Source organism: Leptothrix mechoopdaensis (SeqCode) (assembly GCF_053893855.1).
On the sequence record NZ_CM132699.1, the window covers coordinates 3,864,763 to 3,921,834 of the forward strand.

Annotated in this window: 43 protein-coding genes (2 of these 43 cut by a window edge); 15 read left to right on the top strand and 28 right to left on the bottom strand. The window is 71.5% G+C overall.

From position 1 onward, the window contains the following. The 3 genes from ACWA7K_RS16765 to ACWA7K_RS16775 all read right to left on the bottom strand — a co-directional run. On the bottom strand, positions 1–695 hold the 5' portion of the coding sequence (locus tag ACWA7K_RS16765; protein ID WP_456162542.1) for a carbohydrate ABC transporter permease. The gene continues 136 nt to the left of window position 1, outside the view; only the first 695 of its 831 coding nucleotides appear in the window; its start codon is at positions 693–695; the stop codon falls past the left edge of the window. A gap of 11 nt (positions 696–706) precedes the next feature. Beyond that, positions 707–1,540 (bottom strand): carbohydrate ABC transporter permease, encoded by an 834-nt coding sequence (locus ACWA7K_RS16770; RefSeq protein WP_456168844.1) that lies wholly within the window; start codon positions 1,538–1,540, stop codon positions 707–709. Between the two features lie 291 nt (positions 1,541–1,831). Next, positions 1,832–3,136 (bottom strand): ABC transporter substrate-binding protein, encoded by a 1,305-nt coding sequence (locus ACWA7K_RS16775; protein ID WP_456162543.1) that lies wholly within the window; start codon positions 3,134–3,136, stop codon positions 1,832–1,834. A 260-nt stretch (positions 3,137–3,396) separates the two neighbouring features. Between ACWA7K_RS16775 and ACWA7K_RS16780 the strand changes: the two genes are divergently transcribed. The 3 genes from ACWA7K_RS16780 to ACWA7K_RS16790 are packed head-to-tail and all read left to right on the top strand — an operon-like array spanning position 3,397 to position 6,415. After that, complete coding sequence (locus ACWA7K_RS16780; RefSeq protein ID WP_456162544.1) at positions 3,397–4,578, top strand: class I SAM-dependent rRNA methyltransferase; 1,182 nt, start codon at positions 3,397–3,399, stop codon at positions 4,576–4,578. After that, positions 4,575–5,456 carry an oxygen-dependent tRNA uridine(34) hydroxylase TrhO gene (gene trhO, locus ACWA7K_RS16785; RefSeq protein ID WP_456162545.1) on the top strand — a complete coding sequence of 294 codons (882 nt, stop codon included), beginning with the start codon at positions 4,575–4,577 and terminating at the stop codon, positions 5,454–5,456. The genes ACWA7K_RS16780 and trhO overlap by 4 nt, the downstream gene beginning before the upstream one ends. Beyond that, on the top strand, positions 5,453–6,415 hold the full coding sequence (locus ACWA7K_RS16790; protein ID WP_456162546.1) for a pseudouridine synthase: 963 nt from the start codon (positions 5,453–5,455) through the stop codon (positions 6,413–6,415). Before trhO ends, ACWA7K_RS16790 begins: the two co-directional genes overlap by 4 nt. Before the next feature lie 77 nt (positions 6,416–6,492). Here the strand turns inward: ACWA7K_RS16790 and ACWA7K_RS16795 are convergent, their stop codons facing one another. From ACWA7K_RS16795 to ACWA7K_RS16815, 5 genes are all read right to left on the bottom strand, one after another. After that, entirely contained in the window at positions 6,493–7,164 is a 672-nt protein-coding gene (locus ACWA7K_RS16795) for an ankyrin repeat domain-containing protein (RefSeq protein ID WP_456168846.1), read from the bottom strand. A gap of 47 nt (positions 7,165–7,211) precedes the next feature. Continuing rightward, entirely contained in the window at positions 7,212–7,745 is a 534-nt protein-coding gene (locus ACWA7K_RS16800; protein WP_456162547.1) for a GlcG/HbpS family heme-binding protein, read from the bottom strand. 200 nt (positions 7,746–7,945) lie between these two features. Next, complete coding sequence (locus tag ACWA7K_RS16805) at positions 7,946–8,593, bottom strand: response regulator transcription factor (RefSeq protein WP_456162548.1); 648 nt, start codon at positions 8,591–8,593, stop codon at positions 7,946–7,948. A gap of 7 nt (positions 8,594–8,600) precedes the next feature. Further along, complete coding sequence (locus ACWA7K_RS16810) at positions 8,601–10,148, bottom strand: sensor histidine kinase (RefSeq protein ID WP_456162549.1); 1,548 nt, start codon at positions 10,146–10,148, stop codon at positions 8,601–8,603. Between the two features lie 16 nt (positions 10,149–10,164). Further along, a complete protein-coding gene (locus tag ACWA7K_RS16815) occupies positions 10,165–10,425 on the bottom strand; it encodes a hypothetical protein (RefSeq protein ID WP_456162550.1) in 261 nt (86 codons plus the stop codon). Positions 10,426–10,875: 450 nt separating this feature from the next. Here ACWA7K_RS16815 and ACWA7K_RS16820 point away from each other — a divergent pair, with 450 nt between their 5' ends. Together ACWA7K_RS16820 and ACWA7K_RS16825 are read left to right on the top strand one after the other, a co-directional pair. Then, positions 10,876–11,112, top strand: coding sequence for a cysteine-rich CWC family protein (locus ACWA7K_RS16820; protein ID WP_456162551.1), 237 nt, complete (start codon positions 10,876–10,878; stop codon positions 11,110–11,112). A gap of 105 nt (positions 11,113–11,217) precedes the next feature. Then, entirely contained in the window at positions 11,218–12,810 is a 1,593-nt protein-coding gene (locus tag ACWA7K_RS16825) for a diguanylate cyclase (RefSeq protein WP_456162552.1), read from the top strand. On the opposite strand, the gene ACWA7K_RS16830 is transcribed toward ACWA7K_RS16825, so the two are convergent. The 8 genes from ACWA7K_RS16830 to ACWA7K_RS16865 form a co-directional block, all read right to left on the bottom strand. Further along, positions 12,776–13,486 carry a nitroreductase family protein gene (locus tag ACWA7K_RS16830; protein WP_456162553.1) on the bottom strand — a complete coding sequence of 237 codons (711 nt, stop codon included), beginning with the start codon at positions 13,484–13,486 and terminating at the stop codon, positions 12,776–12,778. The genes ACWA7K_RS16825 and ACWA7K_RS16830 overlap by 35 nt on opposite strands. A 61-nt stretch (positions 13,487–13,547) precedes the next feature. Beyond that, the gene (locus ACWA7K_RS16835) at positions 13,548–15,701 is read right to left on the bottom strand and encodes an efflux RND transporter periplasmic adaptor subunit (protein ID WP_456168848.1); all 2,154 of its coding nucleotides are present in this window, start codon (positions 15,699–15,701) and stop codon (positions 13,548–13,550) included. A gap of 2 nt (positions 15,702–15,703) precedes the next feature. Continuing rightward, positions 15,704–17,038 carry an efflux RND transporter periplasmic adaptor subunit gene (locus ACWA7K_RS16840; RefSeq protein WP_456162554.1) on the bottom strand — a complete coding sequence of 445 codons (1,335 nt, stop codon included), beginning with the start codon at positions 17,036–17,038 and terminating at the stop codon, positions 15,704–15,706. Between the two features lie 77 nt (positions 17,039–17,115). Continuing rightward, positions 17,116–29,418 carry a tandem-95 repeat protein gene (locus tag ACWA7K_RS16845; protein ID WP_456210202.1) on the bottom strand — a complete coding sequence of 4,101 codons (12,303 nt, stop codon included), beginning with the start codon at positions 29,416–29,418 and terminating at the stop codon, positions 17,116–17,118. A gap of 124 nt (positions 29,419–29,542) precedes the next feature. Continuing rightward, on the bottom strand, positions 29,543–30,289 hold the full coding sequence (locus tag ACWA7K_RS16850) for an efflux RND transporter periplasmic adaptor subunit (RefSeq protein WP_456162556.1): 747 nt from the start codon (positions 30,287–30,289) through the stop codon (positions 29,543–29,545). A 14-nt stretch (positions 30,290–30,303) separates the two neighbouring features. Continuing rightward, on the bottom strand, positions 30,304–31,806 hold the full coding sequence (locus ACWA7K_RS16855; protein ID WP_456162557.1) for a TolC family protein: 1,503 nt from the start codon (positions 31,804–31,806) through the stop codon (positions 30,304–30,306). A 182-nt stretch (positions 31,807–31,988) separates the two neighbouring features. Further along, positions 31,989–32,702 (bottom strand): SOS response-associated peptidase, encoded by a 714-nt coding sequence (locus ACWA7K_RS16860; protein ID WP_456162558.1) that lies wholly within the window; start codon positions 32,700–32,702, stop codon positions 31,989–31,991. 22 nt (positions 32,703–32,724) lie between these two features. After that, entirely contained in the window at positions 32,725–33,759 is a 1,035-nt protein-coding gene (locus tag ACWA7K_RS16865) for a TerC family protein (protein ID WP_456162559.1), read from the bottom strand. 229 nt (positions 33,760–33,988) lie between these two features. On the opposite strand from ACWA7K_RS16865, the gene ACWA7K_RS16870 reads away from it, so the two are divergent. Continuing rightward, a complete protein-coding gene (locus ACWA7K_RS16870; RefSeq protein ID WP_456162560.1) occupies positions 33,989–34,498 on the top strand; it encodes a TerB family tellurite resistance protein in 510 nt (169 codons plus the stop codon). Positions 34,499–34,595: 97 nt separating this feature from the next. After that, complete coding sequence (locus ACWA7K_RS16875; RefSeq protein ID WP_456162561.1) at positions 34,596–35,486, top strand: LysR family transcriptional regulator; 891 nt, start codon at positions 34,596–34,598, stop codon at positions 35,484–35,486. Here ACWA7K_RS16875 and ACWA7K_RS16880 read toward each other — a convergent pair. Continuing rightward, positions 35,478–37,526, bottom strand: coding sequence for a DEAD/DEAH box helicase (locus ACWA7K_RS16880; protein ID WP_456162562.1), 2,049 nt, complete (start codon positions 37,524–37,526; stop codon positions 35,478–35,480). The genes ACWA7K_RS16875 and ACWA7K_RS16880 overlap by 9 nt on opposite strands. A gap of 99 nt (positions 37,527–37,625) precedes the next feature. On the opposite strand from ACWA7K_RS16880, the gene ACWA7K_RS16885 reads away from it, so the two are divergent. Beyond that, positions 37,626–38,690 carry a histone deacetylase family protein gene (locus tag ACWA7K_RS16885; protein WP_456162563.1) on the top strand — a complete coding sequence of 355 codons (1,065 nt, stop codon included), beginning with the start codon at positions 37,626–37,628 and terminating at the stop codon, positions 38,688–38,690. 88 nt (positions 38,691–38,778) lie between these two features. Beyond that, a complete protein-coding gene (locus tag ACWA7K_RS16890; RefSeq protein ID WP_456162564.1) occupies positions 38,779–40,062 on the top strand; it encodes a glycerophosphodiester phosphodiesterase in 1,284 nt (427 codons plus the stop codon). A 26-nt stretch (positions 40,063–40,088) separates the two neighbouring features. On the opposite strand, the gene ACWA7K_RS16895 is transcribed toward ACWA7K_RS16890, so the two are convergent. Then, positions 40,089–41,015, bottom strand: coding sequence for a M48 family metallopeptidase (locus tag ACWA7K_RS16895; protein WP_456162565.1), 927 nt, complete (start codon positions 41,013–41,015; stop codon positions 40,089–40,091). Positions 41,016–41,057: 42 nt separating this feature from the next. Then, positions 41,058–42,704 (bottom strand): AmpG family muropeptide MFS transporter, encoded by a 1,647-nt coding sequence (locus ACWA7K_RS16900; RefSeq protein WP_456162566.1) that lies wholly within the window; start codon positions 42,702–42,704, stop codon positions 41,058–41,060. 106 nt (positions 42,705–42,810) lie between these two features. Here ACWA7K_RS16900 and trxC point away from each other — a divergent pair, with 106 nt between their 5' ends. Next, entirely contained in the window at positions 42,811–43,239 is a 429-nt protein-coding gene (trxC, locus tag ACWA7K_RS16905; protein ID WP_456162567.1) for a thioredoxin TrxC, read from the top strand. A 32-nt stretch (positions 43,240–43,271) separates the two neighbouring features. Here the strand turns inward: trxC and pyrF are convergent, their stop codons facing one another. The 4 genes from pyrF to purB are packed head-to-tail and all read right to left on the bottom strand — an operon-like array spanning position 43,272 to position 47,342. After that, positions 43,272–44,114, bottom strand: a complete 843-nt coding sequence (gene pyrF, locus ACWA7K_RS16910; protein ID WP_456162568.1) for an orotidine-5'-phosphate decarboxylase — start codon at positions 44,112–44,114, stop codon at positions 43,272–43,274. Next, entirely contained in the window at positions 44,111–44,752 is a 642-nt protein-coding gene (locus ACWA7K_RS16915; RefSeq protein WP_456162569.1) for a DUF4276 family protein, read from the bottom strand. Before ACWA7K_RS16915 ends, pyrF begins: the two co-directional genes overlap by 4 nt. After that, entirely contained in the window at positions 44,749–45,951 is a 1,203-nt protein-coding gene (locus tag ACWA7K_RS16920; RefSeq protein ID WP_456210204.1) for an AAA family ATPase, read from the bottom strand. The genes ACWA7K_RS16915 and ACWA7K_RS16920 overlap by 4 nt, the downstream gene beginning before the upstream one ends. Before the next feature lie 8 nt (positions 45,952–45,959). Then, positions 45,960–47,342: an adenylosuccinate lyase gene (purB, locus tag ACWA7K_RS16925; protein WP_456162571.1), complete on the bottom strand. Its 1,383-nt coding sequence runs from the start codon at positions 47,340–47,342 to the stop codon at positions 45,960–45,962. 274 nt (positions 47,343–47,616) lie between these two features. Here purB and ACWA7K_RS16930 point away from each other — a divergent pair, with 274 nt between their 5' ends. Then, positions 47,617–48,075 (top strand): hypothetical protein, encoded by a 459-nt coding sequence (locus tag ACWA7K_RS16930; RefSeq protein ID WP_456162572.1) that lies wholly within the window; start codon positions 47,617–47,619, stop codon positions 48,073–48,075. 145 nt (positions 48,076–48,220) lie between these two features. On the opposite strand, the gene ACWA7K_RS16935 is transcribed toward ACWA7K_RS16930, so the two are convergent. The 3 genes from ACWA7K_RS16935 to ACWA7K_RS16945 form a co-directional block, all read right to left on the bottom strand. Then, positions 48,221–49,180, bottom strand: a complete 960-nt coding sequence (locus ACWA7K_RS16935) for an AfsR/SARP family transcriptional regulator (protein ID WP_456162573.1) — start codon at positions 49,178–49,180, stop codon at positions 48,221–48,223. Positions 49,181–49,340: 160 nt separating this feature from the next. Then, entirely contained in the window at positions 49,341–50,066 is a 726-nt protein-coding gene (locus tag ACWA7K_RS16940; RefSeq protein ID WP_456162574.1) for a Crp/Fnr family transcriptional regulator, read from the bottom strand. A gap of 64 nt (positions 50,067–50,130) precedes the next feature. After that, complete coding sequence (locus tag ACWA7K_RS16945) at positions 50,131–51,258, bottom strand: alanine--glyoxylate aminotransferase family protein (RefSeq protein ID WP_456162575.1); 1,128 nt, start codon at positions 51,256–51,258, stop codon at positions 50,131–50,133. Positions 51,259–51,472: 214 nt separating this feature from the next. Here ACWA7K_RS16945 and ACWA7K_RS16950 point away from each other — a divergent pair, with 214 nt between their 5' ends. From ACWA7K_RS16950 to ACWA7K_RS16965, 4 genes are all read left to right on the top strand, one after another. Continuing rightward, a complete protein-coding gene (locus tag ACWA7K_RS16950) occupies positions 51,473–52,093 on the top strand; it encodes a HupE/UreJ family protein (protein ID WP_456162576.1) in 621 nt (206 codons plus the stop codon). Then, positions 52,090–52,710, top strand: coding sequence for a HupE/UreJ family protein (locus ACWA7K_RS16955; RefSeq protein ID WP_456162577.1), 621 nt, complete (start codon positions 52,090–52,092; stop codon positions 52,708–52,710). Before ACWA7K_RS16950 ends, ACWA7K_RS16955 begins: the two co-directional genes overlap by 4 nt. An 80-nt stretch (positions 52,711–52,790) precedes the next feature. Continuing rightward, on the top strand, positions 52,791–53,468 hold the full coding sequence (locus ACWA7K_RS16960; RefSeq protein ID WP_456162578.1) for an FMN-binding negative transcriptional regulator: 678 nt from the start codon (positions 52,791–52,793) through the stop codon (positions 53,466–53,468). Positions 53,469–53,686: 218 nt separating this feature from the next. Next, positions 53,687–54,013 (top strand): hypothetical protein, encoded by a 327-nt coding sequence (locus tag ACWA7K_RS16965; protein ID WP_456162579.1) that lies wholly within the window; start codon positions 53,687–53,689, stop codon positions 54,011–54,013. A gap of 80 nt (positions 54,014–54,093) precedes the next feature. Here ACWA7K_RS16965 and ACWA7K_RS16970 read toward each other — a convergent pair whose 3' ends face one another. After that, positions 54,094–54,831 (bottom strand): hypothetical protein, encoded by a 738-nt coding sequence (locus ACWA7K_RS16970; RefSeq protein ID WP_456162580.1) that lies wholly within the window; start codon positions 54,829–54,831, stop codon positions 54,094–54,096. 28 nt (positions 54,832–54,859) lie between these two features. Further along, on the bottom strand, positions 54,860–57,072 hold the 3' portion of the coding sequence (locus ACWA7K_RS16975; protein WP_456162581.1) for an EAL domain-containing protein. The gene runs 580 nt beyond the window's last position; only the last 2,213 of its 2,793 coding nucleotides appear in the window; the start codon falls outside the window, past its right edge; it ends in the stop codon at positions 54,860–54,862.

Below are 57,072 nucleotides of genomic sequence, written 5' to 3' on the forward strand. Positions count from 1 at the left end.
CTGGCGATCAGCGCGGCCAGCGTGCCGGCCTTGGCCGCTGTCAACGTGAGGCTCCAGAAGGCCTCGTTCCAGCTCAGCACCAGGCACAGCAGGCCGGTCGAGGCGAAGCTGCCCATCGACAGCGGCAGCAGCACCTGGCGGGCTTCCTGCCACAGCGTCGCACCGTCCATGCGGGCGGCTTCGAGGATGTCGCGCGGGATCTCCTTGAAGCCGGTGTAGAGCATCCACACCATGATCGGCAGGTTGCTCAGCGTGAAGATCAGCGTCAGCCCGAACTGGGTGTCGAGCAGGCCGCTCCACTGCGCCATCACGTAGATGGGCATCAGCGCACCGACGGCCGGCATCATCTTCGTGGACAGCATCCACATCAGCACGTCCTTGGTGTGGCGGCCGCGGAAGAAGGCCATCGAATACGCGGCCGGCGCGGCCAGCGCCAGGCCCAGCAGGGTCGAGGCGACGCTGGTGATCAGCGAGTTCTTCGCGTACAGCAGGTAGTCGCTGCGCTCCTGGACCTCGTGGAAGTTCTCCAGCGTGGGCGTGAAGAACAGCAGCGGCGGCACCGAGATCGCCTGCAGTTCGGTCTTGAAGGCGGTCAGCACCAGCCAGCCGAGCGGGAAGAACAGCGTCAGGGTGACGAGCCAGGCGACCAGCGTGCGGGCCACCAGCGTCGGTGTGAGCGTGGAAGGACGTGACATCGAGTTTGTCCTTATTTATCGAGGTTCTTGCCGACCAGGCGGATCAGGAAGGCGGCGGCGATGTTGGCCAGCAGCACCGCGAACAGCGCCCCTGCGGAGGCCACGCCGGCATCGAAGTTCAGCAGCGCCTGCTTGAAGATCAGGAAGGCGACGTTGGTCGACGCATCACCCGGACCACCGCCGGTCGTCGTGTAGATCTCGGCAAAGACCGACAGCAGGAAGATCAGCTCGATCATCACGACCACCGCGACCGAACGGGCCATGTGCGGCAGGTAGAGGTAGCGCAGCTGCTGCAGGTAGGTCGCACCGTCCATGCGCGCGGCCTCGAGCTGCTCGCGGTCCATGCTCTGCAGCGCGGTGATGAAGATCAGCGTCGCGAACGGCAGCCATTGCCAGGCCACCATGATGATCACGGAGAGCAGCGGAAAGTCGGTCAGCCAGTCGACCGGCGTGGCGCCGAAGAACTGCCAGACCTGGGCCAGCACGCCGTAGATCGGGTTCATCATCATGTGCTTCCACAGCAGCGCATTGACCGTGGGCATGACGAAGAAGGGCGAGATCAGCAGGATGCGCACCAGCCCGCGGCCGGGGAAGGGTTCGTCGATCAGCAGCGCGATCGCGACGCCCATCAGCACCGTGATGACGATGACGCTGCCCAGCAGCAGCAGCGTGTTGATCACCGCCACGCCGAAGGACGGGTCGGTGACGAAGAATTCGAAGTTCTCGAGTCCGATGAAGCCGGTGTTCTCGGGCTGCATCAGGTTGTAGCGGATGACGCTGAAGTAGATCGTCATCACCAGCGGCACGATCATCCACAGGAAGAGCGTGCTGACGGCCGGCAGCATCAGCAGGCGCGGCACGAGGCGCGAGGCCTGGTGGGGCGCGGTGGCGGCGGGCGCCGTGGCGGTCGGGAGTGCGTCGGTGGACATGGGCGTGCCCTGCGGTGGACTGCGTCGCGGGGAGGCGAGGCGCACGTGTACGGGGAGTCCGCAGCGCGATGGAAGGCGGGTCGATCCGGCCAGGACACCCGTGTTGATCGGGCATCCCGTCCGTCCGACCCGCAGGCTACGGTCCTTCAGGAGACAGTCTTCACCGGCATCGACGCCACGGTCTGCGTCGATGCCGGGCAGCTCGGCTTACTTGTAGTAGCCGGCCTTCTTCATCTCGCGGTCAGCCGCGACCTGGCTGGCCTTCAGGGCCGCGTCGATCGTGGTCTTGCCGGCGAGCGCCGAGCTCATCTGCTGGCCCACGGCGATGCCGATGGCCTGGAACTCGGGGATGGCGGCGAACTGCACGCCGACGTACGGCGACTTCGGCAGCGTCGAGTCGTTCGGGTTGGCGCTGTCGATCGCGGCCTTCTCGGCGGAGGCGAACTTGGCGGCCTTCTGGAACTCGGCGTTGGCGTAGGTCGACTTGCGGGTGCCGGTCGGGACAGCGCCCCAGCCGTTGGTCTTGGCGACCAGCTCGATGTACTCCTTGGACGTCGCCCAGGTCACGAACTTCTGCGCCGCGTCACCCTTCTTGGTCGAGACGGGGATGCCCAGGGCCCAGGCCCACAGCCAGTTGGCACCCTTCGGGGTGGCCATCGTCGGGGCTTGGGCGAAGGCGACCTTGTCGGCGACCTTCGACTGCTTCGGGTCGCTGATGAAGGACGCGGCGATCGTCGCGTCGATCCACATGCCGCACTTGCCTTCGTTGTACAGCGCCAGGATCTCGTTGAAGCTGTTGGCCGACGAGCCCGGGGGGCCGTAGTTCTTCAGCAGGTCGACGTAGAACTCGATCGCGTCCTTCCAGGGCTTCGATTCGAGCTGCGGCTTCCAGCTCATGTCGAACCACTGGCCACCGAAGGTGTTCACCAGCGTCGACAGGAAGGCCATGTTGTCGCCCCAGCCCGGCTTGCCGCGCAGGCAGATGCCGTACACGCCGTTCTTCGGGTCATGGATCTTGCTGGCCAGGGTCTTGATGTCGGCCCAGGTCGGCTTGTCGGCCACGGTGATGCCGGCCTTGTCGGCCAGGTCCTTGCGGTACATCAGCATCGAGCTTTCACCGTAGAAGGGCACCGAGTACAGCTTGCCGTCGACCGACAGGCCGTTGCGCATGGCGGGCAGCAGGTCGTCGACGTCGTAGTTGGCGGGCGCCTTGATCTCCTGCAGCCAGCCCTTCTTGCCCCAGATCGGGGTCTCGTACATGCCGATGGTCATGACGTCGAACTGGCCGCCCTTGGTGGCGATGTCGGTCGTGACGCGCTGGCGCAGCACGCCTTCTTCCAGCGTCACCCACTTCAGCTTGATGTCGGGGTTGGCGGCTTCGAAGTTCTTGCTGAGCTTCTGCATCTCGATCATGTGGCCGTTGTTCACGGTCGCGATGACGAGTTCGGTTGCGGCGTGAGCCATGCCGGCCATCAGGCCGAATGCGAGCGCCAGGGATGCCTTGAGCTTCATGGATGTCTCCTCAGAGGGAACGGGTCAGGATGGTGTGAACCGGGTGCGATGCGTGGCTGCATCGACGGGCGCAACGATAGGTTTGCGACCCCTTCCTTGCCGATACTTCGCTTCCCGGCACCTGTACGTTCTTGCACAGAAGACTAGGTATTTTCTCTAGGGTGTCGCGATAGCGTATTGGTTTGTCCTCATATGGTCATGGATCTGCCACGAGAGTTCAGGCCTCGTCGTCCACGGGGCCGAAGCGACAATCCGGCGCCATGAAATCCATCCGATTGCGTGAAGGCCGGGAGCGCTCGCTGCAGCGCCGTCACCCGTGGGTCTTCCAGGGCAGCATCGCCAGCGGCCGCGCCGACAGCGGCGAGACGGTGCGGGTCGAGGCCGCCGACGGCCGCTTCCTGGCCTGGGCCAGCTACAGCCCGACGTCGATGATCCGGGTGCGCGCCTGGAGCTGGGACGAGGCCGAGCGCATCGACGCCGCCTTCTTCGAGCGCCGCATCGCCGCCGCCGTCGCGATGCGTCAGCGCCTGGCCATCGCCAGCAACGGCGTGCGGCTGGTGCACGGCGAGGCCGACGGCCTGCCCGGGCTGATCGTCGACCGCTACGAGGACATCCTCAGCGTGCAGTTCCTGAGCGCCGGCATCGAGCGCTGGAAGGCCGTCATCGCCGACGCGCTGCTGGCCGCCACCGGCTGCACCCGCCTGTACGAACGCTCCGACGCCAGCGTGCGCGGCCTCGAAGGCCTGGAGCCCGTCACCGGCTGGCTGCGCGGCGGCGGCGACACGACGGTGACGCTGCAGGAACACGACCTGCGCCTGACCGTCGACGTGGCCGAGGGCCACAAGACCGGCTACTACCTCGACCAGCGCGAGAACCGTGCGCTGTTCGCCCGGCTGGTGCGCCAGTTCGGCAGCCAGCGGGTGCTGAACTGCTACAGCTACACCGGCGGCTTCTCGGTCGCCGCACTCAACGGCGGCGCCACCGAGGTCGTCAGCGTCGACTCGTCCGGCCCGGCGCTGGCGCGCGCGACCGCGCACGTGGCGCTGAACGGCCATGACGCGTCCCGCCATGTCGCGCTGGACGCCGACGTCAACGGCACGCTGCGCCAGCTGCTCAAGGACGGCCGCCGCTTTGACGCGATCGTGCTGGACCCGCCCAAGTTCGCGCCCAGCGCCGCCCACGCCGACCGGGCCAGCCGGGCCTACAAGGACATCAACCGGCTGGCGCTGCTGCTGCTCGAACCGGGCGGCCTGCTGCTGACCTTCAGCTGCTCGGGCGGCATCGGCGCCGAGCTGTTCCACAAGATCGTCGCCGGCGCCGGCATCGACGCCGAGGTCGACGGCTACCTGATGCAGCGCCTGGAAGCCGCCCCCGACCACCCAACCACGCTGTGTTTCCCCGAGGGCGAGTACCTCAAGGGCCTGGTGATCGTGAAGCGATGAACGGGCGGGTCGACGCGCTGGACCGCAGTGCCTGGGTCCACAGCGCCTTCTATCGCTACGTCCCGCTCGCCGATCCGGCCGCGATGGCCGAGGCGCTGCGGCAGCTCGGCGCGCGTCTGGGGGCGCCACAGGACCTGGGCGGCAGCGTGATCGTCGCGGCCGAGGGCATCAACGCCGTCGTGGCCGGCACGCCCGCTGCGGTCGATGCGTTCGAGGCCGCCCTGAGCGGCGACGCGGCCTTCGCGCCCTTTCACGGCCTGCGCGTCAAGCGCAGCGCCTGCCGCACGCCGCCGTTCGGCCGCTACAAGGTCGCGCTCAAGGCCGAGCTGGTCGCGATCGACCTGCCGGCCGCGTCCGGTGCGATCGACGAACACGACGACAGCCACGTCGCCCCGGCCGACTGGGACGCGCTGATCACCCGGCCGGACGTCGTGCTGCTGGACAACCGCAACCACTTCGAGTTCCGGCTCGGCCACTTTCGCGGTGCAGTCGACCCCGCCGTCGACAACTTCCGCGACTTCACGGCCCATGTGCTGGCCCATGCCGACGCATGGCGCGCGGCCGGCAAGACGGTGGCGATGTACTGCACCGGCGGCATCCGCTGCGACCGCACCGCGCCGTGGATGCGCAGCCTGGGGCTGGAGGTGAAGCAGCTGCAGGGCGGCATCCTGGCCTACCTCGCCGAGCAGGCCGCATCCCCCGACAAGGCCGATGAACACGCGTGGATCGGCCACTGCCACGTCTTCGACCGGCGCCTCGCGCTCGACGCGACGCTGGCCGAGACGGGCCTGAAGCCCGAGCAGGTCTACGACGCCAGCCGGCCGGACGAGGCCTGGCGGCTGGCCCGCGCGCAGCGGCTCGACGGCGACACCACATGAGCCGCCCGCGCCCGGCCTGGACACCGCCGGACCGCGACGGCGTCGGCGCCTGCCGCGTCGCGCTGGCGCCCGGACCGTGGGCCACGCTGATCGACTTCCTGCCGCAGCGCCTGGGCGCGCTCGACGCCGCCGGCTGGCGCGCCCGCATCGCGGCCGGCGACGTGCTGGCCGCCGACGGGCGTCCCGTGCGCGCCGACGAGCCTTGTACGGGGCACCGCATCCTCTGGTACTGGCGCACGCTCGATGCGCCCGAGCCGGTCGTGCCCTTCGAGGCCGAGGTGCTGCACGTCGACGATCACCTGGTCGTCGCCGACAAGCCGCATTTCCTGCCGATGACGCCCAAGGGCCGGCACCTGCACGAGACCCTGCTGACGCGCCTGAAGCGCCAGCTCGGCATCGCCACGCTGGTGCCGATGCACCGGCTGGACCGCGAGACGGCCGGCGTGGTCGTCTTCACCATCCGGCCCGATGAACGCGATGCCTACCAGCGCCTGCTGCGCGAGCGCGCCGTCCACAAGGTCTACGAGGCAATCGCCCCGTGGCGCACCGACCTGGCCTTGCCGCGCCTGCACGAAAGCCGCCTGGAAGAACGCGGCGGCGACGCCTTCATGCAGATGCACGAGGTGCCGGGCGAGCCGAACTCGCAGACCCGCATCGAGCTGATCGAGCGCCTGCCGATGATCGGAAAGGCCGATGAACACGGCCATCCCGAGGGCCTGGCGCGGTATCGCCTGCACCCGCTGACGGGCCGCAAGCACCAGCTGCGCGCCCACCTCAGCGCCCTGGGCATCCCGATCGTCGGCGACCGCATCTACCCGGTCCTGCAGCCGATGGAAACGCTGCCCGACCACGACCGCCCGCTGCAGCTGCTGGCGCGCGAGCTGGCGTTCGAGGACCCGGTGACGGGCGAGGCGCGGCGGTTCGAGAGTGGGCGGCGGTTGGGAGGGGTTGGGGTGTGAACGATGCGGTCGGACTCCTTCGGAGTCCGACGGGCTCGTGCCAACAGCAACCGCAACCACAACCGCACCAGCCCCCATCACCGCCCCAGCATCCCCACCATCTCCGCAAACCCCCGCTCCCGCGCCAGCACCAGTGGCGTGCGGCCGTCGCGGTCGGTCAGGTCGCGGCGGGCGCCGGCGTCGAGCAGGGCGCGGACGACGGCCTGGTGGCGGGGGCCGCCGTTGCCCAGCACGACGGCCTCGATCAGCGCGGTCCAGTGCAGGTTGTTGACGTGGTCGAGCGGGGCGCCGGCGGCGATCAGCTGGCGCACGACGCCGTCGTGGCCGAGGTGCGCCGCCGCGATCAGCGCGGTGCCGTCGTAGCGGCTGGTGACCTGGCGGGCGCTCGCGCCGAGCGACAGCAGCGTGCGCAGCGTCGCCTCGTCGTCGGCGACGGCGGCGATGGTGACGGCGTCGTAGCGGTCGTCCTCCAGCGCGTCGCGGTCGATGCCGGCGCGCACCAGCGCCTCGATCGCCTCGCGCTGGCCGGCGTGGGCGGCCACGTGCAGGGCGGTGCGGCCGCGGGCGTCTCGCGCCTTCAGCAGGGCCGTTGCGTCCGCACCGGCCAGCAGCGCCCGCAGGGCCGGCAGGTCGCCGCGCTGCGCGGCGTCGTGCAGCTTCAGGCGCGGCTCGCGGGCGTAGCCGGCGACGGTGGCCGCATCGGGCGCGACCTGGGCCGAGGCGCCGGTGCCGACCAGCGCCCCCAGCATCACCAGCAGGCCGGCCGCCACGGCGGTCCCGGCACGGCGGGCGCGGCTCACTTGAGGTCGTCCGCGACGTGGTCGAGCGCGGCCTTGGCGCACTGCTCGTCCAGCTGGCCACCGGGCGCGCCGCCGACGCCGATCGCGCCGATGACCTCGTCGCCGGACTTGACCGGCACACCGCCGCCGAGCAGCAGGTAGCCGGGGATGTGGACCAGGTTGGCGGCGGCCGGGTTGGTCTGCGCGGTCTGCATCATCGCCAGCGTGGTGTTCTTGGCCGAGGCCGAGGTCCAGGCCTTCAGGCGGCTGGCGTCGAGCGTGTGCGGGCCGGCGTTGTCAGCCCGCTGGACCGCCCGCACGGTGCCGGCGCGGTCGACCACCGTGGCGGTGACGGCGTAGCCGGCGGCCTGGCAGCTGGCGACCGCCGTGGCGGCCAGTTCATTGGCCAGCGACAGGCTCATGTTGCGTTCGACGCGCACGGCGTTGCCGCCCTGGCGCGCCTCGGCGCTCGTCGGGGCGGCGAAGGCCAGCAGCGTGGCGCAGCCGGTCAGCAAGGTGGCGGAGATCAGGTGGCGGGTCGGCGTCGACATGGGGCGGATTCCTTCGGTTGCGTGGGCCTGGCGCTCGGGGTGAGGCCATGCGGTGAACTGTAGGAATGGGGGTCGGCGGCGGCCATTCGGCGGGTTACGGGCGGGGGTCCGTAGAAGTACGGAAAGGGGCGTTGGAGGGGCGTTGGAGGGGCGTTGGAGGGGCGTTGGAGGGGCGTTGGAGGGGGCGTCGGAGGGGGCGTCTATCGGGGGCGGGCCAGGTCCTCGTCGACCAGCGCGGCGTACTGGCGGATCAAGGCGGCGAGCGAGTCGGCGCCGAGCTTGGCGAAGAGGTTGGCGCGGTGGGTCTCGACGGTGCGGGGCGACAGGTTCAGTGCGCGGCCGGCTTCCTTGTTGGTCAGGCCGGCGACGATCAGGCCGAGCACCTCGCGTTCGCGCTCGCTGAGCTGGGCGTGGCGCTCGCGGGCCTGGCGGTCGGCCTGGTGGCGCTGGCGGGCGTGGACGTGGGCGCGCACGGCCTGCTGCAGCGTCTCGATCAGCAGCTCGTCGTCGACCGGCTTCTCCAGGAACTCGGCCGCGCCCGACTTGAAGGCGCGCCGGCACAGCTCGACCGTGCCGTGGCCGGTCAGCATGACGACCGGCTGGTCGACGCGCTCGTCGCGCAGCCGGTCCAGCAGCGCCAGCCCGCCAAGGCCGGGCATGCGCACGTCCAGCACGATCGCGCCGATCGCGTCGCGGTCGAAACGCTCGATGAACACGAGCGGATCGGCCCAGGTCGTGACCCGCAGGCCGACCGTGCCGATCAGCAGCGCGAGGCTGTCGCGCACCGCCTCGTCGTCGTCGACCAGGTGGATCAGCGGGGTGGTGCTGGGCATCGGGGTGGCGGTCATGGGGGCGTCATGAGGTCGCCGAACGCCGCACCGCCGTCTGCACCGCCGCCGGCAGGCGCAGCACGAAGACGGCGCCGCGCGGCTCGGCCGGCTCGAAGTGCAGGCTGCCGCCGGCGCTGGCGGCCAGCGTCTCGCACAGGCTCAGGCCCAGGCCCAGGCCGCCGTCGCGGGTCGTGAAGAAGGGTTCGAACAGCTGCGCGCGCTGGGCCTCGGGCACGCCCAGGCCGTGGTCGGTGACGCGCAGCTCGATCGCGTCCGGCCCGCGGGCATGGGCGGTGATCACCAGCCGGCGTTCGGCCGGCGGCACCTGCACCAGCGCCTGCAGCGCGTTGCTCAGCAGGTTGTGCAGGATCTGTTCGAGCGTCACCGCGTCGGCCTGCACCGCCAGCGCGTCGGGCAGGGCCAGCGACGGCTGCACCGCCAGCCGGGCCAGCTCGGCGGCCAGCAGGTCGAGGGCATGGCGCACCGCCGGGGCCAGCGCGACGGCGGCGGGCTCGTCGGCGACCGGGCCCTCGGCGCCGGGCCGCACCAGCGCGCGCAGCCGTTGCAGCACCTCGCTGGCGCGGCGGGCCTGGCGGACCGCCTGCTGCATCGCGCCGCGGGCGTCGTCGAGCTCGGGCGGATCCTCGGCCAGCAGCCGGCTGGCCGCCTGCGTGCTGGCCAGCACGGCCGTCAGCGGCTGGTTCAGCTCATGGGCGATGCCGGCGGCCAGCTCGCCCAGCGCGTTCAGGCGCGCGACCTGGCCGAAGCGCAGCTGGGCCTCGGCGCGGCGCTGGCGTTCGGCCTGGGCCTGCCAGTCGCGCCGCAGCTGCCACAGGCCGAGCACGCCACCCAGGCACAGCACCCAGGCCAGCGCCAGGCTGCCCCAGGGCCAGCCGGACCAGCCGCTGTCCCAGCGCACGACCAGGTCGAAGGGCTGGCTGGCGGCGGCCAGATGCTTGTGGAACTCGAACGACCAGCCGCCCGACACGGCCGCGCGGCCCTCGCTGCCGGGCGGCAGTGGCAGGCGCCAGGCCGGTCCGCCGTCGACCTGCAGCGCCATGCGCAGCGGCGGCGCGTCCGGGCTGTTGCCGACCCGCTCGGGCCATTCGGCGCGCGGCACCATCCGCGCCAGGTCGATCAGCAGCGCCCAGGCGCTCGCACCTCCGGGCTGGACGATGCGGAAGTGGCCGTCGCGGCCGAAGGCATCGGGCGTCGGCGTCACCAGCTCGGCATGTCCGGAGCGGCGCGCGCGGGCCTCGGCCTCGGCCCAGGCCGGATCGGGCCAGGTCTCGCCAGCGGTGCGGCGGTCGATCGAGAGGATCTGCCCGAACAGCGCCGGCAGGCGACGTTCGGCATGCGGCTCGGCGCCCGCCTGCAGCAGCACCAGCGTGCCGAGGATGGCCTCGTGCTGCACCGCCTGCTGGCTCAGCAGCCGGTGGGCGATGCGGGCCTGGGTCTCGAAGGCGTCGCGCTGGTCAGCCCGGTCACGCAGCAGCAGCAGCGTCGACACCAGCAGCGCCAGGGCCAGCCCGGCCAGCAGCGGCCGACCCAGCGGAGGCAGCCGGACGCGCATCGGTCGACCCTGTCGCTCAGGCGAGGCTCTGGAAGTTGGTGTCGCTGTCGGCGTGGCCGGAGCTCAGGTAGAGCCGCAGCCGCGGGCCCTGGGTGTCGTTCTCCCAGACCCGGGCGGTGACCTGGAACTGGCGCCCGCCGATGCGCAGCACGTCGCCGCACAGCGGCTGGGTGGCGTGGCCGTCCCAGAAGCGCGGCACCCGCACGTCGTTGCGTCGGACCCAGGCCTGGTCCTCGTGGGTGAAGGTCAGGACGATCGAAACCTGCGTGGCGGACATCGTGGCGCTCCCTGGCGACTGCCGGATGTGAAAGCGTCGAGATTAGCGCGGCTGGACCGGCGCAGTCGCGTGTAACCGAAGGGAAGACGAGGAAGAAGACAGGGGAGAAGGCGGAGAAGGACGCCGGAACCGGCACCGCCTGGAGATCGCGCCGGTCGGGACGCTGCCGGCCCCGCCGCCCACCGCTGATCGACTGAACCTGGCGCTCACTGCACCTCGGTCGATCGGCGCTGGGTCGACGAGGCGGACAGGCCCGCGGCGACATGGACCGCATGGTCGGGCCGCACCCAACGGGTCCCGTAAGCAAATGCTGCGACGGTATCGGGTTACAAACCCCGATGTTTCGGCCCTCGACCTCGAAAAACGCCGGTCCCGAACCGGAAAAATGGGACTGAAACCCATCTGAATCGAAGCTGAGGGCTACACCTGCTCACAGATGACACGTCGACCATGACCGCCAACCTGCCCCTCCAACCCCTGCCCGACCGTTGCCCGCGCTGCGGCGGTCCGTTCCGTTGCGGCATCGACGACCCGGGCCCCTGCGCCTGCACCCGGATCACGCTGGACGCCGCCACGCTGGCGCAGCTGCGGGCCCGCTGGACCGGCTGCCTGTGCCTGGACTGCCTGGCCGACCTGGCCGCATCGGGCGGGACAACTGCACACCCGGCGTCGACTGAACCGCGTTAGTGGCGCGTCCCGGTGCGACAGCGCACCGACGCGGTCAACCCAAGCCGGCGAGCCGGTGCCACACTCGACCGGGTACCCCGCAGCAGAGTACCGCCCGAGGACCCCGTGACCGCCGATCCCGCCCAGAAGTCGAATGCAGGGCCGCTGCGCCTGTCCCTGCGGGCCAGCCTGTTCACCCTGGTGGCGCTGTGCGTGCTGCCGGCGGCGCTGGTGTCGGCCGCGCTGGTCTGGTCCAACTACTGGCTCGAACGTGATCGCATCTACGCCGATTCGGTGCTGATGGCCGACCACCTGGCCGCCGAGCTCGACAGCGAACTGGCGGCCATGACCTCCGGCATGCGGGTGCTGGCCAGCGCGCCCGAGCTGCAGCGCGACGATTTCGCGACCTTCCACCGCCGCGCCAGCGACGCGCTCGGCTCGCAGATCGTCAACAACTTCCTGATCACCGACCGCCAGGGCCGCCAGCGCATGAACACGCTGAAGCCCTGGGGCGAGCCGCTGCCGACGGCCGGCACGCCGCCCGCCCTGGCCCGGGTGTTCGAGGACGGCTCGACCGTCGTCACCGACCTGTTCATCGGCCCGGTCACGAAGCGGCCGGTGATCGCCGCAGGCGTGCCGGTGCGGCGCAACGGCGAGGTGGTCTACAGCCTCAACATCGGCCTGTCGCCCGACCGCATCGGCAACATCCTGAAGAGCCGGCCGCTGCCGCCGGGCTGGGTCGCCGCGATCCTCGACAGCAGCGGCACGCTGGTGGCGCGCAGCCGCGATGCCGACAAGTTCGTCGGTCAGAAGGCGGTGCCGGCGGTGGTCGCGCAGATCCGCGGCGGCGGCCCGCGCAGCGTCGAGACCCTGAGCAAGGACGGCATCCCGGTCGTCAGCAGCTACGCGCGCTCGCGCCTGTCGAACTGGACGGTCGCCATCGGCGCGCCGCGTTCGGTGCTGGAGTCGCAGCTGCTGCGGCTGATCGGCTGGACCTGCGCCGGGCTGACGGTCGCGGTGCTGCTGGGCCTGTGGCTGGCGCTGCGGCTGACCGGCCGCGTGACGCAAGCGGTGCGCGGCCTGAACGACGCGGCGCTGGCGCTCGGGCGCGGCCAGCCGGTCACGCTGCCGCCGCTGCAGCTGATCGAGGCCGACGCGGTCGGCGCGGCCATCCTGCAGGCCGCCAACATCCTGGACAACGCCCGGCACCTGGCCCATCACGACCCGCTGACCGGGCTGAGCAACCGGCTGCTGTTCGACGAGATGCTGGTCCACCATGCCGACGACCTGGCCCGCAACGGCGGCACGCTGGCGGTGCTGGCGCTCGACCTGGACGGCTTCAAGGCGGTCAACGACCGGCATGGCCATCCGGCCGGTGACCGGCTGCTGCAGGCCGTCGCCGCGCGCATCACGCGCACGCTGCGGGCGGTCGACATCGCCGCGCGCATCGGCGGCGACGAGTTCCTGGTGCTGCTCGCGCCGGCCAGCGCGGAACAGGCCCGGCTGACCGCGCAGCGCCTGCTGGTGGCGCTGTCGGCGCCCTATGACGACGTCGAGCCGCGCGTGTCGGTCAGCATCGGCGTGGCGGTGACCGGCCCCGACGAGGCGGTCGTGCCGGCCGCGCTGGTCGAGCGGGCCGACCGCGCGCTCTATGCCGCCAAGCGCGAGGGCAAGTCGCGTGTGGTCATGGCGACGGCCACGGTGCCGGCGGCGGGCTGAGCGCGGTCGGCGGGCCGTCGTCGCCGAGCACGCTGACGAAGGCTTCCGGCAATGGCCGCGGCCGGGCCCGAGCGCGGGCCGGACCGGCGGTGCCCAGGTTGATGCAGCAGACCGCCTGTTCGCCCTCGGCCAGCCCGAACAGCGCCCGCAGCGGTGCCGAGTCCATCGCCCGGCCACTCGTCAGGCCACTGCCGTAGGCCATCGCGTGGGCGCCCAGCAGCAGGTTCTGGATCGCGGCGCCGAGCGACACCAGCCGCTCGGCGGCGGGGATGTCGGTCACCTCCGCGCCGTCGCGCCAGATCGGCCCGAGCCGGGCGATGGCCAGCAGCAGCACGGGACCGCGATGGGCCTTGTCGCGGGCATCGGCCAGCTGGGCCGGCGTGGCCTGCGGATCGCGTTCCAGCAGCGCCTGCGCGAAGGCCTCGGCCAGCCGCCCGCGCTGCGCGGCAGGCACCAGCACGAAGCGCCAGGGCGTCAGCTCGGCGTGGTCGGGCGCATCGGCGGCCAGTGCCAGCAAGGTCCGCAGCTGGACCGCATCCGGCCCGGGCGCCTTCAGCCGCCGCGGCGAGGTGTTGCGACGGGTCGAGATCAGGGTGCGGGACTGGTCGAACAGCTCCGGGTCGTCCAGGCGCAGGGATGGATCGGCGGCGGCGTCGGGACGGTCGGGCGGTGTCATGTCGGCGTTCGGTGCGGCAAGGTCCGCGACGATAAGCGCGACCCGCCCGATCACGCGCCCGTCAGAACCCGACCTCGCGCGCCAGCACCTCCGACAGGCCGTGCCAGGCCTGTTCCCACGGTCGCCGGCCCGGCAGGTCGACGACCAGGTGACCCCGCCAGTGGCGCGGGCCCAGGCCGGGATCGGCCTCCAGCGCCAGCTCGACGCGGTAGAGCGGCTGCGTCGGCAGCCAGCGGCCGGACTGCTCGCGCGCCTCGATCGGTCCGCCGTGGGCACGCGCCAGCATCGGCTCGGCCAGCACGCTGGCCGCGTGCGGCGCGACGCTGATCACGCGCGCCGGCCAGCGCCGCAGCGGTTCGGCATCGGCGACGAAGCCGGCGGCCGTACCGGGCTGCAGGTGTGCGGCGGCATACGCCGACACGTAGGCCACGACCCGGCCCGGTCCGACGCCAGCCAGCCGCATCACGGTCTGTTGCGGACCGACGACCATGCCCGGTCGCAAGCCGGCATCGCGCTCGACCACCACGCCGTCGAATGGCGCCAGCGGCTGCAGCTGCGCGAGTTCCAGCCGCAGCGCGGCGGCCTCGTCGCGGGCCGACGCCAGACCGGCCTGCAGCGTCTGCCACTGGCCCTGCTGTTCGCCGCCCAGGCTGGCCACCGCGACCTGCCGCTCCAGCTGTTGCAGCCGGACCTGCGCGGCCGCCAGGCGCTGCTGCAGCGCCGGGGCATCGACCTCCAGCAGCGGCGTGCCGCGCCGGACGTGGTCACCGAGCTGCAGCGGGAAGGCCTGCAGCGTGACCGCTGCGGGCAGCCGCACGGCCAGTTCCTGCGCCGGCTGCAGCACGGCGGCAGCGGTCTCGCGCACCGGCCACGGCCAGGCGGCCAGGCCTCCGCCGGTGATCAGCAGCAGCAGGCCCAGACGCCAGCGCCAGGACGACCGCCAGCGCGCCCAGCCCCGCACCCAGGTCGACAGCTCGCGGCGGATCGGCGCGGCGATGAACCAGCCCAGTTCGACCGCGAACAGCAGCAGGCCCAGGGCCGGGAAACCGAAGTGGTAGACCATCCACGCGATGCCGGCATAGAGCACCAGCCGGTAGGCCCAGGTCGCCCAGGCGAAGGCGATCAGCGCACGGCGGCGCGGCGGCGGGAAGTCCTCGGGCGCGGCGGCCTGCCAGCCCAGCAGCGTGCGGCGCAGCTGCCAGCGCGCCAGCGCGAAGCTGCGCTCGTGCAGGTTGGGCAGGTCGAGCAGGTCGCACAGCAGGAAGTAGCCGTCGAAACGCATGAAGGGGCTGAGGTTGACCAGCAACGAGCTGACCCACGTCATCGTCGCGACGATGAAGGCGGCCGTGCGCGCCGGGCCGTCGGGCAGCAGCACCCAGGCCAGCGTGGCCCACGCGGCCAGCGTCAGCTCGGTGCGCACGCCTGCGGCGGCGATGGCCAGGCGGGCGCGGGCGTCGGGCAGGCGCCAGGCCTCGCTGGTGTCGGTGTAGGCGACCGGCCACATCACCATGAAGGCCGCGCCCATCGTCGGCACACGCAGCCCGTGGTGCTTGGCGACCAGCGCATGGCCGAACTCGTGCGCCACCTTCACCAGCGCCAGCGTCAGGCCGTAGAGCGCCAGGCCCTGCCACGACAGCAGGTCCAGCCACTGCGCCTGCAGCTCGCCGGCATGGCTGGCCAGCCCGGCCAGGCCGGCGGCCAGCACCAGCAGCGTCAGGCGGCCGAAGGCCGGCGAGCCCAGCCACGCCAGCATCGGCAGCAGCCCGGTCAGCAGGCGGTCGGGGTTGAACAGCGGCACGCGGAAGAACAGGTAGTGGTGCAGCAGCCAGGTCGCCAGCGCCTGCAGCCCGCCCGTGGCCTGGGGGACACGCGGCGGCGCCGATGGCAGCACGAGTTCCTCGCGCACCGCCCAGGTCAGCACCTGGACGACGTGTTCGGGCTCGACCGCCAGCGTCGTCTGCTGGTTGATCTGCTCGGCGATCAGGCCCGGATCGGCCAGCCACCAGCGCCGCAGCACCTCGTGGCTGAGCCAGTCCAGGCGGATGAAGCGGTGCCGCACGGGATCCTGCAGCGTCCAGCTCGGCTGGCCGTCCGGCAAGGCCGGACCGTGGTGCAGCAGCAGGTCGTCGCGCAGCGCGGGCCAGACCAGCGGCGAGGCGGCGTCCGGCGCAGGCGCCGCGACGGGGATCGACAAGGCGAGCGTGTCCGTGCCCATGTTCACCACCCGGTCAGTTCACGCAGCGCGGCCAGCGGCCGGCGCAGCATCACGTAGGCCAGCGGTGCGCGTGGCCCGCTGATGCGCACGGTGCCGCGTGCGCCCAGGCGTTCGCTGGCAGCGTCGTCGAGCGTGCCGCGCAGGCGATAGGCCAGCGTGCCGTCCGGCCGGTGTTCGGCCTCGTAGGCATAGAGCCGCAGACGGCCCAGCACCGGTTCACCCGGCCGGCTCGCCAGATGCAGCGCCATGGCGGCGCCGGGCGCCAGATCGATCGCGTCGCCGACGGCCAGCCAGGCCTCCAGCTCCTGGTCACGCGGCTGCGCCAGACGCATCACCGCCTCGCCGGCCTGCAGGTTGCGGCCGGCCCAGCTGCCCGGGTCGTCGATCAGCACGACACCGTCGTGCGGCGCGACCAGGCTGACGCGCTGCATCTGCTGTTCGAGGTACTTCAGTTCGGTCTGCGCCTGCCCCAGCTTGCCCTGCGCCGCCGGCAGCTGCGCCTTGGCGCGTGCATCGGCGAGCGCCTGCTGGTTCAGCTGGCGCCACTCGGCCGCCGCCGTGGCAACGGCCTGTCGGGCAACCTGCAGGCGGCTGGCGCGGGCCTCGTCATCGAACTCGGCCAGCACCTGACCGGCCTGCACGACCTGGTTCGGCTCGACCAGCAGGCGGCGCAAGGTGCCTTCCATCGCGGCGCGAACGACGGTGGGCTCGCGCGGCACCAGCTCGCCGGGCGCCCGCAGCGTCATCGGCACCGGCAGGAAGGCCAGGCCGACCAGCGCCAGCAGCAGCCAGCGCCCGGGCCGCAGCCAGCCTCGCCATCCGCCCGAGGCCGATGGACGGCGCCAGGCCGCCCACAGCGCACCCGGGTCGACGAAACGTCGCCGCGATGCACCGGCCGCCCGCTCGTTCAGCCGCCACAGCCCGGCCCAGTGCGCCAGGCCGTCGATCTCGTCCTGGGTCCACGGCACTTCGCGGACCAGCAGCAGCGCGGCCTCGTCGGCAGTCGCACCCGGCAGCCACAGCAGGTGCGGCGGCCACCAGTCGGCGCCCTCCCCGGCCAGGTCGCCGGCCAGCTCAGGCAGCTCGACGGGACCGGGCGGACGGCCTTCCAGCGCGAGCAGCAGCTTCTTCAGCCACAAGGCATACGGGCCGTGCCGATCGATGCTGCTGACGCCCGAGTGTTCGAACAGGTCGGTCGCCGCCTGCCACAGCACGGCCGCGTGATAGGGCAGCACCTCGCGGCTGCGGTTGAGCAGCACGAAGCGCCGCTCGGCCGGGGTGGCGGCGGCGCGCAGGGCCTGCAGGAGAGCGAGTTGGGTGGGGGCGTCTGGGGTCATCTCGACCGGACGTTAGCCCCCGGATCGATCGGGCAGCGGCCGGATATCGCACCGGAAACGGCCCGAAATCGAACCGGTCAACCCCGCCGCATCGGCAACCCGCGTCCCTGCAGATGCCATTGACGCTGGCCCGGCTGCAGCACCAGCGCCTCGCCACGGGCCAGCTGCTGACCGAAGCTGGCGCGCGAGGTCGGACGGATCAGCGCCGAATCGCTCACCTTGATCCGGAACATCGTCGACGCCTCGCGGCCCTGCGAGTCGCGCGCGGTGACGCGGATCGCCAGGTCCTGCAGCTGTCCGGCCGGCGGCTCGCCGATCAGCTTGCCGGAGCGGCCGTCGAAGCTCAGCCAGGACGGCAGCGGCGAGCCATCGGCCCGCGTCGCCGACAGCGTCACCGTCTCGGTGATGACGGTGTGCACGAAGGCATCGGGCGGCACCTGCACGACCAGCAGCCGGTTCATCGGGACGATCTGGTCGTCGACGCCACGGAACAACTTCAGGTTGGGCTCGCTCGACGGCGTCACCATGATCTGGAAGCCGCTCGGCCGGGTGTAGATGTCGCCGTCGGCGGCATCACGCACAGGGGCGGCACGCGGCGTGTCGGCGGGCACCGCCGGGCTCGGCGCCACCGGCGGCCGGACGTCGCCCAGCCCGCCACCATCGGCCGGGCGCAAGGCCGAGTCGAAGGCCGGCTGCTCGGCCGTGACCGGCGCTGCAGCCGGCGCCGCGACCGGTGCGGCTTCCACCACGCGCGGCGCCGGCACCACGACAGGCGGCGCCACGACCACGACCGGATCAGGCGTCGGCTCAGGCGTCGGCTCGGGTGCGGGCGGCACCGGCGTTGCGGCCACGACCGTCACCGTCGCCGTTCCCGTCGCGCTGTCGGTCGTCCCGTCGTTCGCCACGTAGCTGATCGTCGCCGTCCCGCTGAAGTTCGCGGCCGGCGTGAACAGGATGCGGCCGTTGACGATGGCAACCGTGCCTTGCGCCGGATCGACCGAGGCCGAGGCGATCGTCAGCGTCGAGCCTTCGACGTCGGTGTCGTTGGCCAGAACGTCGATCGTGACGGGCGTGTCCTCGTTCGTCGTCGCGGTGTCGGCGTTGGCGACCGGCGCGTCATTGACGGCGTTGACCGTCACCGTCGCCGTGGCGGGCGCGCTGTCGGTCGTCCCGTCGTTCGCCACGTAGCTGATCGTCGCCGTCCCGCTGAAGTTTGCGGTCGGCGTGAACACGATGCGGCCGTTGACGATCGCGACCGTGCCTTGCGTCGGGTCGACCGAGGCCGAGGCGATCGTCAGCGTCGAGCCTTCGACGTCGGTGTCGTTGGCCAGAACGTCGATCGTGACGGGCGTGTCCTCGGTGGTCGTCGCGGTGTCGGCGTTGGCGACCGGCGCGTCATTGACGGCGTTGACCGTCACCGTCGCCGTGGCGGGCGCGCTGTCGGTCGTCCCGTCGTTCGCCACGTAGCTGATCGTCGCCGTCCCGCTGAAGTTCGCGGCCGGCGTGAACACGATGCGGCCGTTGACGATCGCGACCGTGCCTTGCGTCGGGTCGACCGAGGCCGAGGCGATCGTCAGCGTCGAGCCTTCGACGTCGGTGTCGTTGGCCAGAACGTCGATCGTGACGGGCGTGTCCTCGTTCGTCGTCGCGGTGTCGGCGTTGGCGACCGGCGCGTCATTGACGGCGTTGACCGTCACCGTCGCCGTTCCCGTCGCGCTGTCGGTCGTCCCGTCGTTGGCCACGTAGCTGATCGTCGCCGTGCCGCTGAAGTTTGCGGTCGGCGTGAACACGATGCGGCCGTTGACGATCGCGACCGTGCCTTGCGTCGGGTCGACCGAGGCCGAGGCGATCGTCAGCGTCGAGCCTTCGACGTCGGTGTCGTTGGCCAGAACGTCGATCGTGACGGGCGTGTCCTCGGTGGTCGTCGCGGTGTCGGCGTTGGCGACCGGGGCGTCATTGACGGCGTTGACCGTCACCGTCGCCGTGGCGGGCGCGCTGTCGGTCGTCCCGTCGTTCGCCACGTAGCTGATCGTCGCCGTCCCGCTGAAGTTCGCGGCCGGCGTGAACACGATGCGGCCGTTGACGATGGCAACCGTGCCTTGCGCCGGGTCGACCGAGGCCGAGGCGATCGTCAGCGTCGAGCCTTCGACGTCGGTGTCGTTGGCCAGAACGTCGATCGTGACGGGCGTGTCCTCGTTGGTCGTTGCGGTGTCGGCGTTGGCGACCGGCGCGTCGTTGACGGCGTTGACCGTCACCGTCGCCGTGGCGGGCGCGCTGTCGGTGGTCCCGTCGTTCGCCACGTAGCTGATCGTCGCCGTCCCGCTGAAGTTCGCGGCCGGCGTGAACACGATGCGGCCGTTGACGATGGCGACCGTGCCTTGCGCCGGATCGACCGAGGCCGAGGCGATCGTCAGCGTCGAGCCTTCGACGTCGGTGTCGTTGGCCAGAACGTCGATCGTGACGGGCGTGTCCTCGTTCGTCGTCGCGGTGTCGGCGTTGGCGACCGGCGCGTCATTGACGGCGTTGACCGTCACCGTCGCCGTTCCCGTCGCGCTGTCGGTCGTCCCGTCGTTGGCCACGTAGCTGATCGTCGCCGTGCCGCTGAAGTTTGCGGTCGGCGTGAACACGATGCGGCCGTTGACGATCGCGACCGTGCCTTGCGTCGGGTCGACCGAGGCCGAGGCGATCGTCAGCGTCGAGCCTTCGACGTCGGTGTCGTTGGCCAGAACGTCGATCGTGACGGGCGTGTCCTCGGTGGTCGTCGCGGTGTCGGCGTTGGCGACCGGGGCGTCATTGACGGCGTTGACCGTCACCGTCGCCGTGGCGGGCGCGCTGTCGGTCGTCCCGTCGTTCGCCACGTAGCTGATCGTCGCCGTCCCGCTGAAGTTCGCGGCCGGCGTGAACACGATGCGGCCGTTGACGATGGCGACCGTGCCTTGCGACGGGTCGACCGAGGCCGAGGCGATCGTCAGCGTCGAGCCTTCGACGTCGGTGTCGTTGGCCAGAACGTCGATCGTGACGGGCGTGTCCTCGTTGGTCGTCGCGGTGTCGGCGTTGGCCGTGGGTGCGTTGTTGAAGGCCAGGACATCCACCGTGACCGTGTTCGGCACGGCGTCGTAGGCCCCGGCGCTGTCGCGCACGCTGAAGGTCCAGCTCGCGTAGCCGGTACCAAGGGCGTTGGCCCGCGGCGCATAGACGAGGCTGCCGAGGTCGGCAACCCCGATGACCTGGCCGGCGACGACCGGCGTGCCCTGGAAGGTCAGGCTGCCGACCAGCGGCAGGCTGTCGATGCGGACGGCAGACAGGCTGTCACCCGTGTCCGGATCGGTGATGGTGAAGTTGCTGGCCGAGAAGGTCCTGCTGCCGTTCTGCAGCAGGGAGACCGTGAGGTCGGCACCCGAGGGCGCATTGTTGACGGCCGCCACGGTCACGGTCGCATCGACCGTGTTCGACGCATGGTTCAGCGTCGCGCCATCGTCGACCTGGAAGGTGACGGTGCGGCTGGTGGTCGACGGCGCATCCGAGCCGTTGACGTAGGTCACCGAACGCAAGGCCGCCTGGTACTGCGCGACCGTCGCCGTGCCGCTCAACGTCAGCACGCCGGTGCTGCTGTTGAAGCTGCCGGTGATGCCGTTCTGGTTGGTGAAGGCGAGCGTGTCCTCGCCACTGACGTAGCCGCTGGAGATCGTCACCGTCGCGCCGGTCAGGCTGGCGTTGTCCGCGTCGCTGATCGTCAGCGCCGTGTCGATCGCGGTGGCGGCCTGGTTCTCGGTGTAGGTGAGCGTCGCGCTATTGGCGAGCACGGGGGCGTCGTTGGTGCCGTTCACCGTCAGCGTCACCGTCTGTGGCGCGCTGGCCAGGCCGGACGGGTCGGTCACGGTGTACTGGAAGGTCACGACCTCGGACTGCCCCGCGCCCAGCGCGTCGAAGTCGTGGCCCGGGTCGAAGCTGTAGCTGCCGTTGGCGTTCAGCGTCAGCGTGCCCTTGCCGGTCGGCAGGCCCGTGCTGACCGCGAAGGTCAGGTCCTGGCCCTCGCGCAGCGTCGTCAGCGGCACGCCGCCGTCGCCCCAGCGCTCGATCATCCGGCCGGCGTAGTTGCCGGCCTGCTTGAAGGTCAGGCGCAGGCCGTCGCCGGCCGTGTTGACGCTGATCGTGTAGGGCAGGTTGCCGTAGTTCGGGTGGGCCTGGAAGGCCGCCGCCATGTCGCCGATCGACGCGAAGCCGCCCGGCGGGCTGCCGATCGCCACGCCGTATTCCGCGCTGCCATCGCCGAAGAACGAGAAGGTGCGGTTGCCCACGGTGTAGTCGACCGCCCCCGTCTCCTGGATCTCCGGCGGCGCGTCGACATCGCTGCCCATCGGCAGAACCCCGTTCAGCACGGTGTTCTCGTCGGTCGAGCCACTCGCGGCCACGGCCACCGGCGCATCGTTGACGGCCGCCACGGTCACGGTCGCATCGACCGTGTTCGACGCATGGTTCAGCGTCGCCCCATCGTCGACCTGGAAGGTGACGGTGCGGTTGGTGGTCGACGGCGCATCCGAGCCGTTGACGTAGGTCACCGAACGCAAGGCCGCCTGGTACTGCGCGACCGTCGCCGTGCCGCTCAGCGTCAGCACGCCGGTGCTGCTGTTGAAGCTGCCGGTGATGCCGTTCTGGTTGGTGAAGGCGAGCGTGTCCTCGCCACTGACGTAGCCGCTGGAGATCGTCACCGTCGCGCCGGTCAGGCTGGCGTTGTCCGCGTCGCTGATCGTCAGCGCCGTGTCGATCGCGGTAGCGGCCTGGTTCTCGGTGTAGGCGAGCGTCGCGGTGTTGGCGAGCACGGGGGCGTCGTTGGTGCCGTTCACCGTCAGCGTCACCGTCTGCGGCGCGCTGGCCAGGCCGGACGGGTCGGTCACGGTGTACTGGAAGGTCACGACCTCGGACTGCCCCGCGCCCAGCGCGTCGAAGTCGTGGCCCGGGTCGAAGCTGTAGCTGCCGTTGGCGTTCAGCGTCAGCGTGCCCTTGCCGGTCGGCAGGCCCGTGCTGACCGCGAAGGTCAGGTCCTGGCCCTCGCGCAGCGTCGTCAGCGGCACGCCGCCGTCGCCCCAGCGCTCGATCATCCGGCCGGCGTAGTTGCCGGCCTGCTTGAAGGTCAGGCGCAGGCCGTCGCCGGCCGTGTTGACGCTGATCGTGTAGGGCAGGTTGCCGTAGTTCGGGTGGGCCTGGAAGGCTGCCGCCATGTCGCCGATCGACGCGAAGCCGCCCGGCGGGCTGCCGATCGCCACGCCGTATTCCGCGCTGCCATCGCCGAAGAACGAGAAGGTGCGGTTGCCCACGGTGTAGTCGACCGCCCCCGTCTCCTGGATCTCCGGCGGCGCGTCGACATCGCTGCCCATCGGCAGAACCCCGTTCAGCACGGTGTTCTCGTCGGTCGAGCCACTCGCGGCCACGGCCACCGGCGCATCGTTGACGGCCGCCACGGTCACGGTCGCGTCGACCGTGTTCGACGCATGGTTCAGCGTCGCGCCATCGTCGACCTGGAAGGTGACGGTGCGGTTGGTGGTCGACGGCGCATCCGAGCCGTTGACGTAGGTCACCGAACGCAAGGCCGCCTGGTACTGCGCGACCGTCGCCGTGCCGCTCAGCGTCAGCACGCCGGTGCTGCTGTTGAAGCTGCCGGTGATGCCGTTCTGGTTGGTGAAGGCGAGCGTGTCTTCTGCGCTGACGTAGCCGCTGGAGATCGTCACCGTCGCGCCGGTCAGGCTGGCGTTGTCGGCGTCGCTGATCGTCAGCGCCGTGTCGATCGCGGTGGCGGCCTGGTTCTCGGTGTAGGTGAGCGTCGCGCTGTTGGCGAGCACAGGAGCGTCGTTGACGGCGTTGACGGTGATCGACACGGTGTCGCTGTCGCTCAGCGGCGTGCCGGCGCTGTCGCTCGTCAGGACGGTCAGCGTGTCGCTGCCGCTGTAGTCGGCATCGCCCTGGTAGCGCAAGGTTGCGAGGGCATCGTTGATCTGCGTGGTCGTGCCGGCGAGGGTCAGGCTGGCGCTGCCATTGGCGCCGGCGCTGACCGTCGCGCCGCCGGACAGGTCGACCGTCAGGCTGCCGTGCAGGACGACCAGCTGCGACGTGGCCACGTTGTCCTGCGCATCGGACACGGAGACGGCATTGCCGCTGGCGACGCGGAAATCGAGCGCGGCGTCCTCGTCGACCGATTGGGCACCCGGCACGCTGTTGACCGGCGCGGTGTTGGAGCCGGCGGTCGTGAAGTTGAGCGTGGTGGTGCTGGCGATGCCGGCGTAGGCGATGCCGTCGGCGTCGACGACGGCGGTGGGGTCGATCGTCAGCGCGTAGCCCGAGGACTGGAGCAGGTCGCTGCCCGGGTTGATCGTCACGCCGGTGGTGCCGTTGAAGGTCAGGCTGCCGCCGTGGTCGCCCAGTCCGGTGGCGACGTCGAAGGCCTCGATGGTCGTGCCATTCGCGGCCACGAGGACGATGTGGCCGCTGCCGGCGCGCACGGCATGGTCGAAGGTCAGTGTCAGGTCGCTGGCGACGGCCACGCCAGTGGCGTCGTCGGCGGGGTTGCTGGCGCTCAGGGTCGGCGCGGCCACGATGCGCAGCGCCTGGCTGACGGTGGTGGCGTTGACCGTGGCCTCGATCGTGTAGCTGCCGGTCGCCAGCACGCCGGTCTGGCCGGTCGTCCAGCTGCCGGTGCCGGCCGCCGCGCTGACATGGAAGGTGGCCACGGTGACGTTGCCGCTGTCCTTGACGACGACCGTCACGGCCGCGCCCGGCGTGGCCGTGCCCTGGATGGTGAGATCGGTGTCGGTGGTGACGTAGTCGGCCAGGGCACCGGTGTCCTGGCTGATGCCGTCGATCGCGATGACGGCGCTGCGGTCATGGCCGAAGCTGGTGCTGGCGCTGTAGCCGTCGCCGTTCGCATCGAGCGCGGTCGCCGTGACGCGGATCGTCCCGCTGGCCATGCCGCTGAGGTTCAGCGGCTGCAGGCTCCAGCGGCCGGCGGTGACGGTGGCGGTGTCGCTGATGGTGGTCGTGCCGTCGGTGATCGTGACGGTGACGACGGTGCCGTCGGCCAGTTGCGTGGTGCTGCCGGCCAGGGTGATCGCGTCGTCCTCGCTGGCATCGGCCACGCTGTCGCTGTTGGCGGTCGGCACGGCGTCGACACCGATCGTCGGCGTGCTCGGGTCGATGGTCAGCGCGCGGCTGATGAGCACGCTGTTGCCGGCCGCATCGGTGCCGCTGGCGCGGGTGCCCACGGTTCCCGACAAGGCCACCGTCGTCTGCACCGACCAGCTGCCGTCGGCCTGCACGGTCGCGCTGTAGGACTGCTGGTCGCTCCAGTCGCCGTCGTTGTTCGGGTCGATCGCGAGCGTGATGGTGCTGCCCGCCGGCAGGTCGGTCGTGCCGCGGATCAGCGGCAGGCTGCTGGCGCTGCGGCTGCCGGAGGTCCACGCGATGTCCGGCGGCGTGGTGTCGATCAGCAGGGTCTGCGTGTCGGTACCGGTGTTGCCGACCGCATCGGTGGCGCTGGCACGCATCGAGACGCTGTCGGTCAGCCCGGCGGCAGGCAAGGCGCCGGTGACGGGGATCGCGGTGGCCGTGTCGACCGACCAGCTGCCATCGGCCGCGATGGTGGTCTGGTAGCTCAGGTCGAAGCTGCCGTTGCCGTCGCTGTCGAGTTCGAGCGTCAGCACGGTGCCGGCGGCCAGGCCGGTGGTGGTGCCAGCGATGACCGGCGTGGCCGAGCTGATCGGGCCGACCGTGGCCGCGCCGGTGATGTCGACCGTCGCGGTGGTGTCGATCACCAGTTCACCGGTGGTGACGTCGGACTTGCCGGTGGCCCCGCGCGTGGTCGTCGCGACGACCTGGTGGGTGCCGTCGGCCAGCACGGTTCCGACATCGACGGTCCAGGTGTTGCCGCTGATCACCGGCGTGTACAAGGTGCCATCGACCGTGACGGTCAGCGTGTCGCCGGCCAGCTGGGTCCAGGTGCCGCTGATGGTCGGCGTCGAGTCGGCGGTCGTGCTGGCGGTGACGGCCGGTGCGTCGTGCGCCACGGCGGTCGTGCTGTTGCCGTAGGCATTCGTCGCGGTCGCGCTGACCTTGGCGTAGCTGGGCAGGCCGCCAGCGGGCAGGCTGCCGCTGGTGGGCGTGGCGGTCGAGAGGTCGATCGACCAGGTGCCGCCGCTCTGCACGGTGGCCGAGTAGCTCACGCTGTTGGCGGTGCCGGCATCGTTGTCCGGGTCGATGGTGATGACGACCGGCGCGCCTGCGGCCAGGCTGGTGGTGCCGCTGATGACCGGGGTCGAGCTGCTGGCCAGTCCGTCGGCATTGACGGTGACGCTCGGCGCCGCTGCAGCGCCGGTGGTCTCGTAGGCCTGGGTGGCGTTGACCAGCACGGCGTTGCGGCCGGACGTCGTGCCCTTGACCGGCGACGCCGGCAGGTCGTCGGCGACCGTCAGCGAGATCGTGCCGGACGACGAGGCGGTCGGCGTCACCACCAGCGTGTAGGTCGTGCCGCTGCCGCTGAACGCGCCCTTGGTGCCGCCCGTGACGGTGACGTCCGCAGCCGAGAAGTTGGTGACCGCCTCGCTGAAGGTGAAGGTGAAGGTCACCGGCGCGCTGGCCGTGCCAGGCACGTCATCGGTGATGGTCAGCGTCGGGCTGGCCAGCGAGAGCTGCGTCTGGGTCGCGTCGCGGATCGTGATCGCGCCGTCCAGCGCCGTGGCGGTGACCGTCAGCGGTCCGTTGACCAGCGTGCGCGCCTGGGCCGCTGTCATCGTGGTCGTCCAGGTGCCGCCGCTGGCGGTGGCGGTCAGATTGACCGACGTGCTGTTGGCATCCGTGACGGTGATGTTGACGGTCGGCGTGCCGGTCAGCGTGGTCGTGCCGGAGAGCGTGACGCCGCCGGTGATCTCGTCCTGCGTCGCGCTGTAGGTGATGGTGTTGTCGGCACCGCCGATCGTGCCGATGCGCAGCGTGTTGGTGGCCGCGCTGGCGGTCAGCGTCTGGGTCCACGTCACCGCCTTGACGATGTTGCCGGCCGCATCGGTGGTCTGCACCTTGGGGGCGACGCTGACCGTCGAGGTGCTGGGGTTGCCGGTCGGCGAATTCAGCAGCGCGGCGGTGGTCCAGCGGCCGTTCGCATCGGTCGTGACATCGACGTTCTGGGTCGTGCCGGAAACGGTGAACGACACCGTCAACACGGTGTTGGGCAGTTCGCTGCTGCCGGTGATGACCGGCGCGGACTTCTTGATCTCGCTGCCGGTGGTGTTGAAGATCTGCGGCGGCCGGGTGTCGATGGCGACGGCGCTGTTCGTGGCCGTCGCGTCGGTGCCGACCAGCGTCGCGCGGACCGTCAGGGTGCTGTTGTCGAGGCTGGACAGGTTGACGCCGCTGGCCGTCCAGGTGCCAGCGCTGACGGCCACGCCGGAGACCGTGACCTGGTGGCCGTTGGCGTCCGAGATGACGAGGTCGACGCTGCTGCCGCCGGTCGCCGTGCCGCTCACCGAGACGTTGGCCACCTCGGTCAGGTTGAGCCAGCTGGCGCCGCCGCCGCTGTTGCCGACGATCGCGTTGGCGTTGGTGGTCGCGCCGCTGCTGATGGTGCCGATCGCCACGGTCGGCGTGCTGATCGTCAGCACCTGGGTGTCGGCCACGACGCCCTGGCTGTCGGTGGCGCGCACGCCCACCGTTCCGGTGTAGCCGCCGCTGGGCACGGTGCCCGAGATCGGCGTGGCGCTGGCGGTGTTCAGGCTCCAGTTGCCGGCGCCGTCGGGTGTCACCGAGTAGGTCACCGCGTCGGACAGGTTGCCGTCGTTGTTCGGGTCGAGCCGGACGATGACAAAACCGCCCGCCGAGCTGGACGTGCCGGTCAGCGTCGGCCGCGTGCTGCTGCCGCTGACGGCATCGCCACCGTCGATGCCGACCGCGATCACCGGCGCGCTGGTGATGACCAGCTCGCCGCTGGTGGTGTCGCTGGTCGAGACGCCGCCGCGCGTGACCGTGGCGGTGACGGCATAGGTCTGGCCCGCCACGAGGGTGCCCAGGGTGCCGCTGCTGGGCGTCGCGGTGGCGAGGTCCAGGCTCCAGGTATCGCCGGCCGGCGTCAGCTGGTAGGTCGCGCCGTTGACGCTGACGCTGAGGCTGTCGCCGGCCAGCCGGGTCCAGCGCCCGCTGAGGGTCGGCGCGGTGCTGGTGGTGCTGAGGCTGGCGACCGTCGGGCGGTTCAGCTCGACGGCACTGCTGCTGTTGCCCGCCGCGTCGGTGGCGGTGGCGGTGACCTGGCTGCTGGCGTTCAGGCCGGCCGCAGGCAGGCGGCCGGAGGTCGGCACGGCGGTGGCCGTGTTCAGGGTCCAGACGCCACCCGAGACCAGCGCCTGGTAGACCACGGTGTCGAGCGTCGACGCGTCGTGGTCGGGATCGATCGTGACGGTCACCAGCGCCCCGTCGGGCAGGTCGGTGGTGCCCGTCAGGGTGGGCGTGCCCGACAGCGCCAGCGCCGGCGTGCCGACCGTGACGGTCGGGGCCAGCGTGTCGTAGGCCTGGCGGGACGAACCGGCCAGCGTCGGCAGGCCGCTGACGCCGGTGGCGGCCGCCGAGTCGACGCTGACCGTCACGTCGCCGCCGGCCGACCCCTGGGTCGGCGTGACGACCAGCGTGTAGGTCCTGGCGTCGACCGCCGTGAAGGTGCCCTTGGTGCCGTTGGCCACGCTGACGTCGCTGGCATCGAAGCCGTTGACGCCCTCGGTGAACGTGAAGGTGAAGGTGACGTCCTGGCCGCCGCGCGCGGTGCCGGCGACGTTGTCCGTGATCGTCAGGCCGGTCGAGGCCGCCACGGGGTTGGCGGCGGTCATCGGCGCGGTGTAGACGCCCAGCTGCGCGAAGGTCGCGTTCTTGTCGTAGCTGGCGCCGACGCCGTTGAGGTCGCCGTTGATCGGGCCGTTCTGGGTCTGCGTGAACGAGACGTAGGAAACCGTCGTGTTGCTGTTGAAGCCGGCGATGCCGGTGGCGCCGCGCGGGCCGTGGACGCCGTTGCGGTCGACCGGCGAGGGCTTGGCGAGCACGGCGGCAAGGTCGGCGATCGGCACGCGCCAGCTGACGAACACGTCGGTGCCGCCGATGCCGGTAAGGTTGTCGGCCGTCGCACCGGAACGGCCGGTCGACGAGGCGCCCCAGTTCGGGTCGGTCGCGGCCGACACCGCCGTCACCGAGTAGTTGCTGCTGCTGAAGGCATAGACGCCGTTGTTGGGCAGCCAGCCGGTCGGCAGCGGTGCGGTCGAGGTCGTGTTCGGCGAGTTGTTCGCGCCGGTGCCCGGGTCGAGCAGGCGCACCGCCTGGCCGTTGTTGCGACCGTCGACCGACATGAACAGGTCGACCCGGCCGTCACCGTCGACGTCCATGCCGACCACGGCGACACCGGAGAAGTTGCTCGTGCTGGTGGGGTTGTCGATGCGCAGCCGGAAGTACAGGTAGTCGTCGCCGGTGCCGTTGGTGCCGCCATCGCTGAAGGCGGTGTAGAGCGAGCCGTGGGTGGCGTCGCCGATGATGTCCGTGTCGGCCGCACCGGCCTGGCTGTCGCCCTGCGGGTCGCGGGTGGCACCGAACATGACCGGGACCCAGCCGGCGCTGCCGTTGAGCGCGACGGTGGCCAGCCGGTTCGCATAGCCGGTCTCGGCCGTGTCGCTCAGGAAATGGGCGGCGCTGACGTCGCCGGTCCGGTACTCCAGGGCCCAGTCGCCCTGACCGGCACCGCCGGTCGTGTCGTTCGAGGCGGCCACGTCGGCGCCGCTCAGACGCGCCAGCGTGTCGGCCAGCGCCTGGCCCTGTCGGCCTGCGGCGATGTCGCAACCGTAGATCAGGATGTCGGCCCCGGGCGCCAGCACGTCTCGCCACGCACCGATCTGGCCGGCGCGGGCCTGCAGGTCGGCGGCGGTGTAGGCCTGCTCGCCCAGGATCAGCTCGCCCTGGTTGCCGTGCGAGACCAGGTGCACGGCGGTCGTGCCCGGCCGCGCCGCCAGCGCGTCGCTCATCTGGGCCCACGGGTCGGCGCCGGCACCGGTGTCCAGCAGGACCACCTCGACGCCCGGCCGCACGCCCCCGATCAGCAGGTCGAGATCGGCCAGGTCGCGGTCGATGAAGGCGATCTCGTGCGCCGTCGGCGCCACGGCCACGGCCGGTGCGGCCACGCTGCTGTCCCGTGTGGCGGCGGCATCGGTGGTCTCGCGCGCCTGCAGTTCGACCAGATGGGTGTCGGTCGCGACATCCGTCCGGTGCGCGAGATCGGCGGCGGCGGCGGCATCGAACATCAGCCGGGCCTCAAGGGACCAGGCCCGCGGGGCGGCGGCGGTGTGATGCTTCTTCCAGGACTGGCGGTGCGACATGGTGGCTACCCGTTCGGGGACTGGCCCTGCCCGGCGCGCTTCAGGCCCGGGCGTGGCGGAAAGGTGAGTTCAGGATCGGCGCGCAGGCGGCGCGTCCGGTGCGTCCGGCGCGCTCAGCGCGGCCTCACGGCAAGCGGCGGTTGACCAGCACGCGCCCGCTCATGCCGGCGATCAGCTCGGCATGGCGACCGTCGATCGCGGCGACGACCTTGATCGACTGGCTGACCGGGTCGACCCGGGCGCCCAGCCGCTGCACGCGGGCCGGGTAGGTGCGGCCGGTCTCGTCGACCGCGATGCGCACGGTGCTGCCCACGCTCACGCCCTGCAGCCAGCGCGAGGGCATGATGAATTCGAGCTCCAGCGCGCCGTCGTCGATCACCTCCAGCAGGGCCTGGCCGGGCTGCACGTACTGCAGCTCGCGGACCTTCTGCTCGGCGACACGGCCATTGAACGGCGCGGTGATCTCGCACTTGCCGAGCGTGACGTCGATCTGGCGCAGCTCGGCGCGGGTCTTGCCGACCTCGGCCTCGGCCGCGTCCAGCTCCTGGCGGCCGGTGGCCCCCAGCTCGACCAGCCGGCGCTGCGTGGCGAGCTGCTTCTCGGCCACGTCCAGCACGGTGCGGGCGCGGTCCTGCTGGGCCTTCTGCAGGCTGCAGTCGAAGCGCACCAGCACCTCGCCTTCGCGGATCGGGCCGCCTTCGCTGGCGCTCAGGCGCTCGATGCGCGCGCCGATCTCGGCGGCCAGCGTGGTGTAGCGGCGCGGCGTGAGCTGGGCGCGCAGCTCCGGGTCGGTCTGGGCCTGCAGCGCCGGGCTGGCAGCGGCCAGCAGCGCGACGGCCACGCTGGCGATCAGGACGGGGAAGGCTCGCATGGCGGGGTGCTTCCTCAGCTGGCCAGCAGGCGGCTGCGCACCTGCTCGCGGATCTGGTCGAGGCTCAGGTCGTCGCTGCTGTCGGGCAGCGGATCGATGCCGAGCGTGGCCTGCAGGCGGCTGGTCGCCGCATGCAGCTGGGCCAGCGCCTGGTAGCGGCGCAGCAGGCTGACGATGCTGGTGGTCTGGGCCGCGACGCGTTCGAGCTTCGAGCCGGCCTGCGCCTGTTCGCGCTTGAGCAGCTGGTCCATGATCTTCGCGTCCAGCTCCCACAGCGCATCGGCGCGGCGGAACTGCTGGGCGGCGCCGGCCAGCTGCGCGCGGGCGACATGCACCTGCGTGATCACCGCGACATGGGCGGCCAGCCGGCGCTGGTCGGCCAGCGCGACGCCGGCCTGTGCGGCCCGCTCCTGGGCCGGCCGGCTCAGGAGGTTGAACAGGTTGTAGGACGCCTGCATGCCGGCCTCGTTCCAGCTCTTGTGGACCAGGTAGCTGTCGGTGTCGTAGCGGGCGCCCAGGCTGAAGCTGAGGTTGGGCCAGGCGCGCGCAACGACCTTGCGGACCTCGGTCACCGCGATGCGGCGCTGGTAGGCCTGCTCGCGCAGGTCGGCGTTCTGCGCCAGCGCCTGTTCCTCCATCGCCTCGACCGGCTGGGCCAGCAGGTCCTGGCCGGCCAGGGTGGCGTCGGCATCGAGCCTGACCTCGGCCATCACCGGGATGTTGATCAGGCCGGCCAGCTCGTAGCGGGCGGTCACCAGTTCCTGCTCGATCGATTCGAGCAGGCGCATGTTCTCGGTCAGCTGGCGCTGGTAGCGCAGCGAGTCCAGCGGCGCGCGCAGCTTCTCGTCCTCGGCACGGCGCGCATCGACCATCGCCTCGTCGGCCAGCTGCAGCGCCTCGCGCACCTCGCCGCGCAGGCGCTGGGCGCTGGCGGCACGCCAGTAGGCGACGCGCACGTCCTGCACCAGCAGATGGGTGGCCTTGCGGCGGCGTTCGGCAGCGGCCATGACACGGTCGGCGGCCTGCTCGGTGCTGTAGCGCGCCAGACCGTAGTCCAGCAGGTTCCAGGTCAGGTCCATCTGCAGCAGCGTGTGCTGGCGCGACTGCGACACCGACGGATCGGCGCCCAGCGGCTGGCCGGTCACGGCGTTGACGCTGCGCGAGAGGCGGTCGCTGTCGCGCGCCGAATAGCCGGCCGCCGCGACCAGACGCGGCAGCGTGTCGTAGCCGCTGGCGTCGTACTGCTGCAGCGCCATGGCCTGTTCGAGCTGGCGGGCGCGGCGGTCGAGGTTGTGCTTGAGGGCCCGCGCGATGGCCTCGTCCAGGCCGAGACGAGCGCCGACCGGCTCGACGTCGCGGACGATGGCGGCCTTGTCGGCGGCGATGCGGGCCTGGTGGTCCGCCTCGCCGATCGGCGATGGAGCGGGCAGCTGGGCGCAGCCGGCGAGAACGGCCAGTGTGGCCAGGACCGCCAGGGAAGCGGGGAAAGACGGGCGGCGGGAACGGTGACGGGTCAAGAGCGGCTCCATGGCGGGGTGCGTCGGTCCTGTGCGGACGCCATCAGGCTTGGCGGCAGTCCCGCCAAGTCCAAGCCATGCTAGGAACCCCAAACCGTATCGATCGCTGAATAAGCACCCGTTTTGTGCACCGCAGATCCGGACTTGACCCGGGTCAAGCCAGGCCCGCCATCAAGCCGCCGTCAGAGCAGCGAGCCCTGGATGTCCGCGCCGGGTCGCCGCTGGGCCAGCGCCGCATCGGTCGCGCGAGTCACGGACAGGTCGAAGACCGCCGTCGGCGCGGGCCGGATCAGCGCCCGGGCGTCGGCCTCGTCGCCGTGCAGCCAGGCGTCCCACTCGTGCGGTTCGAGCGCGACCACCGCGCGCTTGTCCTGGGCCTCCGGCGGCAGGGCCGGATCGGGCTTGTGCAGCCGGCCGAGCAGCGGGTGGCCGTCGCAGTTGCAGGTCAGCATCGTGTAGCTGGCGACGATCTCGCCGCTGGCCGGGTCGGTCCATTCGGACCACAGCCCCGCCAGCGCCCACGGTGCGCCATCGGCCCGGCGCAGCTGCCACCAGATGTTGCGGCCGGTCTCCCAGTTCGGCTCCTGGTACCAGCTGGCGGGGATCAGGCAGCGCTGGCCGCGTCGCCAGGCGTCGCGGTAGGTCCACTTCTCGGCCACCGACTCGGCCCGCGCGTTGTTGGTCAGCACCGCCCGCGAGGCCGGCCGGCGGCTGCTGGCCTTCGGGGCGATCAGGCCCCACTGCGCGTCGGTCAGCGCCAGGCTGCCGTCGCGCACCGTCAGGAAGGCGCCCTGGCCGTAGGGTCCGACCGCGCCAGCGCGGTAGCCCTCGCCGACCAGGGCACGGAAGTGGCGCTCGATGTCCTCTTTCGGGACCATCTGGTAGAGGTTGCACATGGGCGCCACTCTAGCCCGGCGGTCAGTTCTGCGGCAGGGCCTCCGGCTTGTGCGCCTGGGGCGGCTGCGCGGGCGCTTCGGCGGCCTGGCCGCGGGTCTTCCAAAGCGAGACCAGCACGCCACCGGCGATCAGGCCGAAGGTCACGCCCAGCGAGATCGGGGCGGGGATCTTGCCGATGAAGCCGACCAGGAAGATCTTCGAGCCGATGAACACCAGCACCAGCGCCAGGGCGTACTTCAGGTAGGTGAAGCGGTGGATCATCGCGGCCAGCGCGAAGTACAGCGCACGCAGGCCCAGGATCGCGAAGATGTTGCTGGTGTAGACGATGAACGGATCGGTCGTGATCGCGAAGATCGCCGGCACCGAGTCGACCGCGAAGACCAGGTCGACACACTCGATGATGATCAGCGCCAGCAGAAGCGGCGTGGCCCAGCGCACCGGCTTGCCGGTGGCGGCGTCCGGCTCGGTCACGACGAAGGCCTTGCCACGCAGGCCGTCGGTGACACGCAGGTGGCGACGCAGGAAGCGCAGCAGCGGGTTGTTGGCGATGTCGGGCTGGTGATCGGCCATCCACCACATCTTGATGCCGGTGATGACCAGGAAGGCGCCGAACACGTAGAGGATCCAGCTGAACTCGCGCACCAGCGTGGCACCCAGGCCGATCATGATCGCGCGCAGCACGATCACGCCCAGGATGCCCCAGAACAGCACGCGGTGCTGGTACTGACGCGGGATCGCGAAGAAGCCGAAGATCAGCGCGATCACGAAGACGTTGTCCATCGACAGCGACTTCTCGATCATGAAGCCGGTCAGGTACTCGATGCCGCTCTGCTGACCGAGCACCACCCAGACGCCGGCACCGAACAGCAGCGCCACGCTGATGTAGCCGGCCGACAGCAGCAGGCTCTCGCGCACGCCGATCTCGTGGTCGTCATCCTTGTGGAGCACGCCCAGGTCGAAGGCCAGCAGCGCGGTCACGATGCCGATGAACACGAGCCACAGCCACGCGGGCTTGCCGAGCAGGTCGGTCTGCAGGAAAGGAAGAATGAGGTCCATGATGGATCCGGGAGTCGTCGATGGGGCCGATCTTGCGGACTTCCAGCCGATGGACGAACCAGCCCGTCTCGCACCTTCACTTCGGTTTTTCCGAACCTGACGCATGGGGACACCGGGCCGGTCCACGAGCAGGAAAAGACGAAGCCCTGCTGCGGCCCTGCCTGCTGGCTCCAGCGCGACGGCCCGGCTACCTTGGCGGCTCTTCCAACGACCCCAACGGAGTCCTGCCATGCGTGCCTACCCGACCAACAGCCCCGAAGCCGCCGCCCGGATCGTCTGCCTGGCCATGCTGGCCGACGGAGACCTGACCCGGCCCGAGATCGACGTGCTGGAATCGATCGACCTGCCGACGCGGCTGAAGATGTCGCGCGCCGACTTCTACCTCGTGCTGGAGCAGCTCTGCGAGGACCTGCTGCCCGACCCCGCGCTGGCCGACAGCCTGGACACCTTGTCGATCGACGACATGACCGTCGCCCGGCTGATGGCCGATGTCGACGATCCGGTGCTGCGCCGCACCGTGCTGGACCTGTGCCGCGACGTGATCGAGTCCGACGCCTGGATCAGCGATGGCGAGGCGCTGCTGCTGAACGCGGCGGTGGCGCACTGGGGCCTGCACCGCGCGATGTTCGAGCCGCGCCCGGACCCGTTGGCAGCGCGGCACGCGGTCAACGGCCACCAGTCGGTGCAGCGCCCGTCGCGTCAACCGCACGGACGCGCCGGCCGACGCGCCCAGCCCTGAGCCACGGCAGGGTCTCGGCCGGTGCGGGCGGCACTGCGGCCTGACCATCGCCAGAATCGGCCGGACTGCGTTTTTCCCGCACCCGGAGCCTCACCCCATGTCCAGCCTGAACTACCGCCACCTGCACTACTTCTGGGTCGTTGCGAGGGAAGGCGGCTTCGCCCGCGCCGCCGAGCGGCTGGACATGGCGGTGCAGACCATCAGCGCCCAGGTCAAGGCGCTGGAACAGTCGCTCGGTCACCAGCTGATCAAGTCGTCCGGCCGGTCGATCGTGCTGACCGAGGCCGGTCAGGCGGCGCTGGCCCGGGCCGAGGAGATCTTCCGGCTCGGCCAGACGCTGCACGACGAGGTCCGGCAGGCCGCCAGCGGACCGGTGCTGCGGCTGGCCGTCGGGCTGTCGGACGGCATCAGCAAGCTGGCCGCGCATGCCCTGCTCGCACCGGTGCTGGACACGCCTTCGCTGCGGCTGGTCTGCCACGAGGGCGAGACCGAGCAGCTGCTGGCCGAGCTGGCGATGCACCAGCTCGACCTGGTGCTGGCCGGCCAGCCGGCCCCGCACAACCCCAACCTGCGCCTGAGCAGCGATCGCCTGCTCGGCTCGCCGGTCGACTGGCACGGCCCCGCCACGCTGGTGCGCAAGGCCAGCGTCGACCGCTTCCCCGATTGCCTCGACGACTTGCCGGTGCTGCTGCCGACCCACCACTCGCCGCTGCGCGCGACGCTGGAACGCTGGTTCGACGAACAGGGCCTGCGCCCCCAGGTGGTCGGCGAGTTCGAGGACAGCGCGCTGATGGCCGTGTTCGCCGCGCGCGGGCTGGGCGTCTTCCCGGTCAGCCGCATGGGCGCGGACGACCTGTCGCTGATGCGCGGCCTGCGCCACCTGGGCGAATGCACCGGCGTGCGCGAGGAAATCCACGCGATCCGCTCGCGCCGCGGCCTGCACCACCCGCTGGTGCTGCGGGTGATGCAGGCGGCCGCGTCAGCCTGAGGCGGCCTTGCGCCTCAGGAACCCCACATCGAAACACTGCGCCTGCCCGCTGGCCTCGTTGTGCAGCCACAGCTCGCTGCCGTCGGGGCTGATGCGGGCGACCTCGCCGACGTGGCGGCCGATGCGCACGCGCAAGCCCACGGCCGAGCGCGGGAAGCCGGGTTCGCGGGCGGCCGACTCGATCGGCGTCACCGGCCGCGTGTCGCCGGCCAGGCGCAGCCGCTGGACGATCTGGCCGAGCACCGGGTTGGCCTGCGCGTCGCCGTCGGCGAGGTAGACGATCACCTTGGCCTGGGCGCGGCTCAGCGCCACGTTGACGAGGCGGCGCGCGTCCTCGGTCTGCAGGAAGGGCTGGCGGCCGTCGACCGGGTCGAACAGCACGAACGGCGCCTCGCTGCCCTGCGCCTTGTGGACCGTGCTGACACGCACCGCGCCGGTCAGGTGGCTCAGCTCGTGAGCCTGCAGGGCGGCGCGGATCAGCGCGCGCTGGGCCCGGAAGGGCGTCAGCACGACGATCTCGTGCGGCTCGGCTTCGCCGGCTTCGAGCGCGCGCCCCAGCCGGTCGGCGATGGCCTGGGCCGAGGCCTGCCGAACGGGGCCGCGATGGGTCGCCGACCAGCCGCCGCAGGCATCGACGGCCTCGACGTGGACATGGGCTTCCGGCCCGATGCCATCGAGGCTGCGGGCCCGGCGCTGGTGCCACGCGGGCTGCTCGCGGGTGTCGTCGGCGACACGCAGCAGGCCGTCGTAGAACAGCGCGCTGACCAGCTCGCCGATCGGCGCGGCCATGCGCGACTGCTCGTCCAGCAGCGCGACCGGGCCGAGCGGGTCGGCCAGCACGGCGCGGTCGCGCGGCATCTCGCCGAAGGGCGAACGACCGAGCCAGACCTTGGCCTCGCGCGAGTCGCTGCGCCGCACCGGCGCGAGCTGCTGCGGGTCACCGGCGTAGAGCCGCGCGCGGCCCAGCGGCGCGAGCGCGAGCGCCTGCGCCAGGCTGACCTGGCTGGCCTCGTCGAACACGATCAGGTCGAACGGCGGTGCACCCGCATCGACTGCCGGATCGCCGTCGCCCAGCTCGCGCAGCGTCTTCAGCGTGTAGCTGGCGCGGCTGGTCGTCATCGCCACCAGCCGGGCGCTGCGCAGCTCCGCCAGCGAGGCGCTGCGCAGCTGCCGGCGCAGGCCGTCGACGCGGGCCTGCCAGGCCTCGATCGCGGCCAGGTCGGTGCTGCGCGGGCGGGCGGCCTCGGCGCGGGCGAGCTGCGCCACCAGCGCCGGGTCGCGCACCGCGAGAAGGTGTTCGCGGCCCTCGTAGGTGCTGGCGGCAAAGCGGTTGCCCAGGCGCCGGACGCTGGCGCGCAAGGCCTCGCGGCGCTTCTGCGCGAGCGCCTTGTCGAGCGCGATCACGGCCTGGTCAACGGCGGTGTTGGTGGTCGACAGCAGCAGCACGCGGGCCTGCGGGCGCTGCTGCAGCAGCTCGGCCAGCAGCACACCCAGGGTGGTCGTCTTGCCGCTGCCGGGCGGACCCCACAGGAAGCAGTCGCCATGCCGCAGCAGCGCGAAGGCGCGGCGCTGGGCCGGGCGCAGCCAGCCGTAGACGTCATCGACCAGCGGCGCCCCCGGCTGGCGCGCCGGCGCGGCCAGCCCGGCCCGGCAGGCCCATGCCCGCGCGGCCCAGCCGTCGTCGGCCCAGGCCTGCGCCAGCGGCTGCAGGAAACGCGGCGGGTAGAGGCGGATCAGGCCATCCAGCGCGGGCGGCGGCGCGGTCGCGTCCGACAGGATCAGCTGATCGTCCTCGGCCACGATGGCCAGCACGGCGGCCTGGCCCTTGGGCGGGCCGCCCCACCAGGCGGTGGCGCCGTCGAAGCTGTCGTCGAGCATCAGCTGCGGCATCGGTTTGCCGCCGGCCCAGGCCTGGCCGGCCTGCAGCGTGACGCGCCAGAGCGTGCCCTCGCGCTGCGCCGACTCGACCCGGAAGTCGTAGAACTCGGGCGTCGCGGCCAGCTCCTGCTCGATCGCGGCGCGGATCTCGGCGATGCTCATGACGGGTTCGGGATACGGGCTGGCGGCGGGAAGGGCGCGCAGTGTAGGGTCCGCATCCGACCGCCCAACCGAACCCGGCTCCCGACCGGAAGAACCGCCATGCTGATCGTCCACAACCCCCTGCAGGCCGGCCATGCCGGTCGCCACGAGATGTTCCGCGGCCGGCTGGTGCCGTGCCACGAGACGCCCGAGCGCTTCGACCAGGTCATGGCCGAACTCGCGCGGCGCCCGGTCGGCGCGCTGCGCACGCCGCTGGCAGGCCACGAAGGCGCTGACGACGCGGCTGACGACGCCCGCCTGGCACGCATCCACGACGCCGACTACCTGGCCTTCCTGGCCGGTGCCTGGGACGAGTGGCTCGCGCTCGATCCGGCCCATGCGGCGCTGGACATCCTGCCGTCGGTCTGGCCGAACCAGGGCCTGCGGCGCGACGTGCAGCCGCTGAACTTCTCGGCCAAGGTGGGCCTGTACGGCTTCGACGCCGGCACGCCGATCACCGCCGGCAGCTGGGCGGCGGCCCGTGCCGGCGCGGCCTGCGCGATGGATGCGGCCCGCGCCGTGGCCTCGGGCGAGAGCGCCGCCGCACTCGCGCTGACGCGCCCGCCCGGTCACCACGCCGGGCCCGGATTCTTCGGCGGCTACTGCTTCCTGAACAACGCCGCGCTGGCCGCGCAGACCTTGCGCGACGCGGGCGCCGCGCGGATTGCCGTGCTGGACATCGACTACCACCACGGCAACGGCACGCAGACGATCTTCGAGCGGCGCGCCGACGTGCTGACGGTCTCGCTGCACGGCGATCCACGCACCGAATACCCGTTCTACCTCGGCCACGCCGATGAACGCGGCCACGGCGACGGGCTGGGCTTCAACCTCAACCTGCCGCTGCCGGCCGGCACCGGCTGGGAGACCTGGCACGCCGCGCTGCAGACCGCCCTGGCGGCAGTGCGCGCCCACGCACCCGACGCGCTGGTCGTGCCGCTGGGCGTCGACACCTGGGAAGGCGACCCGATCTCGCGCTTCCGGCTGCGCAGCGACGACTACCTGCGCATCGGCGAGGCCCTCGGCGCGCTCGGCCTGCCCACCGTCTACACGATGGAAGGCGGCTACGCGGCGGCGCAGATGGGGGTCAACGTGGTGAACGTGCTGGTCGGGCACGGGCGGTAGGCGATAGGCCGGAGCGCATTTCACGGGCACGTCACCGGCCCGTCACGGGTACGCCCTAACTTCCGGGCTCCTGCAAGGAGGAGCCTCCATGACCCGTTCCACCCGTCCGACCCCCCTGTACACCCGCGCCGCCCTGGCGCTGGCCGTGGCCACCACGCTGGCCGGCGCCATCGCCACGCCGGCCCTGGCCCGTGACGAACAGGGTGCGCGTGCGCCCGAAGCGCACAAGGCCCCGGCCACCCCGATCGTGATCGGCCACCGCGGTGCCACCGGCTACCTGCCCGAGCACACGCTGGCCTCGTATGCGCTGGCCATCGAGCTGGGCGCCGACTTCGTCGAGCCGGACCTGGTCGCCACCCGCGACGGCCACCTGATCGCGCGCCACGAGCCCAACATGATCGCGACGACCAACGTCTCGAAGCTGCCGCAGTTCCGCGACCGCCTGCGCAAGGCCATCGTCGACGGCATCGAGGAGCAGGGCTACTTCGCCAGCGACTTCACGCTCGCCGAGATCAAGACGCTGCGCGCGGTGCAGGCCGTGCCCGAACGCGACCACCGCTTCGACGGCGAGTTCGAGATCCCCACGCTCGACGAGATCATCGCGCTGGTCAAGCGCAAGTCGGAGACCAAGGGCCGCCAGATCGGCATCTATCCCGAGACCAAGCACCCGACCTATCACCAGCAGATCGGCCTGCCGCTGGAAGACCGCCTGCTCGCGACGCTGGAGAAGGCCGGCTGGAACCACCGCGACGCGCCGGTCTACATCCAGAGCTTCGAGACCGCGAACCTGAAGTACCTGCACAGCAAGACGCGCGTGAAGCTGGTGCAGCTGGTCGATGCCAACGACCAGAACCCGGACGGCTCGCTGGACTTCACCGCGCCGTTCAACCGCCCCTACGACTGGACCGTCGAAGGCCGCACCGGGCTGTTCAAGGACGTGCTGACCCCCGCCGGCCTGGACGAGGTGAAGACCTACGCCGACGGCATCGGCCCGTGGAAGTACTACCTGCTGCCGACCGCCTGCACGCTGGTCAACGGCGTCTGCGCCGACATCAACGGCGACGGCAAGGTCAACGAGGCCGACCGCCATCGCCTGCCCGGCACCGACGTGGTCGCCAACGCCCATGCACGCGGCCTGGTGGTGCATCCGTACACCTTCCGCAACGAGCAGCGTCGCCTGTCGGCCGATGAGGGCGGTCTGCCGGCCAAGGAGTACATGGCCTTCTACGCCCACGGCGTCGACGGCCTGTTCGCGGACTACCCGGACACCGCCGCCGCGGCCCGCGTGCTGCACCGGCTGGACACCGACGCGAACGGCCTGCGCTGCCTGCTGCGTGAGCGCGACTGCGCCAAGCCGGCCGGCCGCGACTGAGCCGCAGCGGCCTGGGGCTTCAGGCCTCAGGCCACCGGCGGCGGCGTGAAGCGGCGGGCGGGCTTGGGCGCGCGTTCGTAGAGGCCGGTGACCTTGTCGAGGTTGGCCTCGATCTCCTGGATGCGGGTCGTGCTGCTCGGGTGGGTCGACAGGAACTGCGGCGGCGCGCCCTTGGCGGCCTGCGCCATCTTCTGCCAGAGCGTCACGCCGGCCTGCGGGTCGTAACCACCACGGGCCGCGAGCTCCATGCCGACCAGGTCGGCCTCGGACTCGTCCTCGCGGCTGAAGCGCAGCGTCAGCAGCTGGCCGCCCATGTCGGCCAGGCTGCGACCGACGTCACCCAGGCCCAGCAGGGCCGAGCCCAGGCCGATCAGGCCCTGCGTGGCCGTCGTCTTGCCCATGCGCTCGCGGGCGTGTTCGCGCAGCGCGTGGGCCATCTCGTGGCCCATGATCATCGCGACCTCGTCGTCGCTGAGCTGGAGCTTCTGCAGGATGCCGACGTAGAAGGCGATCTTGCCGCCGGGCATGCAGAAGGCGTTGAGCTCCTGGCTGCCGATCAGGTTGACCTCCCACTTCCAGGTCCGCGCGCGCGGATTCCATTCGTAGGTATGGGGCTTGAGCTGCTCGGCGATGGCGCGCAGCCGGATCACCTGCGGGTGGTTGTCGGGCGCCAGCGCGCCCTTGCCGGCGGCTTCCTTCTGCAGCGCGGCGTAGTTCTGCTGGGCGGCCTGCTCGACCTGGGCGGCCGGCACCAGCTTGGCGAACTTGGAGGTGCCGCCGACCTCGACGCCCTCGCGGGCCCAGGACGGCAGCGCGGCCAGCGCGCCAGCCCCCGCGACGAGGCCGGTGAACAGCCGGCGCGAGGTCGGCGCGTGCCAGGCGCAGCCGCAACCGCTGCGGTGCAGGTGGACGGGGGTCTCGAGGGTGGCGTCGGTGACGAAGTCTCGGCTCATGGGGTCACGGCTCGCGGTTGGGAGAACGGGGGAAGGCGTTGATCAGTCATCCGCCAGCGCTGCGGTCGGGTCGACTTCCAGCGCCTGGACGGTGACGCGCATCGTCCACAGCAACCACAACGCGGGCAGCGCGGCGACCGTGGACAGCACGAAGAAACCGGGCCAGCCGATCGACTCGGCCAGCACGCCGGCCAGCGGGCCGACCCAGACCCGCCCGACCGCCGCGAAGGCGCTGAGCATGGCGTATTGCGTGGCCGTGAAGCGCTGGCTGGTCAGGCTCATCAGGAAGGCGACGAAGGCGGCCGTGCCCATGCCGCCGGACAGGTTCTCGCCGGCGATCACCAGCAGCAGCGCACCGTCGACCGGCGTGGCCTGCGCCAGCTGCAGGAAGCCCCAGTCGAAGGCCGGCACGGTCAGGCCCGGCAGGCTGCCCTTGCCGGCCACGGCCAGCCACCAGAAGCCGAGGTTGCTGACCATCTGCAGCACGCCGAACACCATCAGCGAGCGCCACAGGCCCAGCCGCAGCATCAGCGCGCCGCCGATCAGCGCGCCGCCGATGGTCAGCCACAGGCCCAGCACCTTGTTGACGACGCCGACCTCGGCCGAGCCGTAGGCCATCGCCTTGAGCAGGAAGGGCGTCATCAGCGAGCCGGCGAAGGCGTCGCCGAGCTTGTAGAGCACGATGAAGCCGAGGAAGGCCCAGGCGCCGGGCTGGCTGAAGTAGTTGCCCAGGCCACCCAGCAGGGTCTCGAAACGGGCCCGCCGCGCCGCCCAGGCCGACAGCGGCAGCGTGAAGGCGATGCCGGCCAGCAGCGCGACCAGGTCGATCCAGCGCTGGCGCAGCGCCGGGGCCAGCGACGAGCCGTCGAACAGCGGCCCGAGCAGCGCCTGCAGCGCCGGCACGAAGGCCTGCTGCGTGACGACGTAACCCAGCGCCACGGCAGCGACCACCGCCAGGAAACCGACCAGGTCGTGGCGGGCCTCGCTGCGCGGCGTCGTGATCGCCGGCAGGCGCGGCAGGACCAGCGCCGACAGCACGGCCGCGCCGACCATGATCGCGGCCATCAGCCGGTAGACCACCGGCCAGCTCCAGACCTTGCCACCGGCGGCGGTGGCGGCGGCGATGTTGGCCGGATCGGTCCAGATCAGCGCGATGCCGCCCGACAGGATCATCGCCAGCCGGTAGCCCAGCACCGACAGCGACGAGCCCAGGCCGCGCTCGGAGGCCGGCAGCAGGTCCGTGCGGTAGGCGTCGATGACGACGTCCTGCGAGGCCGACAGGAAGGCCACGGTGACCGCCAGCAGCGCGAAGGCCTGCAGGGCATCGCGCGGCGAGGTCACCGACAGCGCCAGCAGGGCGGCCGCCAGCAGCAGCTGTGTCAGCACCAGCCAGCCGCGCCGCCGGCCCAGGCCGGGGACCTCGAAGCGGTCCATCAGCGGCGCCCACAGGAACTTGAAGGTGTAGGGCAGGCCGACCAGGCTGAGGAAGCCGATGGTCGCGACGTCGACGCCGTCCAGGCTCAGCCAGGCCTGCAGCGCCTGCCCGGTCAGCGCCAGCGGCAGGCCGGAGGCGAAGCCCAGCAGCAGCACGACCACGAGACGCCAGGCGCGGCGGGCACGGGCCGGTCCGCTCAGGGGCTGGGCGGGCGCGGCGAGCGCGACGGCAGGTTCGGGGCGGGCAGAGGTCATCGCCAAATTCTAGGAGTCGGCCACCGGGCCGCCGGCACGCATTCCGGGCGCGCCCTTGAAGCCCGGCCTGCGACGCCCACATGGCAGGCGTCGACCGGAGAACCACATGCACATCGCCTGCGCCCATTGCGGCGCCACCAACCGCGTCCCGCCCGAACGCCGGGCCGAAGACCCGACCTGCGGCCGCTGCGGCCAGGCCCTGCTGCCGGCCGAGCCGGTGGTGCTGACGGATGCCCGCATCGACGCGGTGCTCGGCCGCACCGAGCTGCCGGTGCTGATCGACATCTGGGCGCCCTGGTGCGGCCCCTGCCGGACGATGGCGCCGCATTTCGCCCAGGCCGCGAAGGCGTGGCAGGGACAGGTGCTGTTCGCCAAGCTCGACAGCGACGAGAACCCTCAGACGTCGGCCCGACTGGGCATCCGCTCGATCCCGACGCTGGTGCTGTTCGCCGGTGGGCGCGAGGTCGCGCGCCAGAGTGGCGCGATGAGCGCGCCGCAGCTCGACGCCTGGCTGCGGCAGGCGCTGCGGGCCTGAACCGGCCGCGGTGCCGGATCAGCAGTGCCGGATCAGCGCCGCGCCGCGTTCAGCGTTGCCCGGGTCGCCAGCGCGACGCGGCGGGCCGCCTCGGCGAAATCGTCGCCGTTGCTGGCGTAGAGGATGGCGCGCGAGCTGTTGACCACGATCGGGCCGGTGATGGCGCCGGCCGCATCGCGCAGCAGCCCGGCCTGCACGGTGGCCACGGCATCGCCGCCCTGCGCACCCACGCCGGGGATCAGCAGCGGCAGCGTCGGGGCGAGCTCGCGCACGCGGGCGATCTCGGCCGGGTAGGTGGCCCCGACGACCAGGCCGATCTGGCCGTTGCGGTTCCATTCCGACTGCGCCAGTGCGGCCAGGTGCTCGTACAGGCGCGGCTGGCCGGGCAGGTCGGCCAGGTGCTGCATCTGCCAGTCGTTGCCGCCCGGGTTGGAGGTGCGGCACAGCAGGATCGCGCCCTTGTCCGGGTAGCGCAGGTAGGGCTCGATCGAGTCGAAGCCCATGAACGGCGACAGCGTCACCGCATCGGCCTGGTAACGCTCGTAGGCCTCGCGGGCGTACTGCTCGGCGGTGCTGCCGATGTCGCCGCGCTTGGCGTCGAGGATCACCGGCACGTCCGGCGCGACGCGCTTGATGTGCGCCATCAGCCGTTCGAGCTGGTCCTCTGCCCGCTGCGCCGCGAAGTAGGCGATCTGCGGCTTGAACGCGATCACCAGGTCCTTGGTCGCGTCGACGATGCGGGCGCAGAAGTCGTAGATGCGCGAGGCATCACCCTTCCACGCACCGGGAAACTTCGCCGGCTCCGGATCGAGTCCGACGCACAGCAGCGAGTCATGCAGCCGTTCGGCGCGGGCGAGCTGGTCGAGGAAGTTCATGGTGGCGTATCCGTGGTGGGTCGGTTGATCGTCGCTGCGGACGCCAGCGCGAGCGTATGGCGCTCCCAGTCGTCGCAAAGCTTTCGGAATGAGCGGCTGCGCTCTCGAGCCATCTGCAGATCGATGTGGCGGGCAAACGTGGCCTGATCACTGATCGGGTGGTATCGACGCGGCCCCATGCGCTTGCCCAACCAGCCCTTGGCATCGCGCGGTGAATCCGATGGCACCTTCTGGTCGTCCGGCAACAGCGACAAGCCAATGACCTCGACCAGTGAATCCGCTGCCGCGATGAACCATGCCTCGAACTCCCGATTGGCCAGCACGACCGCGACCCGCCTGTGTGGCAGGACGCGCTCGGCCTGAGAGCGCAGACTGGCGGCGAGGGTGACGGGGCAGTCATCGTCGGCATCCAGCAGGATCAGGATCAAGTCATCCGATCCGCAATAGTTGGCTGCCAACCGAAGGTATCGCTCGAACTCGTCCGGGCGATTCAAGAGTGTCATGCGATGCACGCGGATCGGTCGAAGGACATCCATCGCGCAGTGCGGCGTGAACTGGCGCGCGATGCGGCGAAGGAGCACGGGCAGCGCCAGGACCTCACCGTCGCCTTCCACGATCGGACACACCCGGGTGATCACGGCCCAAGATCTCCGAACAGGCTGATCTGGACCTGCGGTGCCGACAACTCCGCCGCGTCGACCGACAGCTGTCCCAGCCTCAGCAACTCGCCGGCCGTGAAGAGGTGCTCGCGCATGGTCTTGCGCGAGCCCTCGTCGATGCCGCCGATCCGGGTCTCGCCGTCTTGAGACAGCACGGCCCGGATGGACTCTGCCGGCAGGTCCGGGTCATCCAGCAGGTCCGGGCTGTGACTGGTGACGATCACCTGCGTGCGCAGGGAAGCGCGTTGCAGGGCGTCTCGAAGTGCGCGGCTGGCCGCCGGATGCAGGGCGGTCTCGGGTTCCTCGATGCCGACCAGGGACGGTGCGTGATCAGGGTTGCCCTGGAACAGGGCTGTCAGGACGCCAAGGGCACGCAAGGTGCCGTCTGACATGGCCTGTGCAGAGAAGCCCCAAGGATGTTCTGACCCGGCAATCCTCTGCTTGAACTCCAGGGTCTCCAGCGGGCCCATCGACTTGCGTTCGACGCCTTCGATGGCCGGCACCACCATTTGCAGGTATTGCTCGATGTATTCGAGCGACGCCGGTGCATGGCGCTGCAGGTGAGCGATCACGCTGGCGATGTTCTCTCCGACCGGCTTCAGCAGACGACCATCCTGGGGCTTCTGCAACTCGCGCATCACCTTCGGGTTGAGGTTGTAGAACCCCATGCCAACCAGCGCATCGAACGCCGGGCGAAAGGCCTGGAAGCCCGAAGCGGTGACCAGGGCCAGACGATCCGGTGTCAAGGCTGGAAAGACACCTTCGCTGCTGGCCACCATGCGACCGCGTTCGACCTTGAAATGAGGACCGTTCCCCTTGCCGCCGATCGAGCATTCCTCGGAGGCCACCTCGAAGCCACCATCGGCCAATGCGCCGATGTTGAAGGCGTAGTGACCCGATCGACCATCGCGCAGGGTGAACTCCAGCCGGATCCCGAAGTGCCGGGGATGACCACGCGAATGCCGCCGTACCTCTGCCCAGCCGCCGCGCTCGTTGAGTGCCACCTCCAGCGAGCCCGTCAAGGCATCGCGAACGAGATGCATGGCATCGATGAAATTGCTCTTTCCGGACCCGTTGGCTCCCACCAGATACGTGAGCGCGCCAAGTCGGACATCACATTGCCCGATGCTGCGGTAGTTCCGCAGAACGACGCGAGTCAGGAACAGAGGGGAGGTCATCAGGGTGCTCAGCCGATCCGCCGCGCCAGCTCGGCCGCCGCGCCGGTGTAGCTGGCGGGGGTCATGGCGAGCAGGCGGTCCTTTTCGGACTGCGGCAGCGCGAGGTTGGCGATGAAGCCCTGCATCAGCGCGCGCGTCATCGGCTGGCCGCGGGTGAAGGCCTTGAGCTGTTCGTAGGGCTGCGGCAGGCCGTAGCGGCGCATGACGGTCTGGATCGGCTCGGCCAGCACTTCCCAGGCGCCGTCGAGGTCGTCGGCCAGCGCGGCCTCGTTGAGCTGGAGCTTGTCCAGGCCGCGCAGCAGGCTGTCGTAGCCCAGCTGCGCGTAGCCCAGCGCGACGCCCATGTTGCGCAGCACGGTCGAGTCGGTCAGGTCGCGTTGCCAGCGGCTGATCGGCAGCTTCTGCGCCAGATGGGTCAGCAGCGCGCTGGACAGGCCGAAGTTGCCCTCGGCGTTCTCGAAGTCGATCGGGTTGACCTTGTGCGGCATGGTCGACGAGCCGACCTCGCCTTCCTTGGTCTTCTGCTTGAAGTAGCCCAGGCTGATGTAGCCCCAGACGTCGCGGCTCCAGTCGACCAGGATGGTGTTGGCGCGCGTGACCGCGTCGAACAGCTCTGCCATGTAGTCGTGCGGCTCGATCTGGATCGTGTACGGGTTGAAGCTCAGGCCCAGCGCGCCTTCGACGACCTGGCGGCTGAAGGCCTCCCAGTCGTGCGCGGGGTAGGCGCTCAGGTGGGCGTTGTAGTTGCCGACCGCGCCGTTCATCTTGGCCAGCAGGGCCACGCCGGCGATGCGGCCGCGGGCGTGCTGCAGGCGGGCGACGACGTTGGCGATCTCCTTGCCCACCGTCGTCGGGCTGGCGGTCTGGCCGTGCGTGCGGCTGAGCATCGGCACGGCGGCGAAGTCGTGTGCCAGCGCCGTCAGCTTGGCGACGATGCGGTCCAGCGTCGGCAGCAGCACGGTCTCGCGGGCGGCCTTGAGCATCAGCGCGTGGCTGGTGTTGTTGATGTCCTCGCTGGTGCAGGCGAAGTGGACGAACTCGCCGGCGGCGACCAGCTCGGGCAGGTCGGCGAACTTCGACTTGAGCCAGTACTCGACCGCCTTGACGTCGTGGTTGGTGGTGCGCTCGATGTCCTTGATGGCCTGCGCATCGGCTTCGCTGAACTGCTCGACCAGCGTGTTCAGGTGGCTGCGGGCGGCGGCCGACAGCGGCGCGAACTCGGCGAAACCGGCATCCGACAGCGCGATGAACCACGCCACCTCGACCTGCACGCGGCGGTGCATCAGGCCGTATTCGCTCAGCAGCGGACGCAGCGCGCCGAGCTTGCCGGCGTAGCGGCCATCGAGGGGAGACAGGGCGGTCAGGGCGCTGAGGGAGGAGGCTTGGGACATGGCGCGGGGCCCGGCGGACGGGCTCGTTCGAGGGAATCCGGAATTGTAGGGAGGCCGCTGTCGCCGCCCGTCATGCGCCCGACATGCGCCCTGAACCACGTCCGGCACCACCTCCCGCACCGCATCGGCCATCACGCCGCAGCACGTCCCGGCCATGCGGCCGCGCAAGAGGCGATTCCTACATTGGATCTGTCGACGGCACCGGACCCGAACCGGTCCGGACCGCCGACCCGGCATCCGCCACCGTCATCCAACCGCAATCAGGAGAGAGATCATGTCTGTCAGCCTCAACCCCGTCGAATTCGAGACCAACATCCCCGGCATGGCGCTGAGCAACGTCACCGCCGCGGTCGCCGACCTGGCGCCGGTCGCCAAGAACGAGCTGATCGTCGACATCAACCACGCGATCGAGGTCACGATGCGCTGGGACCAGACCGGCACCAGCCCGTGGACCGACTTCTTCCTGGACCTGGCCGGCGCCACCTGGCACCTGAAGGCCACGCTCAAGCCGGTGGACGGCGGTGCGTCGGTGCCGGCGATCGTCACGTCGGCCTTCGCCGGCGGCCCCGGCATGCGCACGGTGCAGGTGCAGTTCCCGGCCAACACCCTGGCCGTCGGCACCTACGAGCTGTTCGTGACCTGCCACCTGAAGTCGGCGTCGAACGTGCACCTGGCCACGTCGATGCTGTCGAGCCATCGCGTGATCGAGCTGTTCCAGAGCGTGATGGTCTGAACCGGCCGAAACGCCCCCGAGGGAGCCCCGAGCCCCCGGCACCGTCAGGTGCCGGGGGCTTTCTGTTGTCATCCGCAGATGAAACGCGAACGGCCTGCCCCCTTGCGGAAGGCAGGCCGTCGGTGACGGACCCGGTTCGCGTCGGTCAGGCGACGCTGCCCTGGCCGATGCGGCGGTGCAGCTCGACGGTCTCGGCCTGCGGTGCGACGCCGAGCTGGCGGCGCAGCGTGTCGACGCAGGCGCGGAACTGGCGCTCGGCCAGCTGGACCTGGCCCAGCCGCGCGTAGCAGCGCATCAGGCGGCGGTGGGCCTGCTCGTTGCACGGGTCGATCGCCAGATGGCGCAGCGACACACGCAGGCAGCCGTGCAGGTCGTCGCGTGATTCACGCAGCCGGGCCAGCCGTTCGAGCACCTGGTTGAAGCGGTCGCGCAGCGCCTGGTCGTCGCAGGCCAGCGCGGGCTCGTGTTCGCCGTCGTCGAGCAGGTCGCTGCGGTACAGCGCGATGGCGGCCTCGTACTCGGTGATGGCGGTGTCGAGGTTGCCGCGCAGGTCCTCCAGCGCGCCGACCTCGGCATGCAGCACGAACTGCTCGGCGTCGAGCCAGACATCGCCCGGCGCGACGATCTGGTAGCCCTCGTCGCCGTGGCGGATCAGGCCGGCGTCGCCGACCGCCCGGCGCAGCCGGTGCAGCGTCACGTGCAGGCTGTTGCGCGCGCCGGCCGGATCGGCCTCGGGCCACAGCAGGCTGCACAGGCGCTGGCGCGACATCGGCCGGCGACGCTGCAGCAGCAGCACGCGCAGCAGCGAGCGGGCCTTGCCGTGCGGCAGGTCCAGCACACGCTGATCGCCGATGCGCAGCTGCAGGCCGTCCAGCATGTGGACCGTCAGCTGCGGCAGCTGCACCCACGGTGCGGCGGCCGGCAGCGGCTGTTCGAAGGGCAGGACCCTGGTCGGGTCGGCGGCCGGGCGTTCGCCGGCAACCGGCTGGGTCTCTGCGGTGGCGATCGGCCGGGTCACGGCCCGGTCCCAGGCGCCCAGCATGCGGCGGGCGGCCTGCACGACATCGGCCATGACGGCCGGTCGGCTCAAGACATCGATTTCCATCGTGGTGACTCCCTTGCGCGTCGATGCCGCGTCACGCGGGCAGTCCGCGCCAACGACATCGACGGTCGAGTCTAGGAATCACCCTCCGGGCGGCGCAGTGCGCAAACGCACAGGCCGGAGGTATCAGGACGATGCCGCCGGAAGGCGCCGCCGGAGCGGCTCAGGCGGCGGTGCGCACCGCCTCGATGCGCTCGGCCAGCCGCGACAGGTCCTCGATCACCAGCGCACCTTCCTCGCGGCCGACCAGCCCGGCGCGGCCGAGGTCGGCCAGCTCGCGGGTGACCTGCTCGCGGTAGCTGCTGATGCGCGCGGCCAGCTCGCTGTGGCTCGGCGCCGGGCGCAGCACGATGCGGTTGTCGGCGCCGTGGTCGTTGATCGCCGCGTCGGCCAGCGCCAGCCGCAGCAGCTCGGCGCACAGGCGCTGCTGGACGTTGAGCGTGCTGAGTTCGTAGACCCGGTCGGTCAGCCGGCGGGCGATGCCGGCCAGATGGCCCAGCAGGCGTTCGGTGATGACCCAGTGGCGCTGCAGCAGCCGCAGCAGGTCGGCGGGACTCAGCCGCGCCAGCAGCGTGTCCTGCAGCGCGACGACGGTGGCCGACCGCGGCGCGCCGTCGATCGCGGCCATCTCGCCGATGGTCTCGCCGGCCCCGGCGTCGCGGAAGCTGACCTCGCGCCCGCTCGGCGACAGCGCGACCACGCGGACCCGGCCCGACAGGATGAAGTAACAGTCGCGGTCGTGGTCGTCGCGCGAGATCACGCCCTGGCGGGCGCGGTAGAGCCGGAACCGGCAGGCCTGCGCGACCTCGGCCAGGACCGGCTCGGGCAGGTCCTTCAGCAGGTGGACGGCGCGCAGGCCGCTCAGCGCATACGCTTCGGTTTCGGACATCCGGCCAGTCTGTCACAGCGACCGGCCATCGCAAGCACCGGTGATGCGACGCGACTGAACGGCGTCAGACGATGTGGCTCAGTGCACGATCCAGCCGGTCGACCGCGGCCGGGACATCGGCGAGCTTGTCCAGCCCGAACAGGCCGATGCGGAAGGTGCGGAAGTCGGCGCCCTCGTCGCACTGCAGCGGCACGCCGGCGGCGATCTGCAGGCCCTGGGCCTTGAGCTTGGCGCCGCTCTGGATCTGCGCGTCGTCGGTGTAGCTGACGATCACGCCGGGCGCGCCAAAGCCGTCGGCCGCGACGCTCGGGAAGCCCTTGGAGGCCAGCAGCGCGCGGGCCCGGCGGCCGAGCTCGATCTGCGCCTCCTTCAGCTTGGCGAAGCCGATCGCGCGGGTCTCGACCATCACGTCGCGCAGCACCGCCAGCGCATCGGTCGGCATGGTCGCGTGGTAGGCGACGGCGCCGCTCTCGTAGGTCTCGGCGATCGACAGCCACTTGCGCAGGTCGCAGGCGAAGCTGGTGCTGGTAGTCGTCTCGATGGCCGCGCGGGCACGCTCGGACAGCATCACCAGGCCGCAGCACGGCGGGCCGCTCCAGCCCTTCTGCGGCGCGCTGATCAGCACGTCGACACCGGTGGCGGCCATGTCGACCCAGACGGTGCCCGAGGCGATGCAGTCCAGCACGAACAGGCCACCCGCCGCGTGCGTGGCGTCGGCGACGGCGCGCAGGTAGTCGTCGGGCAGGATCATCCCGGCGGAGGTCTCGACGTGCGGCGCGAACACCACCGCCGGGCGTTCGGCGGCGATGCGCGCGACCACCTCGTCGATCGGGGCCGGCGCGAACGGCGCCTTCGGGCCTTCGCCGGTGCGACGCGCCTTCAGCACGGTCGTCGACTTCGCGATGGCGCCCTGCTCCAGGATCTGGGTCCAGCGGAAGCTGAACCAGCCGTTGCGGATCACCAGCACGTGCTGGCCGGTCGCGAACTGGCGCGCCACCGCTTCCATGCCGTAGGTGCCGCTGCCGGGCACGACCGCGACGGCGCGGGCGGCGTAGACCTCCTTGAGCGTCGCGGTGATGTCGGTCAGCACCTTCTGGAAGCGCGCCGACATGTGGTTCAGGGCCCTGTCGGTGTAGACGACGGAGTATTCGAGCAGGCCATCGGGATCGACATCGGAACGCAGTGCGGGCATCGTGGACTCCAGTCGCCGGGCGGGCCGGCTCAGGTCGGGACAGGTCGTGGGACAGCCGGGAAAGGCGGTCGACCAGCTTACACGCCAGCCCCCCGCCATCGGCCTGCCGGGTCAGGGGGGATCCACCGGGTCTTACCCTGATCCGTGACAGGTCACCGACCGAACTACCCTGCGCGACTTGCCAGACCGCCGCCCCCTGCACAGGAGCACCACGATGACCTCCAGACGACGCCCACCCGCCGAGCCCCGCCTGCGCCGCGCCAGCGCCCTGCTGTTGCTGCTCGCGCTGTCGGGTGCCGCGCAGGCCCATGCCGATGCCACGACGCTGGCCGGCGGTTTCTGGAGCGGCTTCCTGCACCCGGTGCTGGGTTGGGACCATGTCGTCGCGATGGTCGCCGTCGGCCTGTGGGGCGCCTTCCTGGGCGTGCCCGCCATCTGGCTGCTGCCGGTGGTCTTCCCGACCGTGATGGCCTTCGGCGGCGCGCTCGGCGTGGCTGGCGTGCCGCTGCCGGGCGTCGAGATCGGCATCGCCGCGTCGGCCATCGTGATCGGTGCGGCGGTCGCGCTGGCCTGGCGCGCGCCGATCGGGCTGGCAGCCGTGCTGGTCGGCGCCTTCGCGGTCTTCCACGGCCATGCCCACGGCACCGAGCTGCCGCAGGCCGCCAACGCGGTCGCCTTCAGCGCCGGCTTCGTGATCGCCACCGGCGCGCTGCACCTGGGCGGCATCGCGCTGGGCCTGCTGGTGCGCTGGCCGGCCGGCCGCTGGGTGGTGCGCGCCAGCGGCGGCGCCATCGCGCTGGCCGGTGCGTTCTTCCTGACAAGGGCTGTCGCTTGAGCCGCCACCTCGACATGAAGACCGGGCGCTGGCTCGCGCTGGCGCTGGCGCTGGCCGCGCCGTCGGCCTGGGCCCACGGCGCCATCCCCGGCGGCAGCGCCTTCTTCGGCGGGCTGGTGCATCCGGTGCTGGTGGCCGCCCACCTGTTCGGCCTGATCGCGGTCGGCCTGCAGGCCGCGCAGCAGGGGCTGTCGCCACGGGCGCACGAGCTGATCGCGCTGGCCGCCGGCCTGTTCGCCGGGGCGCTGGCGGCCGGTGCGCTGGGCGATCCGGACACCGACCGCGCGCTCTGGCTGCTGGTGATCGCGACGGCGCTGGGCGTGACGCTCGGCCGCGTCCAGCCGGTCGCCTACCGGCTCTGGATGCCCGCCTGCATCGGCCTGGCGATCGGGCTGGGCTCGGGCGATCCGGCCTTGCTGGGCGCGCGCCGCATCACCGCGCTGGCCGGCAGCCTGGTCGGCGCGCTGGTCATCGCCGCGCAGCTGGCCGTCGCCGTCGAGGCCGTGCTGCGGCGCTGGCCCCACCCGGCGCTGCGCATCGGCCTGCGCGTGCTGGCGTCCTGGGTGGCGGCCTGCGGCGTGCTGCTGACGGCGCTGGCGCTGCGGCCGGCGGGTTGATCGATCGCCGCCCGCTCCTTTCCCGTTCTTCTTCCCGCTCCATTCCCTTTCTTCCTCCGTTCTTCTTCCCGCTCCCCGCCATGTACCTCCCCAACCACTTCGCCGAGACCCGTCCCGAGGCCCTGCACGCGCTGGTCGCCGCGCACCCGCTGGCCACGCTGATCACCGCGACGGCGGGCGACGGGCCGGCCGACGACCTGGCGATCGACGCCAACCCGATCCCGCTGGTCTTCAGCGCCGACCGCGGCGAACACGGCCGGCTGCGTGGCCATGTCGCGCGCGCCAACCCGCTGTGGCGCACGCCGGGCGCCGAGCGGCCCGAGGGCGTCGCGGTGCTGGCGGTGTTCCACGGCCCGCAGGCCTACGTGACGCCGTCGTGGTATCCGTCCAAGGCCGAACACGGCAAGGTCGTGCCGACCTGGAACTACGTCGTCGTGCACGCACGCGGCCGGCTGCGTGCGGTCGATGCCGACCCGGCCTGGCTGCGCACCCAGCTCGACACCATCACCGGCCAGCAGGAAGCGCCGCGCGACCGGCCCTGGCAGGTCGGCGACGCGCCGGCCGACTACATCGAACGGATGCAGGCGGCCATCGTCGGCATCGAGATCGAGGTGACCGGCTGGACCGGCAAGTGGAAGGTCAGCCAGAACCAGCCGGACGCCAACCGCGACGGCGTCATCGCCGGCCTGCAGGCGCAAGGCGACAGCGCGGCGGCGGCGGTGGCGGCCTGGGTCGAGGCGCTGCGGCCGGCGCGCTGACGGCAACCACCGGGGCGCGGCCTCGGGCCTCGGGCCTCGGGCCTCGGGCCTCGGGACTCGGTGTTGACCCTGGGTCGGGCCACGGCCGGCCGTCCTGGGTCCGGTGCTTGCTAAACGAGCAGACCTGCGGTCCTGTCCGGTGCAGTCCAAGCCGCGCGGCGAGCCGTGGGCAACCACCCACGAATCCGTGCCCGAACGGATCACCTGGAGGCGACACCATGGTCCTGCTCGACAACCTGCCCAGCGACTCCGTGCTGCGGCGTCACGCCACCACCGAACGACTGCGCGTGCTGGGGCTACCCCCCACCGACGCCGTCCTGCGCCGGCACCACCAACAGCTGCTGGCCGCGCAGCAGGCCCGCGCGGCGGCGGCGTCCGCAACCGCCAAGGCGGCACCGAAGACTGCGTCGGCGGCCCGTCCGGCACCGGTCGCGGCCCGCCCTGCGGCAGCGGCAACACCGGCCGCGGCAGCGGCAACACCGGCCGCGCCAGCGGCCGGCGGGGGGCTGTTCGGCTGGCTGCGCCGTGTGCTCGGCCTGAACTGAGCCGATCCGGGCGGAACACTCTGCGCCGGAGCCGGCGCAGAGAGTCACCCTCGCGCCCGTTCAGCGCCGTTCAGCGCCGTTCAGGGGCGATCGGCGCCCAGCAGCGCCTTGGCCGCCTCGATGCGCAAGGCCAGCGGCACGGCGCCGTCGTTCATCACCGCCAGCAGGAAGGCGCGGGGCTCGGCGTGGGCGGTCGCGGGGTGCGTCGTCGCGGCCCAGGAGGGTGCGGCGGGGGGCGCCATCGACGGCACCGGTTCCGGCGCCTGCAAGGCCTGTTCGAGCGCCGCCGTCGCCGCCGTCAGCTCGGCCGGCCGGATCGGCTGGAGCTGGGCCAGCACATGGGCCTGGGCCTCGTCGCCGGGGGGGATGTCCAGCCAAGGCGTCTCGGCGAACAGCGGCGCCAGGTCGGGCGCGACGAAGGCCGACCAGTTGCCGGTCGCCTCGTTCAGCGCCGGCACCGGCCGGGCGTGGCGCGGCGGCGCCGGCTGCGGCCACAGCACCACCCGGTTGGCCGGCAGGTCGGCCAGCCAGCGCCGCCGCAGCAGCGCCAGGAAGGCATGTGCCGCATCGACCGCGATCGGCTCGGCCAGCGAGAACCACAGCTGCAGGCCGTCCGTCCCCGACGCCGCGATGGCCGGCGCCGGCAGCGCCAGCTCGGTCTGCACGCCACGCCAGACCTGCGCCAGCGTGTCCCAGTCGGCCGGCCGCGCCAGTTCCAGCACGAGGGCGCGGACACGGCCTTGAGCGTCGATCAGCGGTTCCGCCGCGACGGCATCCAGGAGGAAGAGGCGGCGAAGTTCAGTGGCGAGTCGGGACATGGGTCGTTTTGGGTGGACGTCGGCGGGTCTACGCCAGCTCGCGCTGCCAGGCACCGCTGGCGAGCCACTGTGCGCGCCAGCGCGGGAGGTCATCGGCCGGCATCGCGCGGGCGATGCCGTAGCCCTGCGCCAGGTGGCAGCCCATCGCCAGCAGCGCGTGGCCGTGGGCCAGGGTCTCGACGCCCTCGGCAATCACCTCGCGGTCGAAGGCGGCGGCCAGGTCGATGACGCCGCGCACGATCGCCAGGTCCTCCGGGTCGTCGAGCATGTCGCTGACGAAGCTGCGGTCGATCTTCAGCGTGCCGGCCGGCAGCTTGCGCAGGTAGGTCAGCGACGAATAGCCCGTGCCGAAGTCGTCGAGCGCGAAGCCCACGCCCAGCGCCATGCAGCGCTTCAGGATCTCGGCCGCCTGCTGCATGTCGGCGATGACCGAGGTCTCCAGCACCTCCAGCTGGAACTGGCTGGCGTCGACGCAGGGGTGGCGCGCCAGCGCGTCGGCCAACCGGTCGACGAAGAGCGGCTGCAGCAGGTGACGCGGGCTGATATTGACGCTGACCGGCAACACCAGGCCGTCGACGCGCCAGCTGGCGAGCTGCGCCAGCGCCGTGTCGATGACCCATTCGCCGATCAGCGGTTCAAGGTCGCTGCCCTGCAGCACCGGCAGGAATTCGCCCGGCGCCAGCAGGCCGCGCTGCGGGTGCCGCCAGCGGATCAACCCTTCGGCGCCGGTGACGGTGCCGTCGCGCAGGTCGACCTTGGGCTGCCAGTGCAGCTCGAACTCGCCGTCGCGCAGGGCATCGCGCAGCCGCGCCAGCTGCTCGCGGCGCTGCTGGTCGACGCGGTCGATCTCCGGATCGAACAGCTGGTAGCGGTTCTTGCCGGCCTGCTTGGCCAGGTACATGGTCTGGTCGGCGTGGCGCAGCAGCGTGTCGGGGTCGTCGTCGTCGTTCGGATAGAGGCTGACGCCGATGCTGGCCGACAGGCTCAGCAGGTGATCCTCCGCCTGCACCGGCTGGCGCGCGGCGTGCAGCACGCGGTCGAGGATCTGGGTGGTCTCCTTGATCGACCCCAGCTCCGTCAGCAGCAGCACGAACTCGTCGCCCCCGAGCCGCGACAGCGTGTCCTCGGGCCGCAGCACGCCCTTGATGTGTTCGCCGATGCCGATCAGCAGCTGGTCGCCGATGGCGTGGCCGAGCGCGTCGTTGACGGCCTTGAAGCCGTCCAGGTCGATGAAGCAGACGGCGCCTAGCCGGCCGCTGCGACCGGCCCGCAGCACCGCCTGTTCGAGCCGGTCGGTCAGCAGCCGGCGGTTCGGCAGGCCGGTCAGCGGATCGAAGTGGGCGACCCGGTCCAGCTCGGCCTCGTGCGCCTTGATGCGGCTGATGTCCGAGAAGACGCTGACGTGGTGCAGCAGCTGGCCGGCCGCGTCGCGCACCGCCGTGATCGACTGCAGGACCGGGAACACCTCGCCGTTCTTGCGCCGGTTCCAGATCTCGCCGTGCCAGTAGCCGCGCTGCTCAAGCGCGGCCCAGAAGGCCTGGTAGAAGCTGGCGTCGTGCCGGCCCGAGGACAGCAGCCCGGGCGTGCGCCCGATGACCTCGTGCGCTTCGTAGCCGGTGATGCGCGTGAAGGCCGGGTTGACCTGCGTGATCAGGCCGTCCGCATCGGCCACGATGATCCCCTCGTAGCTGTTGTCGAACACCGCCGCCGACTGGCGCTGCGCCAGTTCGGCCTGCTTGCGTTCGGTGATGTCGGTGTGCGTGCCCGACATGTTCAGCGCGGTGCCGTCGGGCGCCCGGTCAACCACCCGGCCACGGGTCAGCACCCAGCGCCAGCCGCCTTGTTTGTGATGCATGCGCAGCTCGACCTCGTGCAGCGGCACCTCGCCGGCCAGGTGGCGACGGATCGACTCGAGCGCCCGGGCCAGGTCGTCCGGGTGGACCAGCGCCGGCCAGTTGGCGGTCGTCACGTCCATCTCGCCGGGCTGGTAGCCGAGCATGGTCTCCCAGCGAGCGCTGACGCGGAAATGGTCGGTCGGCAGGTCCCAGGTCCAGTAGCCCTGGTCCGAACCCTCGATCACGCGGGCCAGCTCGCGCCGGTTGTCGTCCAGCTCGCGGGTGCGTTCGGCGACCCGCTGTTCGAGCCGCGCCTCGTTGTCGGCCAGGGCCTGCCGGCTGGCCTCGGTCTCGCGCAGCTGTCGGCGGATCAGCAGGTAGCTGCCGACCAGCAACAGCACCAGCG

Bases quoted from the DNA above. Each gene is read 5' to 3' on its own strand.
- ACWA7K_RS16770 (WP_456168844.1), bottom strand. From the start codon at position 1,540: ATGCTGCCGGCCGTCAGCACGCTCTTCCTGTGGATGATCGTGCCGCTG.
- ACWA7K_RS16775 (WP_456162543.1), bottom strand. From the start codon at position 3,136: ATGAAGCTCAAGGCATCCCTGGCGCTCGCATTCGGCCTGATGGCCGGC.
- ACWA7K_RS16780 (WP_456162544.1), top strand. From the start codon at position 3,397: ATGAAATCCATCCGATTGCGTGAAGGCCGGGAGCGCTCGCTGCAGCGC.
- trhO (WP_456162545.1), top strand. From the start codon at position 4,575: ATGAACGGGCGGGTCGACGCGCTGGACCGCAGTGCCTGGGTCCACAGC.
- ACWA7K_RS16790 (WP_456162546.1), top strand. From the start codon at position 5,453: ATGAGCCGCCCGCGCCCGGCCTGGACACCGCCGGACCGCGACGGCGTC.
- ACWA7K_RS16795 (WP_456168846.1), bottom strand. From the start codon at position 7,164: ATGCTGGGGGCGCTGGTCGGCACCGGCGCCTCGGCCCAGGTCGCGCCC.
- ACWA7K_RS16800 (WP_456162547.1), bottom strand. From the start codon at position 7,745: ATGTCGACGCCGACCCGCCACCTGATCTCCGCCACCTTGCTGACCGGC.
- ACWA7K_RS16805 (WP_456162548.1), bottom strand. From the start codon at position 8,593: ATGACCGCCACCCCGATGCCCAGCACCACCCCGCTGATCCACCTGGTC.
- ACWA7K_RS16810 (WP_456162549.1), bottom strand. From the start codon at position 10,148: ATGCGCGTCCGGCTGCCTCCGCTGGGTCGGCCGCTGCTGGCCGGGCTG.
- ACWA7K_RS16815 (WP_456162550.1), bottom strand. From the start codon at position 10,425: ATGTCCGCCACGCAGGTTTCGATCGTCCTGACCTTCACCCACGAGGAC.
- ACWA7K_RS16820 (WP_456162551.1), top strand. From the start codon at position 10,876: ATGACCGCCAACCTGCCCCTCCAACCCCTGCCCGACCGTTGCCCGCGC.
- ACWA7K_RS16830 (WP_456162553.1), bottom strand. From the start codon at position 13,486: ATGACACCGCCCGACCGTCCCGACGCCGCCGCCGATCCATCCCTGCGC.
- ACWA7K_RS16835 (WP_456168848.1), bottom strand. From the start codon at position 15,701: ATGGGCACGGACACGCTCGCCTTGTCGATCCCCGTCGCGGCGCCTGCG.
- ACWA7K_RS16840 (WP_456162554.1), bottom strand. From the start codon at position 17,038: ATGACCCCAGACGCCCCCACCCAACTCGCTCTCCTGCAGGCCCTGCGC.
- ACWA7K_RS16845 (WP_456210202.1), bottom strand. From the start codon at position 29,418: ATGTCGCACCGCCAGTCCTGGAAGAAGCATCACACCGCCGCCGCCCCG.
- ACWA7K_RS16850 (WP_456162556.1), bottom strand. From the start codon at position 30,289: ATGCGAGCCTTCCCCGTCCTGATCGCCAGCGTGGCCGTCGCGCTGCTG.
- ACWA7K_RS16860 (WP_456162558.1), bottom strand. From the start codon at position 32,702: ATGTGCAACCTCTACCAGATGGTCCCGAAAGAGGACATCGAGCGCCAC.
- ACWA7K_RS16865 (WP_456162559.1), bottom strand. From the start codon at position 33,759: ATGGACCTCATTCTTCCTTTCCTGCAGACCGACCTGCTCGGCAAGCCC.
- ACWA7K_RS16870 (WP_456162560.1), top strand. From the start codon at position 33,989: ATGCGTGCCTACCCGACCAACAGCCCCGAAGCCGCCGCCCGGATCGTC.
- ACWA7K_RS16875 (WP_456162561.1), top strand. From the start codon at position 34,596: ATGTCCAGCCTGAACTACCGCCACCTGCACTACTTCTGGGTCGTTGCG.
- ACWA7K_RS16880 (WP_456162562.1), bottom strand. From the start codon at position 37,526: ATGAGCATCGCCGAGATCCGCGCCGCGATCGAGCAGGAGCTGGCCGCG.
- ACWA7K_RS16885 (WP_456162563.1), top strand. From the start codon at position 37,626: ATGCTGATCGTCCACAACCCCCTGCAGGCCGGCCATGCCGGTCGCCAC.
- ACWA7K_RS16890 (WP_456162564.1), top strand. From the start codon at position 38,779: ATGACCCGTTCCACCCGTCCGACCCCCCTGTACACCCGCGCCGCCCTG.
- ACWA7K_RS16895 (WP_456162565.1), bottom strand. From the start codon at position 41,015: ATGAGCCGAGACTTCGTCACCGACGCCACCCTCGAGACCCCCGTCCAC.
- ACWA7K_RS16900 (WP_456162566.1), bottom strand. From the start codon at position 42,704: ATGACCTCTGCCCGCCCCGAACCTGCCGTCGCGCTCGCCGCGCCCGCC.
- trxC (WP_456162567.1), top strand. From the start codon at position 42,811: ATGCACATCGCCTGCGCCCATTGCGGCGCCACCAACCGCGTCCCGCCC.
- pyrF (WP_456162568.1), bottom strand. From the start codon at position 44,114: ATGAACTTCCTCGACCAGCTCGCCCGCGCCGAACGGCTGCATGACTCG.
- ACWA7K_RS16920 (WP_456210204.1), bottom strand. From the start codon at position 45,951: ATGACCTCCCCTCTGTTCCTGACTCGCGTCGTTCTGCGGAACTACCGC.
- purB (WP_456162571.1), bottom strand. From the start codon at position 47,342: ATGTCCCAAGCCTCCTCCCTCAGCGCCCTGACCGCCCTGTCTCCCCTC.
- ACWA7K_RS16930 (WP_456162572.1), top strand. From the start codon at position 47,617: ATGTCTGTCAGCCTCAACCCCGTCGAATTCGAGACCAACATCCCCGGC.
- ACWA7K_RS16935 (WP_456162573.1), bottom strand. From the start codon at position 49,180: ATGGAAATCGATGTCTTGAGCCGACCGGCCGTCATGGCCGATGTCGTG.
- ACWA7K_RS16940 (WP_456162574.1), bottom strand. From the start codon at position 50,066: ATGTCCGAAACCGAAGCGTATGCGCTGAGCGGCCTGCGCGCCGTCCAC.
- ACWA7K_RS16945 (WP_456162575.1), bottom strand. From the start codon at position 51,258: ATGCCCGCACTGCGTTCCGATGTCGATCCCGATGGCCTGCTCGAATAC.
- ACWA7K_RS16950 (WP_456162576.1), top strand. From the start codon at position 51,473: ATGACCTCCAGACGACGCCCACCCGCCGAGCCCCGCCTGCGCCGCGCC.
- ACWA7K_RS16960 (WP_456162578.1), top strand. From the start codon at position 52,791: ATGTACCTCCCCAACCACTTCGCCGAGACCCGTCCCGAGGCCCTGCAC.
- ACWA7K_RS16965 (WP_456162579.1), top strand. From the start codon at position 53,687: ATGGTCCTGCTCGACAACCTGCCCAGCGACTCCGTGCTGCGGCGTCAC.
- ACWA7K_RS16970 (WP_456162580.1), bottom strand. From the start codon at position 54,831: ATGTCCCGACTCGCCACTGAACTTCGCCGCCTCTTCCTCCTGGATGCC.